We start from the raw sequence: 57,671 nt of genomic DNA on the forward strand, positions 1-57,671 counted from the left end.
CGAATGGACTGCGCCGAACTTTATATGCAGGTTATCGAACTGAAGAAAAGCAAAAAGATTATTTCGAAGGATTTTTAAAGCAGCTTGACCGATTCTCTAAAAAGAGAATCACATATTATGATTAAGGGATGATAAAGATTTCTTCTCGACTCTTTAAAACTATTCTTTTTGATGACGCTTTCAGTCAATTAGATTAATAAATATACAATTCTAAAACAGGCTTATTCTCGTTTTAGGTGAAAGATGGGAAGAGTAGGACTCAACTAATAGATGAGATATTTAAGAGTTCTTAAGTATTCTAAAACCTATTCTGAAAGAAAAAGTGAGATCATGAATATCGCAAAGAATACCATCTGTCTTTGGTACGATCATGATGCTGAAGAAGCTGTACGATTTTATGCAGAAACTTTTCCAAATTCATCTATAGGTGCCATCGTTCTTGCACCTGGAGATTATCCCTCTGGTAAAGCAGGTGATGTCATCACAGTAGACTTTACCGTACTGGGTATTCCATGTATTGGTTTAAATGGAGGGCCTGTATTTCAACATAATGAATCTTTCTCATTTCAAGTTGCCACAGAGGATCAGGAAGAAACTGACCGCTATTGGAATGCGATCGTCAATAATGGCGGTCAGGAAAGCGAATGCGGATGGTGTAAGGATAAATGGGGGTATCTTGGCAAATCATCCCTAAAGCTTTGCTTGAAGCATCATACAGTTCAGACCGTGGTGTTGCTAAAAGAGCTTTTGATGCCATGATGACCATGAAGAAAATTGATGTCGCTGCAATTGAAGCTGCCATCCGAGGCTAAGGCATGGTCTCGATATCAGTGATTAATGCCATGTATTTAGTTTAAGCGTTTGGCCTTATTACTTATATAAAGTGAGAGGTCATTGATAATAATCAGAAGTTCATCCTTTAAGGTATAGCCAGTGAGTGGCTTATGGCGGCCGCTGGCTAAAATCTATTTAAGCTTTCTCTATAAATAATTTTTATTTTTTAAAAATAAGTAGGGTGTGTTGACACTTTTAGCTTAAAAAAATAGCGAAGTAGTAAAATCAAATCACCAAACCCAATTTTACTATTCGCTATGCCTCGTACCATGCTGACAGATCAACACTGGCAAAAGTTGAAAGTTATTCTGCGTAATTTATCCATTCACCACAACTCAAATTTACGCAATTTTATTGAAGCTATTCTCTATAGAATTAGAACAGGCTGTCCGTGGCGAGATATTCCTTCTTGTTTTGGTCATTCCAATTCTATTTTCAAACGTTTTAATCGTTGGTCAAGCAGCGGTAAGTTACTTAGATTATTCAAATTACTAGCCTCATGCCCCGATATGGAGTGGATTTTTATTGATGGCTCTCATGTACGTGCTCATCAACATTCTGCCGGCATAGCGAATCAATCTATTTCTAAAAGTGTAGGAGGAAACTCCTCAAAAATACATTTGATTGTTGATGCACATGGCAATCCTATTGATTTCATGATTACCGATGGAACCACACATGATGTTAAAGTTGCGCCTGATTTAATATCAACATTAGATTTAAAAGAGACAAAAGTGGTATGTGCAGATAAAGGCTATGATTCAGAACCACTGCGTGAACAGATCAGGAAAACAGGGACTAAAGCGAATATACCAAAGAAAACGAATAGCCAATCGAACAATGACCATATGGACTGGTATTTATATAAAATCAGGCATTTAGTTGAAAATATGTTTTGTAGATTAAAGCAATTTAGAGGAATAGCTACTCGATATGACAAGCTCAAAAGAAATTATCAAAGTTCTGTTGCCTTAGTCTGTATATTTTTATGGCTACCGTTATAGGGTTAATTATGAACAGTAAGTGTCAACAGACCCTAAATAAAACTCGAAAATATCTCTGAAAGTGAACATTCATATTTGAAATATTTAGCTTAAAGTAAGATGATAAAATAATAAGTGACTAAAATTTAAAATCTTATTTCATCCGCTAGAAGAACGAGAAAAACATGCCTCATTCCCATCATCATGAAAAACACTACATACAACGTTCTGGCTGGTTACGTGCCGCCGTGCTTGGTGCCAATGATGGAATTATTTCCGTGACCAGTCTGGTTGTCGGGATGGCAGCCAGTGGTGCTTCGTCACAAACACTTTTGATTGCTTGTGTTGCTGGCCTGATTTCTGGTGCAGCTTCGATGGCAGCTGGGGAATATATCTCGGTCAAGTCGCAACAGGATATTGAAAAAAATGATCTCGCCATGGAAGAGCGGGAATTAAATCTGCATCCCGTACATGAATTAAGAGAGCTGAAAAACATTTATATCAAGCGAGGTTTAGAAGCTGATCTGGCCGAAGAAGTAGCAAAACAGCTTACTGCACATAATGCCTTGGATGCGCATGCGCGTGATGAAATTGGGATTCTGGAACAGACGGCTGCCCGGCCCTTTACGGCGGCATTTTCTTCAGCATTAGCATTTACGGTGGGTTCTTTATTTCCATTGGTATCCATTTTAGTTTTGCCTTCACACCTGCTAGATCAGGGCGTGATGCTGGTGGGAGTACTTAGTCTGGGAATGATGGGAGCATTAGCCAGTTATGCGGGTGGTGGTGGCATGTGGAAAGGCGCACTGCGTGTCATGATTTGGGGCATCGTTGCCATGCTATTCAGTTTCTGGATTGGCTCTCTATTTAATGTTGCTACCACCTAATCATTTAAAAAATATGGAATAAATTTATATTTTTCTCTATATGTCCGAAATTCAAGTGAAGTAGACAATCTGAAATTAAAATTTCCAAACTTAAGTGTATTAGACACATTTAGATACTTAATTAGCTAACTCATTTAAAAAAATTAATTTTTAACGATAAGTTTTTCTTTAATTAAAAATATCTAGTTTGATTATGTTCTTCCTTGCACTAAAGCTGTGCCAAATGGTGCAGTGAAGTGGCAATTTTAAAATTTGGATATGAATATTTTCAGGAAAATGAGAAAGAGCTTGATTTGCAGTCCCTATAATTTAGAAAAAATATAAAATTACCTCTCGATAAATAATATAAATACAAATACTTATTCATAAAGTTATTTTGTTGGCACGCTTTGTGCTTAATAGAATTTGAGTCAAAGACGACTCTAAAGAAATTTGTAAGACGGCCAATGACGTCCGTTCTGATCGCATCTGGTGTGCAGCGATTCGCATAGCAGATAAGCCTATACGTTCAGTTCTGGAAGGAGATGGTGATGTCTTCAAATTTATATGAAAAGAAAGCAACAAAAATAAGTCTTTTGAATTTCAGCAGCGCAGCAATGAGAGCCTTCCATATGAGTTGGCTCGCGTTTTTTGTCTGCTTCTTTGCCTGGTTCGCCTGTGCACCGCTAATGCCTGTGATCGCAGGTGAATTCAGCTTAACCAAAGATCAAATCGCCAATATCAATATTGCAGCAGTCGCGATCACCATTCTGGTTCGACTGATTGTCGGTCCCCTATGTGACAAATATGGTCCACGGAAAACCTATACCGCCTTACTCGTACTCGGCAGTATCCCGGTCTTTGGTGTGGCCTCTGCGAATAGCTATGAATCTTTCCTGTTTTTCCGCTTACTGATTGGTGCCATTGGTGCCAGTTTCGTTATTACCCAATATCACACCAGCATCATGTTTGCGCCGAATGTCGTGGGTACAGCCAATGCGGCATCAGCAGGCTGGGGCAATGCCGGTGGTGGTGCGACTCAAGCCTTGATGCCTTTACTTCTGGCTGCGCTGGTGATGTTCGGTGTTGAACAGGCGATGGGCTGGAGAATTGCCCTGATCGTTCCAGGCCTAATGATGCTGATCGTCGGTGCATTGTACTGGAAATTCACTCAGGACTGTCCACAAGGCAACTTTAAAGAACTGCGTGCAGCAGGAATTCAGGTAGGTAGCGAGAAAAAAGGTGGCATGGCAATTCTGATGCATGCTGCACGTAACTACCGTGTCTGGATTCTATTTGGCGCTTATGCGGCCTGCTTTGGTATTGAAATCTTCATTCATAACATCGTAGCCATGTACTACGTAGAAAACTTCAGCTTTGGTTTAAAAGAAGCAGGCATGACGGCCGGGATCTTCGGTCTGTTAGCACTGTTTGCCCGTGCACTGGGTGGCATTGTTTCAGACAAAGTTGCCATCAAAAAAGGCCTGGACGGGCGTACTAAAGTGCTGTTTGCCATGATCTTGATGGAAGGCTTATTTCTGATTTTATTCTCGCAAATGAATAGTGCCATGCTGGCCATCGTCACAATGACTGTTTTCGCATTATTTACTCACATGGCATGTGGTGCAACGTATGCGCTGGTGCCATTTATTGACCGTGATGCTTTAGGCGGTGTGGCCGGCATTATCGGTGCAGGCGGTAACGTGGGGGCGGTCGCAGCAGGATTCTTACTTAAAGGCATGCTGGATATTCAAACCTGCCTGATGGCGCTTGGCGGCCTGGTCGTGATTGCAGCAAGTTTTGTTCTGATGATTCGCTTCTCGGTTGAGCATAAGGCCAAAGAGCAAAAGCTGTACGAAGAAGCTGTCCTTGAACGAAACAACCTGGCTTAAAACACAAGATACAAGATTTAGAAAATTTAGGAGAAGGAATATGAAACTGGTAATGATTGGCCATGGCATGGTAGGACACAAATTTATTGAGTCTGTGCTTGAGCATGCGGGTGATGACGTTGAAATCACGATTCTGGCAGAAGAGCCGCGTCTGGCTTATGACCGTGTGCATTTAACTGAATATTTCACTGGAAAATCAGCCAAGGATTTAACCCTTTGCCGTAACGACTTTGCAGATGCGTATGGAATTGATCTGCGTTTGAGTACCAAAGCGACTGCAATCGATACTGTTAATAAAACAGTCACCACTAATCATGGCGATGTGATTGCTTATGACAAACTGGTTTTAGCTACCGGCTCCTATGCTTTTGTTCCACCAATTCCAGGCAACGACCGTGAAAACTGCTTTGTTTACCGTACCATTGAAGATCTGGATGCAATCCGTGCAGCGAGTCTGAATGCCAAAAACGGTGTCGTGATTGGTGGTGGTTTGTTGGGTCTGGAAGCAGCTAAAGCGCTGCGTGACCTGAATCTGGAAACACATGTGGTTGAATTCGCACCACGCCTGATGGCAGTTCAGGTTGATGATCTTGGCGGTAAAGTATTACGCACCAAAATCGAAGATCTGGGTGTTAAAGTCCATACCCAAAAAGCAACCTCGTTTATTGAAGACGGCGTAAATGCTAAACATGTGATGAAGTTTGGTGATGGTGCCGAGCTGGAAACTGACATCATCCTGTTCTCTGCCGGTATTCGTCCACGTGATGAACTGGCTCGACAAAGCGGACTGGCCATTGGTGAACGTGGCGGAATCGTGATCAATGATTACTGTCAAACTTCTCATCCAGATATTTACGCGATTGGTGAATGTGCGCTATGGAATAACAAGATTTTTGGTCTGGTGGCTCCAGGCTATGACATGGCGCGTATCGCTGCGAAACATGTACTTCAAGAAGAATGTGCCGCATTTACTGGCGCAGACATGAGCACCAAGCTGAAACTGATGGGTGTAGATGTTGCTTCGGTGGGCGATGCACATGCCATGACCCCAGGTTCACTAAGCTACTTCTATGCCGATGAAGCGGCTCAAGTCTATAAGAAAATTGTGGTCAATGCAGAAAAAACCAAACTACTGGGTGCAGTGTTGGTCGGTTGTGCCAAAGAATATAACGACCTGCTACAAATGATGCTGAATGGGCTGGAAATCCCGGAAAATCCAGAAAGCCTGATCATGCCAGGCTTTGATCAGGCAGCAGCGAAAACGGGTGGCAGTGGGGTAGATCTATTTCCAGATAGCGCAACCATCTGTTCATGTAACAACGTTTCTAAAGCGGATATCTGTTCTGCGATTGCCGATGGTTCTACTTCTCTTGGTGCCCTGAAAAAATGCACCAAAGCCGCAACTGCTTGTGGTGGCTGTGCACCGCTGGTGACACAAGTTCTGAAATCTGAGTTACAACGTCAAGGCGTTACCGTAAACAATCATCTCTGCGAACACTTTGCTTATTCACGCCAAGAGCTGTATCACCTGGTTCGTGTCAATGAAATCAAGACCTTTGATGACTTGATCCAGCAACATGGTCATGGTCTGGGCTGCGATATCTGTAAGCCAACAGTGGCAAACATCCTGGCATCTTGCTGGAACGACTTTGTCCTGAAACCAAGCCATGCCGGCCTGCAAGACAGTAACGATTACTACCTCGGTAACATTCAAAAAGATGGTACTTACTCTGTCGTTCCTCGTATGGCAGGCGGTGAAGTCACACCAGATGGTCTGATCGTCATTGGTCAAATTGCTAAAGAATATGGTCTGTATACCAAACTGACTGGGGGCCAGCGTGTCGATATGTTTGGTGCGCAACTCCATCAATTACCAGAAATCTGGGAAAAACTGATCAATGCCGGTTTTGAATCGGGGCATGCTTACGGTAAATCGCTGCGTACTGTTAAATCTTGTGTTGGTAGCACCTGGTGTCGTTATGGTGTAGATGATTCTGTGGGCTTGGCGATCTATCTGGAAAACCGCTACAAAGGCCTGCGTTCTCCACACAAACTAAAAATGGCGGTATCTGGCTGTACTCGTGAATGTGCCGAAGCACAAAGCAAAGACGTCGGTGTGATTGCCACTGAAAAAGGCTGGAACCTCTATGTCTGCGGTAACGGCGGTATGAAACCACGCCACGCGGAACTACTGGCATCAGATCTGGATACACAAACTTTAGTCCGCTATATCGACCGTTTCTTCATGTTCTATATCCAGACTGCAGACCGTCTGCAACGTACTTCAGTATGGCGCGACAACCTCGAAGGCGGCCTGGATTATCTGAAAGATGTCATCGTCAATGACTCACTGGGTCTGGCAGCAGAATTAGAGCGTCGTATGGAGCATGTGGTGGGCACTTATCAGGATGAATGGCGTACTGCAGTTGAAGATCCAGAAGTCCGTAAACGTTTCAAAACCTTTATTAATGCCAAGGCTGAACAGCAAAACGATCCGCACGTTCAATTTACTGAAGTGCGCGGTCAGATCCGTCCAAAAACTGAAGCTGAACGCAATGCCAGCCGTATTCCGGTAGTTGAAGCCTAATTCAAAGAATAAAGGAGCAAGAATATGACAATGTTTAAAGATATGAATGAACTGAATTGGGTTGAAGTGTGTGCACTGGATGACATCACGCCTAATACTGGCGTTGCAGCCTTGGTGGAAGATCAGCAAATTGCGATATTCCGTGTGGGTTCAGAAAAACGTGTTTATGCGCTGAGCAATCAGGATCCGTTTAGTAAAGCATTTGTGATGTCACGCGGTATCATTGGTGACCTGCAAGGTGAGCGCGTTGTCGCTTCACCAATTTACAAGCAGCATTTCAGTCTGGCGACTGGCCGCTGCCTTGAAGATAAAGACCAGAAACTACTGGTATTTCCAAACAAAATTGAAAATGGCAAGGTATTCATTAGCCCAGTGCCACAAAAAACCTATATCACCAACAACGGTGTTTCACCGGAAAAAATGAAACTGGTACTGGTTGGTAATGGTCTGGCAGGCATGCGTTGTCTGGAAGACCTGTTGGATATGGCACCAGACCGTTATGAAATTACCGTGATTGGTGAAGAGCCGTGGGGCAACTACAACCGCATCATGCTGTCGCCCGTGCTTTCTGGCGAAAAAACCGTTGATGATATTATGCTGCATCCACATGCTTGGTATGCCGACAGAGGTATCCGTCTGATTGCAGGTGATCCAGCGGTTCGCATCGACCGTCCGCGTAAGCAGGTTTATACCGAAAAAGGCGAAGTGATCAGTTATGACCGTCTGATTCTGGCGACGGGTTCCAAGCCATTCGTTCCGCCAATTCCAGGTAGCGACTTAAAAGGCGTACTCAGCTTCCGCGACATTTATGACGTGAACAACATGCTGGACTACTGCAAAACCAAGAAAAATGCGGTGGTGATTGGTGGCGGTCTGCTGGGTCTAGAGGCGGCTTATGGCCTGAAACAGCAAGGCATGAATGTCACAGTATTGCATCTGATGGATCGCATTATGGATCGTCAGCTGGACAGCAAAGCCAGCCAGATGCTGAAAACAGCGATTGAGCAGAAAGGTATCACTATTCTGACCGAAGCCAATACCGAATGCTTAATTGGTGAAGAAGGTCATGTGACCCAAGTGAAACTAAAAGATGGCACCGTGCTGGCTGCTGATTTGGTGGTCTTCGCAGTAGGTATTCGTCCAAATATCACATTAGCACAAAGTGCCGGTCTGCGTTGTAACCGTGGTGTGCTGGTAAATGACACCATGCAGACTTTTGACCCAAGTATTTATGCGGTGGGTGAATGTATCGAGCACCGTGGTCAAACCTTTGGTCTGGTTGAACCACTTTGGGGCCAGGCGTTCATTTGTGCATCACATCTGGCCGAGCATGGCAGCCTGACCTTTAAAGCGCCAACCGTTCCGACTCAACTGAAAGTGAGTGGTTGTGATGTATTCTCGGCAGGTGACTTCGAACCAAAAGATGATTTTGAAGATATCGTACTGAATGACGAGAAACGTCAGATCTATAAACGCATTATTATTCAAAAGGATAAAGTCATTGGTGCGGTGCTGTTTGGTGATACGGAAGACGGTACCTGGTATGCCGAACTGATTGCAGATCAAACCCCAATTGCAACGATTCGTAACAAGCTGCTTTTTGGTCGGGATTTTGCATTAAAGAAAGCAGGGTAATCCATCACATAAATCTCCCCTAACCCCTCTTTAAAAAGAGGGGAACCTCCCTCCTTTAACAAAGGAGGGTTGGGGAGGATTAAAGGTTTTGAGACCAAGAAAAAATTTAAATCAAACCTGTAAAAGCTAGACATTATAGATTTGGCGAGATAAGTGAATTTAGATAATTTAGGAGCACAGCAGCAATGAATAGTATCCCAGTGGTGGAACTGCATAGCTCCACAGAATTAAAAACGATGATGACTCAAACCACCTGTCCATATTGCGGCGTGGGTTGTGGTGTGACTGCACATGTAACGCCGACCACATCAGGTCCGAAAGTGACTGTTGAAGGAGATGCGAATCATCGTTCCAATTTCGGCAAGTTATGCATCAAAGGTAGTAATCTGTCAGATACTTTAGGACTTGAAACTCGTTTACTACATCCAATGCTGGGTCGTAAAGATCAGCGTGAAGTCACGAGTTGGGATACTGCAGTTTCGTCCATTGCCAATAAATTCCAGCAATGCATCGACCAGTATGGTCGTGACAGTATTGCCTTTTATGTTTCCGGTCAGCTGCTGACCGAAGACTATTATATAGTGAATAAATTCGTCAAAGGCTATCTCGGTACTGCAAACATCGATACCAATTCACGTTTATGCATGTCTTCAGCAGTGGCAGCATATAAGCGTGCTTTTGGCGAGGATCTGGTTCCAGCCAGCTACGAAGATTTTGAACATACCGATATGGTGGTACTGGTCGGTTCCAATACCGCTTGGTGCCATCCAGTGTTGTATCAGCGCATTATGAAAGCCAAGGAACAACGTGACCTGTTTGTGGTTGTGGTAGATCCGCGTTTTACCAGCACCTGTGAAGCAGCAGATTTGCATTTGCCAATTCTGCCCGGTCAGGATGTGGCGCTGTTTAATGGCTTATTACAGTACTTGCATCAGCATGGTTACATCGATGATGCATTTGTTGCCGCACATACCCAAGGGTTGGAACAGGCTTTAGCGAGTAGTTCTACTGAAGCTTCGATTGAGGATGTAGCTGCACGTACCGGTATTTCAGCAGTTAAACTCACTCAATTCTTTGAAAAATTTGCCCAAACCGAAAAAGTAATAACGTTGTTCTCCATGGGCGTAAACCAGTCATCACGTGGCGTCGATAAAGCCAACAGTATTATTAACTGTCATTTGCTCACGGGTAAAATCGGCAAACTCGGTGCAGCGCCATTTTCCATGACCGGTCAACCAAATGCGATGGGTGGTCGTGAAGTGGGTGGGCTGGCGAATATGCTGGCTGCACATCTGGATTTAGAAAATCCGGGACATCAGCAGCTGGTACAAAGCTTCTGGCAAAGCCCAACCATCGCGACGCAGGTTGGTCTCAAAGCAGTCGATTTATTCCAGGCCGTTGAAAGCGGCAAGATCAAGGCGATCTGGATTATGGCCACCAATCCGGTGGTCAGCTTGCCAGATGCAGATCAGGTCAAACGCGCCCTGGACAAATGTGAATTCGTGGTAGTGTCTGATATCTGTCAGGATACGGATACCACACAATATGCTGATGTCTTGTTACCTGCTTTAGGTTGGGGGGAAAAAGATGGCACCGTGACCAATTCAGAACGTCGTATTTCCAGACAGCGTGCTTTTTTAGATGCACCGATGCAAGCCAAAGCTGACTGGTGGGCGATCAGTCAAGTGGCTCAGAAGATGGGTTTCACAGGTTTTGATTTTAATAATAGCCATGACATTTTTCTGGAGCATGCCCAATTATCTGCTGAGCAAAACTCTGATTTAAGTCAGCGATCTGAAACGCCATATTTCCGTTATTTCAACTTGCAAGGCTTAAGTAATTTAACTGCACAAGAATATGACGAACTGGATCCAGTGCAGTGGCCAGTTTGGGATAAGCATCAAGATGCGAAATCTGTCACCCGGCTATTTGCTCAAGGTCAGTTCAGTCATGCGGATGGCAAAGCCAAGTTTATTGCTACCACAGCGATTGATCCGGTAAATCTGGTTTCCAGTGAATATCCTTTAATTTTAAATACCGGCCGAATCCGTGACCAGTGGCATACCATGAGCCGTACCGGTTTATCTGCAAATCTCAGCACACATCGTGCTGAACCTTATTGTGAGATTCATCCACATGATGCTTTGAAATACGGGATTAAAGATGACGAGCTGGTAGAAGTCAAATCGCAATGGGGCAATTGTGTCTTGCGTGCGACTGTCAGTGACAATATCCGCCGTGGACAGGTCTTTGCCCCGATTCACTGGAATGATCAGGTCGCATCCGATGCCCGGATCGGCAAGGTAGTAAATCCGGTAGTGGATGCCATTTCGGGTGAACCTGAGTTCAAGCATACTCCGGTCATCATCCATCCATTTTATAGTCAGTGGCAAGGCGTATTTTATGTGCGTCAAGGCTTTGAAAAAATCGTACAGCCGTCGATTGAAGCTACCGTGTGGTGGACTAAAATCACTACCAGCAAGGCAATACGTTATGAACTGGCAGACCGGAAGAAATTTAGCTATACCACTGAGCATTTAAAAGAATTATTGCCATTTCAGGATGAAAGTTTTGAATGGCTGAATCTCGAAGATCAGACCGCCCACATCAGTCATAGCGTGATACTTCAGGATGGTCATGTGATTGCCAGCCTATATATTGCACCGAAGGCTTTATTGCCGGACCGCGACTGGGTAGCAAGTCTGTTTAAACGTGAACGTTTAAGCGCTATGCACCGTAAGGCTCTACTTGCCGGACAGCCGATGTCGATGGCAAATAATGAAGGTCCACTGGTGTGTAGCTGTTTTAAAGTCGGTAAAAACCGCATCATTGAAACCATTAAAACTAAAAATATTACGGATGAAAAACAGGTGACCGCATGTTTAAAAGCCGGAGGGAATTGTGGTTCGTGTTTACCTGAAATCCGTGGCCTGATTAAAACATGTCAATTGGAGACGGTAGAATGAAAAAAGGAGCCGATAGAGAAAATAATAAAACAGCCTATCCGCGTACCGATCTGGTGATTCTGGCGGGTGGACAGGCAAGACGCATGAATGGCATCAATAAACTGTTGCAGAAATTCGATGACCAGATTCAGCTGATCAAAATTCACCAACAGCTGAAATCGAATGTTGCACAGGTCTGGATTAACAGCCATCGCGACTATTCCATTTATCAGAAACTTATTCCCAGTGTTCATTATTATCAAGATGATGAGCCGGGATTTCAGGGGCCGTTAATGGGCATGAAAAGTGCCTGGTCGCATGTGCAGTCGGATTATGTGCTGTTTGTCCCTTGTGACCTAACTTATATTCCTTCCAGAGTATTGCTCAAGTTGCATCAGGCTCTAGCCAAAAACAGTCTGGCTGAAGTGGCTTATGTGGAAATTAACGGCAAGCCACTTTATCCATTTTGTCTGGTTAAACGCAGCAGTCTGGCAACCCTGAAATTACATCTTAAACAGGAACAGCGCAGCCTTAAACACTGTTTTGCTGATTTGCACGCACAAGTGGCACGTTTTAAAAATCGTGCGCTATTTTTTCACAGTATTAACTCGCTGGATGAACTGCAACAGTATCAACAGCTCAAATTTCTGCACTAAAAACTGAATATTTTACTTTTGGCACAAAGTTGGAACACTTATTGCAAATCTAATTATTACAAGATTGGGCGATTTGAGTTTCGCGCACTGCATGTGTGCAACAACCCACCCAATGCCTGAAGATGGATGTTCAACATGAATATGATGACACAGCTTAAAAATGATGCCTTGTTTGTCGATCAGTTCGGTCGTGGCAAGCGCAAGCTAAGGATTTCAGTGACTGATCGCTGCAATTTTAAATGTGTTTATTGTATGCCTGAACATCCGGAATGGATGAAAAAACACGATCTGCTCAGTTTTGAAGAGCTGTATCAATTTTGCGATTTTATGGTGCGTCATGGCATCCAGTATATCCGCATTACCGGTGGTGAGCCTTTAATGCGTCAGGGCGTGGTGCATTTTGTTGAACAACTGCAAGCGCTGAAAAAGCTGGGACTACAACGCATTTCCATAACCACCAATGCGCATTACTTAAAACGATATGCACAAGCCTTAAAGCAGGCGGGACTAGATGACCTGAATATTAGTTTGGACAGTCTGGATGCTGATCAGTTTAAGCAGCTCACTCAAAAAGATTTAGCACCTGTGCTGGAAGGGATACAGGCAGCACAAGTTGCTGAATTACCGATTAAGATCAATACCGTATTGATGCAAGGTATAAATGACGATCAGATCCTGCCATTGGCGCGCTGGTCAGTTCAGCAAAACATTGTCCTGCGCTTTATCGAATTTATGCCACTTGATGGTGATCACAATTGGTCTACTGAGCATGTAGTCAGTGAACAATACATTTTAGAAACTTTGGCGACTGAATTTACGCTCACTCAAAAAACTAATAATTCTGCCCAATCAGCTTCGGAACCCGCACGCCAGTATCTGATTGATGGCCATCCGATTGGAATTATCTCAACTATTACCAATTCATTTTGTGGTAGCTGCGACCGCTTGCGATTGACTGCACAAGGTGAATTTTATAACTGCCTGTTTGCACCTCAAGGCTTGAATCTTAAAAAGGAAATCAAATCACTAAATTCATCTGTAGCTCTAAGTGAGTTGAATTTGTATGGTGCTTTATCCCGATATATCTGGAACAAAGAACAGGGCTTTCATGCCATAGAGCAGCGCTTGAAAAATCAAAGTATGAATCAAAGCAGCCGCAAAATTAGTATGCATATGATAGGAGGCTAAGATGTCACAGATCAGAATCAGAATTGAAGCCTTCGGTGCGGTAGAACGACAGTTACCGCAAGATCTCGAAATTATCTGCAAACCTCAAAGTACTGTATCTGAGATTTTGAATCAGGTGGGGCAAGATTATCCTGAAGCTTTTGCCATGATCGAACGCTGTGCCTGTGCCATGGGTGAAGACATCATTTCACGTCAGACATCTCTTCATGCTGACAGTACTTTGGTGCTGTTGTCACCTGTCGCAGGAGGTTGAAATGAGCGAATTCAAGCAATTTTCTAGGATTCAGAATACTGCTTTAGATCTGGAAAGTTTTGATTCGATCCAGTCTTTTCCTGAATGTGGTGGAGTCGGTGTATTTATTGGAACAGTACGCAATCACCATGAAGGTAAAGCAGTCAAGGCACTGAAATATACGGCCTATGCACCTGTTGCAGAAAAAATGATTCGCCAGATTGAACAGGAAATCCAGGCCAAATACGGCGTGTCCTATGTGCGGGTAATTCATCGAATTGGGGCACTAGATATTGGCGAAAAAGCCATTATTGCAATTGCTTATGCTGCACATCGACGTGAAGCTTTTGCTGCTTGTGAGGAAGCAGTGGAGCGGGTTAAACATGAAGTGCCAGTCTGGAAAGAAGAGTTTTATATGGATGGCAGTAGTCAATATGTTGAGGGGTGTTGTATCCGTAAAGATGTAGAAACTGCTCACATGCATCATCATCCAAAACATTCAGATGAGACGCATCAACATTGTCATCATGCCAAAGAGAATACGCCATTCATCTATCAATGGCCGATATAAGTCAGAACAGACACACGTTTTAAGAAGAAATGAACTATAGGAACATGCAATGAAAAATGTCGGGATGAAAGCAGAAAGTTATCGGACTGCAGTAGCTACAGGGATTCTACATGCACCGCCACATTGCATTGAGTTATTACGAAATGGCAACACGGAAAAGGGTGATGCACTAAAGACAGCTCGCATTGCCGGGATTTTAGGGGCCAAACGTACTGATGAACTGATTCCACTGTGTCATCCCTTACCAATTTATCGTGCTGACGTGGAATATGAGCTGTTTGATGCGCATGTCGAAATTATTGCCACAGTAGAGACTATTGGTCCAACTGGTGTGGAAATGGAAGCCTTGACTGCCGTCAGTCTGGCAGGATTGACCTTATACGACATGCTCAAACCGCATTGTGAACCGGAAGATCTATGTCTGGATCAATGTAAATTGCAAAAGAAAAAAGGTGGTAAATCGCATTTTACCCGTGTCTTAAAAGAAGCATTGCCAGCATCCATCATTGTGCTTTCAGATACAGTCGCGGCCGGTAAAAAACCGGATACAGCAGGGCAAAATGTCCTAGAAATATTACAAGAAGCCAATTTTGAAAATATTGCCTATCAGGTAATTCCAGATGAGCCTGAACAGTTATTGTCATTGGTTCATCAACAGAAAAATGATTATCCATTGATTTTAACTGTGGGTGGAACAGGCCTAGGTCCTCAAGATCTAACGGTTGAAACTTTACAGCCTTTACTGAAACGGGAAATTCCTGGACTCATGGAAGCTTCACGCAGTTTTGGACAGAAACGCACGCCGTATGCGGCTTTAAGTCGTGGCGTTGCTGGCTATATTGATAACAGTTTGGTAATGACTTTACCGGGCAGCCGACAGGGCGCCAAAGAATCTTTAATTGCTGTACTACCAGCGTTGGTACATTTATTTGATGTGCAAAAAAATATTCCACATCAAGGCGGTTATCAATAATGTCTGGATGCGGAGCAGAACATGGTCTGATTACAGTAGATCAGGCTTTGGAATTAATTTTGCAGCATACTCAAGTGTTAGCAACTGAACGACTGAAGTTAGATCAGGCCCTGAATCGTTATCTGGCAGAGGATATTTATTCTGGGATTAATCTACCGTTATTTTCGCAAAGTGCCGTAGATGGTTATGCGTTATGTACCCAATCTGCAATTCAACCAGAACGCGAATTCCAACTGATTGGTGAAATTCGGGCAGGACAACAGGGTGAACTGCAACTTCAGGATGGTCAGGCACTCAGGATTTTTACTGGCGCTAAAATTCCGCTTGGGACTACTACGGTCGCACGTCAGGAAATTGTTCAAGTGATTGATTCATCCAGAATCAAAATTACGGAACAACTTAAAGTTCATGCCGATATTCGCGATGTGGGCGAAGAAATTTCAGTCGGGCAATTATTGGCCAATAAAGGTCAGCAGCTGTCAATCGGTGCAATTGCTTCTTTAAGCATGGCGGGAATCAATACTGTTGAGGTTTTTCAATATCCTAAAGTGGCTGTAGTTATTACAGGTGATGAAGTTGCTGAAAGTATAGAAGACTTTGTAGCGGGTAAAATCTTTGATGCCAACGGTCCCTTGATTGAAGCCTGGTTTCAGCAAGTCGGGCAGCAGGTTGAAATTTTTCATGTTGCAGATACTGAGGCGGCAGTACGGAATCTTATTCAAGAATTATCTGTAAGCCATGACCTGATTTTAACCACAGGCGGTGTATCTGTCGGAGATTATGATTTCATTCGGCCTGTAGCACTAAATTTAGGTTTCGACCAGATATTCTGGAAAGTAAAACAGAAGCCGGGCAAGCCGATGCTCTTTGCCCAGTTACAGCGCAATGATAGTTCACATTGTTATCTGCTGGGTTTGCCGGGCAATCCCGCAGCAGTGTATGTCGGCATGCAGATCTACACTGCAACTTTATTAAATGCCTTACAAGGACACAAATCTCAGCCGAACTGGTTTAATGCTGTACTCACCCATGATCTGAAAATGGATGCTAGAGAACGTTTTTTAAGAATGTCCGCCAGTTTTGAGCAATCGGTTTTACAAGTTAAAAGTCTGTCCAAACAGCAATCACATATGCTGAGCAATCTCATGCAGGCCAATTGTCTGGTTCGAATTCCGGCAGGGAAAAGCCTGAAAGAAGGGGATATTGTTCAAGGCTTATTTATTCACTGATGAGGGTAGATGCACATGAAAAAATCTCTGTTTTTAACCATGTGCATTGCCACGATGTTGTCCTCAGTCCATGCAGGAACAGTCAAAGTTTACGCCGCAGCAAGTCTAAATAATGCTGTGACCGAAATTTCCAGGATTTACCAAGCTCAACATCCACAAACTAAAATTATTTCCGTATTTGGTGCATCTTCTGCTTTAGCCAAACAGATCGAAGCAGGAGCCAGCAGCGATCTATTCTTCTCGGCTGATCAGGACTGGATGAATTATCTGGTACAGAAGAAACTCATAAATTCCAGTTCAGTTCATCCCATTCTGTTAAATCAGTTAGTGGCGATCAGCCCGAAACATCTGATTATTCATTTTAAACCCCAGTCTAATTTTAATTTTGCCCAGTCCTTTAAAGGTTATGTATGTACCGGACAAATGGAATCAGTGCCTGCCGGGAAATATGCCAAGCAAAGTCTGACCAAACTGAACTGGTTAAATGGCTTGAAAGGACGAATTGTTGGAACGGATGATGTGCGCTCGGCTTTGGCTTTCGTCGAACGAGGTGAATGTGAAGTTGGGATTGTCTATAAAACTGATGCCTTGATCAGCCGAAAAGTAAAAATCATCGGTACTTTCCCAGCAAATTCACATAGTCCGATTGTCTATCCTTTAGCTTTGACACGGCAAGGCGCACAGAATAAAGAAGCAGTTCAATTTGAGCAATTTATAGGAGAAAGTGCTCAGGCCAAAGCCATCTTTCAAAAATATGGATTTAGGCTGAACCCCTAGACAATGGCTGGAGAAATAACTGCAAGATGTTAAGTCCAGAAGAACTCAGTGCGCTCTACCTGTCTGCCAAGGTGGCCAGCTTTGCGACCTTATTTTGCTTACCTTTTGCAGTAGCATTGGCTTGGGTTTTGGCCAGATATGAATTTCGGCTTAAGTTTGTGGTTGAAGCATGTTTGCAATTGCCGATGGTGCTGCCACCTGTGGTCTTGGGTTATCTGCTTCTGGTGCTGTTTGGCAATCAAGGCATGATTGGCCAATATCTCAATACACTCGGGCTGCAACTGGCATTTAACTGGAAAGGAGCAGTACTAGCCTCGATGATTGTCGCATTCCCATTGATGGTGCAACCGATCCGTTTATCATTTCAGCTCATGAATCAACAACTCGAACACATTGCAGGTTCATTGGGCGCAGCACCGTGGAAAGTGTTTTGGAGTATCAATTTACCTCTGTCAATTCCCGGTATGCTGATTGGCAGCATCTTATGTTTTAGCCGAAGTCTGGGTGAGTTTGGCGCCACCATTACTTTTGTGGGCAATATTCCGGATGAAACCCGCACTATCCCCATCGCAATTTATTCCTTACTGCAACAACCGAATGGTGAGGAAATGGCGATGCGTCTGGTGGCTTTATCTATTTTCTTGGCATTTATTGCTTTAATTGCCAATTATTTTATTTTGCAAAACTATCAACGGAAATTGGGAGGCTGAAATGTTGAAATGTAATTTTCATTATCAACAAGCCGATTTCGGGTTGAATATTAAACTGGAAATGTCGCAGCAACTGTTAGGAATCGTGGGTACATCTGGAAGTGGAAAAAGTACTTTGCTTAAAAATATTGTCGGGTTATTGAAACCTGACCAAGGATATATTCAGTTTAATCAGCAGGATTTAATCAATACAGAAAAGAAAATTAATATTCCAATGCATCAGCGCAAGATTGCATTAGTTTTCCAGAATGCTTTGCTGTTTCCACATATGAACGTGCAGCAGAATCTATGTTATGCAGAAAAACTGGTATCTAGAGCAGATCGAAAATTCCAGTTTGAAGACATCGTAGAATTATTGGAATTAAAGCCTCTAATTTATCGCAAAGCACACCAACTCTCAGGTGGGGAAGCGCAGCGTGTCTCTATTGGTCGAGCATTATTGTCTTCACCAAATCTGTTGCTACTAGATGAACCTTTAACAGGCCTGGATCAACAGTTAAAACAACAGATTTTACCCTTCCTAAAACGGATCAAAGACGAGCTAAATCTACCTATGATTTATGTGACCCATCATTTAGAAGAGTTAGCTTACTTAGAAGCTGAAACTGTACTGCTCAAACAGGGCATATTAATCAGGAACTGATCAACTCCAATTGATTGAGTCGGGCAGGTTTTGCATAGTAAAAACCTTGCAGATAATCACAATGATGTGACTTTAAGCACTCAGCCTGTTCAGGATTTTCAATTCCTTCCGCAACAACTTCCAGATCCAGCTTATGCGCCAAGGTAATCATGGCTTCAATAATGGCCTCATCTCGTGGATTGCCGGGTAAATGCTGGACAAAGCTACGATCCAGTTTGATCTCATCGATCGGAAGACTACGTAAATAACTTAAACTCGAATAACCAGTGCCAAAGTCATCCACCGACACTTTAATGCCCAAAACCCGGACATTTTTTAAGATATCAATCGACTTATCACCGCTGGCAATCAGCATGCTTTCAGTCACTTCGAGTTTTAGTAACTCATGCGGGAAGTCAATTTCCGCCAAGAGTTGCTGCAGATCACTCAGGAACCCACTTCTTTTAAACTGTAAAGGAGATAGATTGACAGCAACCGAAATTTGAGTCTCATGTTGCATATTCCAGGCTTTAACTTCCTCACAAGCCTGTCTAAGTACCCATTCGCCAATCGAGACGATTTGACCGGTCCTTTCTGCAAAAGGAATAAAATCGGCAGGAGAGATAAAGCCTTTTTCTGGATGTTGCCAGCGAATCAAAGCTTCCAGACATTTGACCTTGCCTGTTTCACTGTCCAGAATCGGCTGATAAAACAGTTTAAACTGCTGTTCATGCAGAGCGACCATCAGTTCATGACGAAGCTGTACATAATCTACCTTCGGTAAAGGCTCTTTCGTGAAATTATACCAGTGCCAGGTATTACCCCCTTCGGCATTGGCGTCACGCATTGCATCTTTAGCAGCATTGATAAACTGCTTAACACACTTAATATCCGGGTCAGCATCAGCGACACCAATACTGGCACTCAGATGAATGTCATAACCATCTACGTGAAAAGGCTGAGATAATCCAGCGATGATTTCTTCGGCACGTATAGCAACTTGCTTGAGATCAGTCATTTGAGTTAATAAAATTGCAAACTCATCCCCTGAAAATCTGGAAATCACATCTTCAGGCTGCAGATTTTGACTCAGACGATTGCCCACCAGTTTTAAAATTTTATCGCCAATATCATGACCGAGGCTTTGATTCAAAGGTTCAAAATCATCCAGATCCAGATATAAAAGCACCAGATTTGCAGAACCTGTCTGAGCTAAATGCAGTTTTTCCTGTATCACTTCTTCAAACAGCTTATTGTTAATAAAGTCGGTTAAATGGTCATGTGATTCCTGATAAGCGATTAGTTCTTGCTGGGCAACATGCTGACTCACATCCTGTTGAATGGCAATAAAATGAGTGCATTTATGATTTTCATCAAAGACCGGGCCGAGATTCAGCTTGTTCCAGAACCAGTGTCCATCCTTACGATAATTTTTCAGGACAATCTTGATTTCAGATTTATTCTGAATGGCTTCGCTGATTTGCTGGACGCTTTCCGCTGAAGTATCGGGTCCCTGCAAGATGCGGCAATTTTTCCCTTTGAGTTCTTCCAGGCTATAACCGGTAATCTGCTCAAAGGCCGGATTAACATATTCAATAGGCTGGTCATTTTCTGCCGAGGTTAAAATAATGCCATGCGGATTTGCATCGACACTACGTTTCATTAATCTCAGCATTTCATTGTTTTGATAGCGTTCAGTAATATCGCGTGCCACGCTAAAAATACCGACAATTTCACCATTCACTTTAATTGGCAAAAAAGTTAAATCGAGCCAGTATTTCTGTCCTGCCGAGTTATGTGCCTGAACTTCAAGGTGTCCAGTCAAACCATGCTTGGCCTGCTCAAAGGCTTCTAAGGCAAGAGGGCGATGCTCTGGTTCAATAAAATGGTCAATTTTAGTTCCGATATGCGATTTAACACCAACCTCATTAAAAAATTTGGTGGCCAGATTGGCATCTACAATATTGCCATCCAGATTATGCTCAAAAATTGCATCGGGATGAAAAGAGAAAAATGACTGATATTTATCTTTGAGCTGATTTCGTTTTTTGCGTTCTTCATACAGCTCAAAAGTTAAGGCGATCAGCGAAGCTGCATATTGCAGCAGGTCAATTTCATTGGGAGTAGGAGACTTGATCGAACGATAATAAGTACCAAAAGAGCCAAAAAGTTTGCCACTCCCGTTGGCAATTGGTACCGACCAGCAGGCTCTTAAACCATTTTGTTTAACCAGATCTTTATATGCGACCCAGTTCGGATCATTGAGTAAATCCTCACAGACCACTAAACGACGATGATATGCAGCTGCACCACAAGCGCCAACATTCGGGCCGATTTTTAGATCTTTTAAAGCTTCTACATATTCTCTGGAAAAATAGGCTGGTTCTTTTATTAAATTAAGCGTTTGTTCCTGTTCCGAATACAACATGACAGATACCAGTGCATCCGGGATTTTGTCCCCTAACCATGCGGTAATCGCATCTATGATATCCTCTAAGGCAGCAGCTTGACCAATCAGATTAAAAATCTCTTGGCTGGTGCCTCCATTATAAAAAGAAGTCATATTGTATCCTTAAGTATAAACCTCTATATAAACCTAGAAGTATTAGAGAAATTATACTGTTTTTTTGAATAAAAGATCTAAACCCCATAACACAATAACAAAATAATATATTTAAATTATCTACTTAATAACTGTATAAAAATATTATTACTAGGCACTTTTTTCACCTGTCACCACACGATTTCTCCCTAAATGTTTAGCTTGATATAAATTCGTATCTGCTTGTTTTAAAACTTCTTTAATATCGGAAGAAGTTAAAGGCCAGTGTGCAATACCGAGTGAGGCAGTCACTACACCAACTTCAAGTAAATAAGTCGATGCCAGTTTATGTCTTAATCTTTCAGCAACTTTAGAGGCTTGTGAAATCTCTTTGACTGGCGCAAGAATAATAAATTCTTCACCACCAACGCGACAGCAAATATCCTGTTCGCGAAAACTTTCCCGAATAAATCCGGCAACTTTGGTTAATACCACATCACCCATATCATGCCCATGACGATCATTGATTTTCTTGAAATAGTCAATATCCAAAACCACCACAGCAAAATAAGTTTTATTGCTAATTAAATCATTTAAAAATAGTTCAAAGCCACGACGATTATAAAAGCCGGTTAAAGGATCGGTTAAAGTATCCTGTTTAAGTTCTTCAATCTCCTGATTAAAAACGTTTACACTAGATAATAGGGACTTCTTGAATTTAAAAACTTCAAAATACCAAGGCTTAATATGATTAATCTTTTCAGTGATACCTGGATCATTCAAATGACTTGCCATTTTGGCAAGATCATTTAATGGAGAGGTAATAAATTTTGAAATACGCCAGATGATTAAAAAGATAATAATATAGATAACAAAAATTGTGCCAATCACTTTGTAGGCAAGAAGACGGGCTTGGGCGAATAAATCTTCTGTAGGCTGCTGAAACACCACGGTCCAGTTAGTCGTAGGAATTTTTGCAAAACTTGCTAGTTCGCTAACTCCCATATCGTTGTTTAATTTTATTTTTCCTGAGCTATGAGACTCCATATAAGCTAAACCGGTATTGTGTTGGAATATTTTTCCAATTCTCTCTCTTTCTGGATGATAAATAATTTTATGTTCTTTATCAAAAACATATAAGTAGCTATTTTTATAACCATAATTTTCGCTTAAAAGTGTCTTTAATAAGGATTCTTCATGTAAATAGATAAACCCTGCAATAAAGCCTTGGTATTTATTATTCTGATCAAAGATGGGAAAACTAACCAGGACGACCAGATTACCTTTTAATGAATAATAGGGTGAGGAAATATAAGGCTTCTTTGATTCGAGTGATTTGCTAAAGCCCAAAGACCGGATAATCGCAACTTTATCTAATTTCAAGGTTTCAGGCGCATACTCGATGACATGGCCATCTGCATCGCTGATCAAAACACTGCTAAAAGAATTAGACTGTTGCATTAATCTGCTTAATTCAGATTTTAATAATTGCTCATTATGAAAGTCATTCTTAATAATATTGGTACTGAGGCTTAGGTCATTAAATATATTTTTAAAATATAAATCAGAAATAGAAGCAACTTTAGCTGCATACTCATAATTAGTTGCAAGAGAATTATTAATCAGTTGTTGTCGGTGAATTACATTGCTCACAATCAATGTAATTGAAAAAAGAATCACCAGGCTTACAAGTAAAAGGATTAAAATCAATTTACGTAAATTAAGTTTGAGTGAAATGAGCAACTTTTGAACACTCATAACTTAATCCCCTGAATCTTTCAGAAATACAAAATGTATACAATATATTTCAATAATTATATTGTGTGATGTAGTTCTCTATTTTAGATGAATAAGATTCAGTTTGTAAGCATTTTTGAAGCTTAATCTATTGCTTATTTTGTAAGCAGAAATGGTTTGGTCCATTTATTGAATATATTTAAAAGATATGGATAAGAGACTGAGATCAAAAAAAATAATGAAATACTGATTCAGTAAAAATTATATTTTTATAGTATAAGAAATTTTTATTTAAAAGCCAAATTATCTATCTAAGCTAATATAATTAAATAGAGAGTAAATAAAGATTTATTTATTCAAGAATGATTTTTAAAATGATAAATATTTATTCTTCAAAGCTTTAATCATAGAGTGAAAGGTGGAATAAATAAGTGCTCAAAAGGATATGACTTAAATTTGAGCACTTATTTATTTTAGAAAAAGCTAATTTTCTGATTTTACAGTTGTTTTCTCAATGAGAAAAATTAATTACTCTAAAGTACTTCTTAACATCCAGGCTGTTTTTTCATGCACATCAAGACGTTGCGTGATTAAATCTGCAGTCGGCTGATCATTGACTTCATCAACAACTTCAAAAAGATTGCGCGCAGTACGCGCTACTGTTTCATGAGCATTTACTAGTAAACGCAGCATTTCTTGGGCATCTGGTACACCTTCTACTTCTTTAATAGCAGTCAGCTTAACAAATTGCTGGTAAGTGCCGGGTGCGGCAAAGCCTAAGGCCCGGATACGTTCTGCAATCAGATCAAGAGCATTCCACTGTTCGGTATATTGGGTCATAAACATGCTGTGCAGACTATTGAACTGTGGTCCGGTGACATTCCAGTGAAAGTTGTGGGTCATTAAATAGAGGGTATAGCTGTCTGCCAATAATTTAGATAGACCTTCGACGATTTTGGCACGGTCTTCGTAAGAAATACCAATATCAATTTTCATAGCTTTAGCATTTTTTTCTGAAGAGCCCATGTTTTACTCCTTAACAATTTTGTAGAGAGATATCTTTTAAAATAGAAGTTTGCCAGTCATGGCTGAAAAGATAGGAAATCTTGGCAGCATGACCTTTTATATGAAATAGATTTTTGCCACTATTTAGATGTAGAAATAATTTAAGTACTTCTGAGTTATATAGTTTATAGGACGGGCAAAGATATAAGTTTAGGCGTTCTGTATAGCCTGGTGACAGGATTGTAACTGTATAAAGAAATTAATTTTGCCTTATAAAACTCAAATGTCTGGATCAGTTTTTTAAAAACTTGTTTTCATTTTTAGATGATTAAGCCTTTATTTCATGATTTTATCTTTTAGTAAAAACTATCAGCTTTAAATTTTTCGAACTTTGTGATCGTTACTCGGTAAAAAAAACTGTGTAGTTAAGAAAAATAACAGAACTGTGCCTTTATTAAACAAGCCACTACAAAGACTCAGCAATGTATTCGTCAAATCTCGTTATGTTAGGGATACAGACGAAATCAATAAAAAGATTTTCATACTCAGCAACAGCTCACTATATACAGATAAAAGTGGAACTTTATTTTTCTGTAAAAACGGCAAGATGTTGAATAAAACTCAAGCGAATTTGAGATAGGTAAAAAAAGACTTCACTAAACTCAAGATCAGCAAGGAAAATGTCATGAAAATTAAGGCGAACAGTCCAGCCACAGGTAAAAATGGTTTAGATAAGCAGAATACCAATAAAAAAAGTGAGCAGCTTGATGTATACCGTAGCGACTCAGCCGAACAGACACTGACTACCAACCAAGGTGTCAAGATTTCGGATAACCAGAACAGTCTAAAAGCGGGCGTTCGTGGGGCAACTTTAATGGAGGATTTTATTCTTCGTGAAAAGATTACCCATTTTGACCATGAGCGTATTCCAGAGCGAATTGTGCATGCACGCGGTGTTGGAGCACATGGTTTTTTTGAAGCTTATCCAGGCAATGAAAAATGGACTAAAGCCGGGTTTCTAACCAATACCGGTGCCCAGACTCCAGTCTTTGTTCGATTCTCTACAGTACAAGGTCCTCGCGGTTCAGCAGATACGGTACGTGATATTCGTGGTTTTGCGACCAAGTTTTATACGGATGAAGGTAACTTTGACCTGGTGGCCAACGATGCGCCAGTATTCTTTATTCAGGATGGCATCAAGTTCCCTGATTTTGTCCATGCGTTAAAGCCTGAACCACAAACCGAAATTCCATCAGGCGCATCAGCACATGATACTTTCTGGGACTTTGTTTCTCTTGTGCCTGAATCTGCACATGCGGTGATGTGGGCAATGTCAGATCGTGCTATTCCACGTAATTTACGCTCGATTCAAGGTTTTGGGGTGCATACTTTCCGTTTGATTAATGCTGAAAATAAAGCTGTCTTTGTGAAGTTCCACTGGACGCCTAAACAAGGTCTGACACAACTGGTATGGGATGAAGCGCAAAAACTGGCAGGTAAGGATCCGGATTTCCATCGTCGTGACCTGTATGAAGCGATTGCTTCCGGTAATTACCCGGAATGGGAATTAGGCGTACAGATCGTTCCTGAAGAAGATGAGATGAAATTTGATTTTGACTTGCTGGATGCAACCAAAATCATTCCGGAAGAACTGGTTCCAGTGACTCCAATTGGTCGTATGGTGTTGAACCGTAATGTTGATTATTTCTTCGGTGAAACTGAGCAGGTTGCTTTTTGTCCAGGTCATGTCGTACCAGGCATTGACTTTACCAACGACCCGCTACTACAGGCACGACTGTTCTCTTATACCGATACTCAATTAAGCCGCTTGGGTGGTCCAAACTTCCATCAGATTCCAATCAATAAGCCGGTTTGCCCATTCCATAACAACCAGCGTGATGGTCTGCATCAACGTCTTATTCACACCGGACAGGCCAACTACGAACCAAACTCGATTGATGACAACTGGCCGGCTGAAGCGCCAGGTGCGACTCAGGCAGGTGGTTTCGAAAGTTATCAGGAGCGTATTGACGGTCATAAAATCCGCCAGCGTAGTGAGTCTTTTAATGATCACTTCACTCATGCCCGTTTATTCTATCAAAGCCAGGCACCGCATGAGCAGAAGCATATTATTGATGCCTATGTCTTCGAACTGAGTAAAGTACAACGCCAAAATATCCGTGAACGTGAAGTTCTCGAAGTGCTGTGCAATATTGACTTGACGCTGGCTCAACAGGTCGCGGATCAATTGGGTATTGAAATCCCAGCTGAGAAAAAAGCTGCAAAACTGCCTGATGTTCTGATTTCTAAGCGTCTGTCTTTTGAAGCGTTTAAACCTGCCGATATTAAGGCACGTAAAATTGCGATTCTGGCACATGATAAAGCCAATGAAGCCAGTATCAAAGCTGTACAGGCTTGGGCTGAATCAGAAAGCGCTGTGGCTGATGTGTTAACACCTCGTCCAGGACCAGTTCTGAGCCAGCAAGGTACAGTGATCCCATCTGATGGTATGCAGAAGGCTGAACCTTCGATTGCCTATGATGCTGTAGTCATTGTCGATGGCGATAACTATGACATGGTGCTGAAAGATGGTATTGCGACCCACTATCTGCTTGAGGCTTATAAGCATCTGAAACCGATTGTCTTACTGGGAGATAAAGGTCAGCTGATTGAAGATCTAAAACTGATCAGTGATGAAGGTACTTTAGCAAATTCTCAATTCGATACTGTGCAAGATAGCTTCAAGACCTTGATCATGAATCACCGGGTTTGGGCGCGTGAATTGATCTCAGAAACTATTCCTGCATAAATACCATGAGAATAGAAGCTTCGGCTTCTATTCTCTATTTCAAGGGATAAAAAGTTTATGGCGAGACCAGATCCTAAAAAATTACTGGCACAGATGCAAAATGCGCAATGGAGCAGGGAGCAGGATATCTATCTGATCGAACATAACCATTTATCGATGAGTCAACTCAGAGAACAATTACCTTTTAGTGAAGAAGAAATTATGGCACGCCGTAAGGTACTAGGACTAATGACCCGTTTAAAACAGATGAAAAGACTTTTTCCTTAACTGGCTTTCATCAAATGACCACAATATCGATATTTTTGAGGAAGCACTTTTATGGACCTCAGTTCAATATTAGAAAGATTTAAAAATTCATCATTAGAACCTAAAGAAAATATTCAAACGACTTTGAAGGAACTGGTGCAACTTTCGGATCAGGTTCCTTTTCCTGCATCAGGGGAAACTTTAAAACGCTGGCAAATTTTAAGCCAGATCTCGGCAACCAATTTAAGTCTGGGCAAAATATTTGAGTCGCATCTGGATGCACTCGCAATTCTGCATGAATTAAATATTCCGGCAAATCCTCATCAGCTCTGGGCAGTCTGGGCAGCAGAAGGTGGGCCTCAGCCATTGCAGCTGGATGAAGGCAAGCTGACTGGCATCAAGACCTGGTGTTCCGCTTCTAGCTGGGTAGAGTCAGGCTTACTGACGTATCGGGATGAACAAAATCGCTCTCAGTTATTGATTGTAGATATGCAGCTGACCGGTATTCAGCATGATCATACTGTCTGGCAAGCTGTAGGGATGCAGTATACGTCAACAGCACAACTGGAATTTAATCAGGTCCCTGTCAAAAAAGTCGCTGATCCACATGCTTATCTGGATCGGGTAGGATTCTGGCATGGAGCAGCAGGCGTTGCTGCTTGCTGGTATGGTGCGACAGTAGCTCTTGCTGAATATCTGCAGCAGGAACAGTTAAGAAAACCACATATGTATAAAGCCATGTATCTGGGTGAAATCAGCCGTGATCTTTTAGCTACTCAGGCTTTGTTCTATCGGGTTGCAGAATTGATTGACCAGCAACCTAAATTTCCTCATCAACTTCAGATTCAGGCTTTGCGTGCGCAGGTTGAAGCTACTGCATTAAATGTGCTCAACCAGGTTGGAAAAGCGCTTGGCGCATCGCCTTATTGTACCAATTCTTATTTTGCCCAGCTCGCAGCAGATCTGCCGGTATTTATCCGTCAAAGCCATGCTGCTTTTGATCTTGAGCGTATTGGAGAACTAAGCGCACAGGAGGAAGAACTATGGGCACTTTAAAACATGACATTGTTGAAGACCGTGTGATCCATGGGGAAGGGACACGGGTGGATGAATGGCGTAACTGTGAAATACTGCAACAGATGCCAGAATTTGATATTTCCAGTGTAATTTCTGCAGATGCCAGAGTCTGTATTGTGGCACCGCATCCGGATGATGAAATTCTGGGATGTGGCGGATTGATGCAACGCCTGGATAAACTCGGCTATAAAATTGTACTGTTTGCAGTGACTAATGGTACGGCCAGCCATCCCAGTTCGAGCCTGTATACGCCAGAAGAATTGAACCAGATTCGTCCAGCAGAAACGCGTCAGGCTCTGGAAGAATTGTCCTTAGAACAGCCAGTTCTTCGGATTGCTTTGGATATTCAGGATGGAAAAGTGGCTGAGCAGCGAGATTTGCTCAAACAGCAATTGTATTCATATTTACAGCCTAATGATGTATTGGTCACGACTTTTGTTCATGATGGGCATCCAGATCATGAAATAACCGGGCAGGTCGTCCAGCAACTCGCCACTGAGCTACAGTTACCATATATTCAAGTTTTAATCTGGGCGTGGCACTGGGCCACACCAGGAGATACCCGAATTCCGTGGACGGTTGCACACAAACTCAGGCTGACAGATGAAGAATTAAAATGTAAAGCCCGAGCTGCACGATGTTTCAAAAGTCAGATTGAGAATGATCCGACGACAGAACAGGCACCGATTGTCCCTGAGCATGCATTAGAGCGTGTTTTACAGCCATGGGAGGTTTATCTGTATGAACAGTAAATCAACCTATGATCATGCCTATTTTGATGCTCTGTATGCCCTGAACCAAGGAGATCCATGGCATTATGAACAGCGCTGGTATGAACAGCGTAAACGTCAAATTTGTAAAGCGCTCTTGCCCAAACTGCATTTTGAATCTGCCATAGAAATCGGTTGCAGTAATGGCATGCTAAGTCAGGAACTAGCTCCACATACTGGAGAACTCATCTGTCTGGATGCTAATACGACAGCGATCCGGTTGGCGCAACAACGTCTGCAAGATTATTCTCATGTAAGTTTTGTCCAGGGCGTTGTCCCGGAAGACTTGCCAGAGCGTAAATTCCAGCTAATTGTGCTGAGTGAAGTTTTATATTATCTGGATCAAGCCGCTTTAGAGAAATTGACCCACTGGCTGCAGCACGCTCTTGATACAGATGGCTGTATTCTGGCTTGTCACTGGCGGGCACCGATTTCAGGTTTTAGTTTTACTGGTGATGATATTCACGATCATCTAAATGCTCACTTGCCTTATAAAAAATGTTCACAACTCCAGGAACCTGATTTTCTGATTGATGTTTGGATGAACAGTCCACAGTCTGTGGCAGAGCAAGAGGGCCTTAAATGAATAAAATTGGCGTGGTCATTCCTGCTTGTAATGAAGAAGCTTATATAGAACGCTGCCTGCTGGCCTTAAAAAAAGCACAATTTGAATTTTATCAATACCTTGGTTCATCAGGAAATATTCCCGAGATTAAGATTTTAGTTGTCTTAGACAGTTGTACCGATCAAACTGCGATCAAAGCGATGCAACTGGGGGTAGAAGTCATCAGTTGTGACTTTCGTTCGGTAGGTAAGACCCGTCATTTAGGAATTCAAAAAGTAATTAAACAAGGATGCGACTGGATCTGTTGTACCGATGCGGATTCATGTGTTCAGGAGGACTGGTTCAAAGCCATGTGGCAGCACCAACCCACTGATGCAATTTGTGGAGTCGTTGATGTCGATGAATGGAAAAATTTAAGTCTGGAAGCCCGACTGAAATATTTAGGCCACTATCAGGATAAAATGGGTCATCGGCATATTCATGGTGCAAATTTATGTTTTAAAACAAGTATATATAATGATTTTGATGGATTTAACCAGTTAGATTGTCATGAAGATGTCGACTTTGTTCGCCGTTTACAACAGGCAGGAGTCAACATTACCTGGTCCAATCAATTAAGGGTAACAACCAGTAGCCGTCTACGGTCAAAAGTTGCTGAAGGTTTCGCCTGTTTTTTACAAAAGCTTGAGTTACAGGAAGCAATGAAAAAACCGATCAGCGTATACAAATAAAACTATAAAATTATAAATTTTATACAATCAATTACTTGTAAAAAATTTAAAAATTCATCTCTAAAAGCTATTTCATTTAGAAAAATTCTGTTTATAATTCACACAAATTAAGCCCTGCTACTTATATTTTTCAGCTATAAGTCCGCGGGGTTTTTCTATGGATGATCGGTAATGGATGCCTGAGCTCTTTCTTTTGGAATGACAATGTTAAATTCACAGCTAATTTCTCGTCTTCAGTCTCCATCACCGTATCTCTGGCAGAAAATCGCCACTGCACTGTGTTTTTTTAGTCTAGGTTTTAGTACAGCTGCCTGGGCGCCATTAATTCCTTATGCGCAGCAGCGCTTATTGCTGAACCATGCTGACTTTGGTTTGCTTTTGCTATGTGCCGGAGTTGGCTCAATGCTGGCTATGCCGTTGGCAGGTCGTATGGCAAGCAAGTTTGGCTGCCGTGCAGTACTGGCTGTTATTCTGGCTGCATTTCTGTTCATCTTGCCAGCGCTAGCGATTAGTCCTACCAGCTTGATGATGGCAATTACCCTGTTTTTCTTTGGCGCCAGTGCTGGTGCTTTGGGGGTAACCGTAAATATTCAGGCTGCCCAGATTGAAAAACTCATGGATAAAAGCTTGATGTCGGGTTTCCATGGCGTATGTAGCTTGGGTGGTCTGGTTGGTGTATTGGGCATGACCACGTTAATGGGATTTGGTCTGGCACCTTTAACTGGCGCACTGGTCGTAAGTGTGATGTTGCTTGCGATTGCGATACTGGCAATTCCATTCTGCTTAGGTGGTCAGTCATCAACTACAGAAGAAACTAATACAACTACAGCAAAACCTGCGAAAAAAGCGCTACCAACATTCGCAATTTTAGGTATTGGCCTGATCTGCTTTGTATCCTTCCTGTCTGAAGGTGCAGCGATGGACTGGAGCGGTATTTATCTGGCAACTCAGTTTAACGTACCTGCAGCGCATACCGGTTTGGCTTATAGTTTCTTTGCTGGCTTAATGGTACTTGGACGTTTTAGCGGTCATCTGATCATTCAAAGCTTGGGTGAAAAAACCACTATCTTATTAAGTGCATTACTGGCTGCAGCAGGCTTATTCATGGTGATCTTTGCACCAGTATGGCAAGTCGTTTTAACCGGTTATGCGATCTTGGGTCTAGGTAGTGCTAACATCGTTCCGTTAATGTTCTCTCGTGCAGGTCGTCAAAAATCTATGGCTTCACATGTAGCATTATCCTATGTATCGGTATTTGCTTATACCGGTTCATTGATCGGACCAGCGCTGGTAGGTTTCGGTAGTGAAATTATTGGCTTGCGTTTAGTGTTTACAGTCATTGCAGGTGCTTTAATGAGTATTGTAATCTTGAACCATCTGACTGCCGGTCATAAAGAATCAGAAAAAGCAGAAGGTCTTATTGCCGGCCTAGACCACAAAACACCAGCATAAAGCTGGTGTTTTTTTTATAGGTTTCTAGATCTTAGGCATGCATATTGAACTGGGTTGAGATGCCTTTGGCCACTGGTCGATAAATTCGCAGGCTTTGTGATTTTTTCAGGTCCGACAGGAACTGATCACGCCAGCGAATGATATCGAAATTCTTCAAGCCTTGCTGTAAATAGCGATAACGTTCCAAACGTTCCGACTTCGGCATACGCAAGGCTCTTTTCAAGGCTTTGGCCATACTGTCCTGATCATAAGGATCGACCAGCAAAGCTTCTTTCATTTGCTCGGCAGCCCCGGCATATTTAGATAGAATCAATACCCCTGGATCTAATGGATCTTGCGCAGCAATATATTCTTTGGCGACCAGATTCATCCCGTCACGGATTGAATTCACCCAGCAAATATCCGCCTTACGGTAGAGCTGCATTAGGGCTTCATGGCCCAAAGTGTCATAGCTACAGTCAAAAGGCAGCCAGTTTGCATTGCCATGCTGATGGTTTAAATTCTGCACTGCAGCCTGGAACTGTTCATAGAGTTTTTTATAGCTGTTAACATCCAGTCGGCATGGGCAGGCAATCTGCAATTGCTGGAACTGATTTTTAAATTCAGGTTGTTCATCCAGCAACTCCTGGAATGCATGAATTTTCTCCAGTAGCCCTTTACTGTAATCAATCCGGTCAACCGAAATGATGGTCTTATGAGCATGTGCTTTATCCAGATCAAAGGGCAGGTCAGTGACTTGACTCTCAGCAGCCTGCTTCTGAATCTGCGCCGGGTGTACACCGATTGGATAAGCCTTCACATAAATCCGTTTAGACTGATAACTCAGGATTTCATCATTGCGATGCTGGATATTTAATACCTGTTCCAGGAAATCAATACAATTGGCCTGATAGCGTGGAGTTTGCAGACCGATGACATCAAAATCTGCCAGATGTCGAGCCAGTTCCTGATAAGGAGGTAGCGTTTGCCAAAGTTTCAGTTCCGGGAAAGGAATATGCAAGAAGAACCCAATCCGGTTACGCATGCCTAGTTTACGGCAGTAATGCGCAACACTCAGAAAATGATAATCATGAATCCAGATGATGTCATGCGGTGAAGCCACCTGTTTCAGGTGTTTGGCAAAACGCAAATTGACATCTTTATAGGTTTTAAAATCCTGCGGCTGATATTCAACACGTTGATGCTGGTCATGCATTAATGGCCATAGAGCATTATTAGAAAAACCACAATAATAACCTTGGTACTGGGCTTCGCTTAGTGCACTGGTATGATATTCCACATTCTGATGTTTCAGAATCTGAAATTTCTGTTCCTTGTTCTGGTCAACTCTGGAGCCATTCCATCCAACCCAGATACCGCCTATATCTTGCAATGCATCCTGCAATGCAACAGCCAATCCACCAGCCTTCGTACTTTCTGGGTTAGGTAGATTCACACGGTTTGATAACACAATGAGTTTAGACATGTGATTTCTCCAATCATTTTTGTTCTTGTACTTCAATTACATTTAAAAATTCTTTCATGAAGGTCTGAACTTGAGAGACGTTTTCCAGTCTGTACCGTGCTAAGGTCTGGCCAGAACCTACTTTGATTGAGCAGCCGTGCAGGGCATTAATGACCTTGAATCCGGCTTCATCGGTGAGGTCATCGCCAATAAACATGGGATAATGATCAGTGAGATGGTATTGCTGAATAATCTGTTGAATCGCTGAACCTTTATTAGCGCCTTTGGGCACCAGCTCAAAAACATACTTGCCAGCTTTTAACTCAAAGTCGGAAAAATGGTTGAGACATTCCAGCGCAAAAGCATGCACATGATCTTCTAGTTGAGGATGTTCACGAAAATGTAGCGCAACAGAATAATCTTTGACCTCAATACGCAGATCAGGGATTTGAGCTGCCTGTTCCTGAATATACTGTTTTAGGGCTTGTAGCTGCGGCTGATTTAAAGAGATTAATGTCTTTAAATCAGCTTGATAGATTAATTCCAGACCATGTGATCCAGCGATATTCCATTGCAAAGGGTAAATAAGTTTTTGAGCTTGTAAAATAGAACGACCAGTAACTAATATCAGCTGAATATATTGTTGTAAATTTTCCAATATATTTATAATTTCAGGATGAATTATACTTTTATCTGGATCTGGGTGAAATTCAGAGATTGTTCCGTCAATATCAAGAAATAAAACAACCTGATCTGTGTCCATATTCAGGTTGCAATCATTTAAAATCATCTTTGGCGATATATAAAAAGATGAGCTAGATGAATCTTCTAAATCTTGTTCCCTATGTATGCCTGACATAAATCCACCTAAGTGCATGATATAAAATAGATTAAAATTTAGAGTTAAACTGTGTGATTTTTAATCTAATTGGTTTTATAACATATTCTATTTTTTTAAATGGCTTTAGGCGCAGAAAAGAAACACTTTTGACATGTAAAGTTACTTTGTAAAATTTGGAAATATTCAGCAGAAAAGGTTGATATTCTTTATATATTTGTAAAATAATTTTTCAGTGATTTTTAATATATTAATAATGATATTTAAGGTTGTGCATATTAAGTGATTGAGTAATTTTGAGTGCTATAAATAAGATTATTTTGATTATTTAATGTAAAAAATGGTTTTGATTTATATTTTTTAAAAATTAATTTATCAGCTTTCTATTAAATAATAGGCATTAAATTAGAAATATTAAAAAACACATTTAATATAAAATAGGAATATAGCGCAGCCTATTAATTTTTTATTAGAGCCAATTTTGAAAGGAAGGATAAATTATAAAATCTTGGTGCTACAAAGAAGAGTTAGGGTTATATCATTGAAGAGACTAGGTAGACATAACCCCATAAAGAGGAGAGCAGATCGCTTATAGCTCTCTCCAGACATCGTTCTCATCTTTCAATGGAATAGTAAAGTTAAAGTCATCATCATTACTGACCAAAAGACTAGTAGGCGTTTGCATCACAACTTTTAAAACAGTACCAGCTTCAAAAATAATCGGGTGACAGTTTTCCTTTTCCAAGGTCACTGGCTTAAGTAATTCAATCACAGAACTTTCCATATTTTTATTCCCAAATATTGATACTTCGCTGTTTTTTAATCTTAACATGATTTTTGCAAATTTAACTAATTTTTGAAAAACCGAGACATAAGTCAACAAGTCGGTCAATTTTTCTTAAAAAGCGCTTAAGTCAGTAAATTAAAGGGCTAAAGATTAAGATTTAATTTTCAAACGATTTGTGTTTCTTAAACTTGAATATTTTCAGTCTATTTACCGACGAAAAGAAGAGAAAAAGACAAACGGTACCAAATAGTCAATCTAACGCAAAATCTACTTGTCACTTTTTGACAGGCCAGTCATGATCTCCTCCATTATATTGCGTACGTTATGCGCTAGTATTAAAGCAAGAATCATATAATCTGATATTAATTCGGCTTTAGCGATTTTGTGTTTGTATGTAATTTTTTACATTGAATTGCAAATTTATGCTGCAGTTCGTTGAAAGTCTGAAAATAAGAATAAACTGTGCGTCATTTGGATGACCCGTACATCTATAAGGAGAATTAAGCCCCAATGTTTAAGTCATTTTTTCCACAACCAGTGTGGTTCTTTAGTAGTCTGGTACTGTGGTTTCTGATCAATCTTGGCCTTTGGCATAGTGGTGGATCAGGCTGGGGTGTCTATTTGGGTATGACTGAAGGTTATCATGATCTTAAAATGCCGATAGGAATCAGCCGCTTCTGGGCGCCAAAATTTCTCTGGTTCTATCTCTGGTTTTTTGTGAGTACCGCGATATTCGCGACCTTCTGGTACTTTAAAACGAAACATCCTTGGCAGCGCTGGTCTGTGTGGGGCTCGGCTTTTATCCTGTTCAATATCTGGTTTGGGGTGCAGGTTAATGTCGTATTAAATGAATGGTATAGCCCGTTCTATGATCAGATCCAGAATATGCTCACCCAAGGGGGCGGAGATGTCAGCCTATTATATCAAGGTGCATTGACCTTTATTTATATTGCCATGGTCTATGTCACGCTGGCGGTATTTAACCTGTTCTTTGTCAGTCATTATGTATTCCGCTGGCGTACGGCGATGAATAATTACTATACGGCGCATTGGGAAAAGTTACGTCATATTGAAGGGGCTTCACAGCGTATTCAGGAAGATACTATGCGCTTTGCCAAAACTACGGAACAGCTCAGTGTCTCGCTCATCGAATCTCTGATGCTATTAATGGCATTCCTGCCAATTCTGTATGAGTTATCTAGTCATGTAAAAGTACTGCCGATTGTCGGTGAAATACCGCATGCATTAATGTGGGCGTCGATCGGATGGGCAGTTCTGGGTACCGTGATTTTAATGATTGTCGGGATGAAACTCCCTGGACTGGAATTCAATAATCAGAAAGTAGAAGCGGCTTATCGTAAAGAGCTGGTTTATGGTGAAGATTATGCCGATCGTGCTCACCCGCTTACCTTGCAAGAACTGTTTAGCCGGGTACGTAAGAATTATTTCCGGCTGTATTTCCACTATGCCTATTTCAATATGGTCCGCATCTGGTATTTGCAATTGGATAATATTTACGGATTATTTATTTTGTTTCCAAGTATTGCCGCGGGTGCGATTACACTCGGTTTGATGATGCAGATCCTGAATGTTTTCGGTAAGGTTCGTGAATCTTTCCAGTATTTGATTTTATCTTGGCCTACGATTATTGAATTGCTCTCCATCTATAAACGTTTGAAAGCATTTGAATCCCATCTCGATTAATTTTTTCTTATATTCATCGACAATTTTAAAAGCCAGCCAGGGTGGTGTTTAATTTCCAATAATATGGCGTATAAAAAAAATTAGTGTACGTAAAGGAAATTATTCAAATTATAATCTCATTCAGACAGCGATAGAGAGCATAATTGCCGTTATCATACATGATAATAATATCTCTAATTTTTGTTGAATGAGTAACCGGAGAACTGATCTGTTTCTTCGGTTTTTTTATATCTTTTTTTCTACTGCTCTATCTTCTAATTGGCGAATAATCCAGCGTATTTACTGGCTTGGAGAATGTTAATTCGATCAATTTATCCGGCTATAAGCTAGATGGATTAGGCATTCTATTTCCTATTTTTAGTGATAGGTCTCGCTATATTTTTATATTTATCAATCTGTTGAGATTGTTGTTTTAGCACATTTGCTATATGTTATAGAGGCCTGGGGGAGATAAGCAGTGAAGCTAAAATTAATAATTCCAACAATATGTGTAGCAAGTCTGGCTGGCTGTAACAGTATTCAGCAAATGAAATCAGATATGCAGCATCCTTATGCAAGTCCTCAAGAACTGATCGTTAAAAGAAACCTGAATCAGGCTGACGGTTCGGCAAAAGAATATGTTTATTCATGGGAAAAATCCAAGCAGCATTTAGAGCCACAATCCCTCTATCCACGAACCACTTTAAGCCAGTACTGTCATGAACGGGGCGGCAAGTTTTCTCTACTGTATAAGAGCCAATTGGCTTCAGTAAAAGATTCTGCCCAGAAGAACCGTTTAAACAAAAACCGTTATGTCACTCAGGGTATTGGTGCCTATCAATGTACGATGCCCCAAGGGCAAAATTGGATTGTTTCTATTGAGCCGATTTCTGAACGTCAGCCAGATAAGAATAATACTACCCGTGTAGTCCGGATCTTGAGCAAACTTCAAAGCTCAGCTGAAGCGCGTCATTTCTATCAGGGCCATAAGGTTACAACTAAGTCTAATAAAATTGCTGAAAAGAATGCAGCCAAAACCTCAGTCAAAGATGAGAAAAAGGAATTAGATAAAAAAGAAGCTGATAAGAAAGAGCTAAAAATACCTGCTGTTGAACCGGCAGTGGTTGCTGTTCCTGCCGCTCGGACAACTAGTATCGAAACGCCACAACAGCAACAGATGAAATTGTATGTAGCTGCACGCCGTGATATCAATAGCGGTAAGAACCTGAACAATGCCTGTAATAATGCCCAGCGTGCCTATAACTATGGCAAATTACAGGGTACAGAAGGAACACGTGTCTATACCGAATCCGGCATGTTAGTGGCACGCTGTTTAAACAGTATTCCAGCCTATGCCAACCGTATTCCAAATTCCAAGGTTCAGGCCAAACGAGTACTGCAGAATCTGGCCACCAACTATAACCATACTGGGGCAAAGAATCAGTTGAGACAGTTAAAATAAGTCTATTATTTTCACATTCAGTTTGATCATTTATTTGGCAAAGTAGATGCACATGAAAAGTCATCTACTTTAAGTATTAGTGATATTGAAAATAGTATTTCTTAAGTATAGGAGAATTTAAAAATAATATTTTTCTTTTGAAGATCAATGATAGAAGATAAATAGTTATCCTATTGATAGGAATAAAAATTAATTATTATTAGATTGCAAATCGAACCTTATTTCAGAGTAAATCTCCCACCTCCATCTCAGATTTTCTCCTCTATCTCTCTTGTTAAATACAAGCCCATTCAACGGCATATTTTAAAAATTATTGGTACATCTTTTGCTTAAAAATTATCAGTTTTGTGCTTATGGACAGAGCAAGAAAAACTAATTGATTTTTAACATACACAATAATGAGATTTATCGCTTGAGAAAACATATTTTAAGTCATTTGATTCTTGTGGGTGCATTTCTACATTCGCCTGTGAGCCATGCAGTGAGTACAACTTCATTAAAATCGGCAATTGATCTGAATGCGATTGATCGGACGGTTGATCCAAAGCAGGATTTTTATCAATTCGTGAATGGAAACTGGCTAAAAACCGCAAAGATTCCAGAAGATCAGGCATTGTCGGGTGCATTTGCTGAAGTGAGTATGAAATCAACCCAGCAGTTATTTGACATTTTTAATGAGCTGGCCAAAAAACAGCATCCGCAAGGTAGCAATGAACAAAAGGTCGCAGATCTCTATGCCAGTTATATGGATACTAATCGGCTTGAACAGCTCGGACTTGAGGCATTGCAACAAGACCTGCAGCGGATTGAAAGAATCAAGACCAAAAAAGATCTGGCAGAATTTTTTGCCTATGCGGAAAAAATCAATCTGAATTTGCCATTCTCTACCCGTTTTTATCAGGACCGTAAAGCTTCTTCCAAGGCGATGATGTATGTAGGGCAAGGTGGCTTGGGGATGCCTGACCGTGATTTTTACCTGAGTGAGCAGCCTCGACAACAGGAAATTCGCAATACTTATCTGCTTTATATCGCCAATACCCTGAATTTTGCCGGTCAGCCTAAGCCGATTGAAGATGCTCGTACTATCCTGGCTTTGGAAAAGGCACTGGCAAAAATTAGCTGGTCCGCTGTGGAGCTGCGCAATGATGAGGTGAGAACCTATCTCGTTGAAACTAAAAATATTATTAACTATATGCCTTCTTTTGACTGGATGAATTATTTCTCAGAACTGGGCTTAAAAGGTGCAAGAAAAGAGGTTGCGATCTCGCAGATTAATTATTTGCGTCAGCTGGATCAGTTATGGAAGGTCGTTCCAATTGAAACCTGGCAAACCTATTTGAAATTCAACCTGATCAATAGTTATTCGCCATTTTTAACAGAAGTTTTTCAAAATCATCATTTTGAATTTTATGACAAAACGCTAGAGGGTGTACAAGCACGTTCTCCACGGAAAGAGTCCGCTCTGGAACTAACTAACGGTATTTTAGGTAATGTGCTTGGAAAGCTCTATGTAGAAAAGCACTTTAATGAAAGCCAGCGCCCGGCCATGCTGGAAATGGTGGAAAATGTCCGTAAAGCCTTTCATCTGAAACTGGATCAGGCAGACTGGATGGGTTCGGATACTAAAAAACAAGTGCGGCATAAACTGGATAGCATCAATATCAAAATCGGCTATCCGAAAACATGGCGGGATTATTCAGCCCTAGAGATTCGTAAGGATGATCTGATTGGGAATATCCAGCGGACCCGGCTGTTCAATTACCAGCGTGAACTGGATAAGGTGGGAGAACCGATCGATCCAGAAGCCTGGCACATGTCGCCACAAACAGCCAATGCTTACTATAATGTCAAGCTGAATGAAATCGTATTACCTGCGGCCATCTGGCAGGCACCATTTTATTATGATGATAGTCATGATCCTGCAGTGAATTATGGTGCCATCGGGGCTGTTATCGCACATGAAATTAGTCATGGTTTTGACGATAAAGGAAGCCGCTTCGATGCCAAAGGCAAGGGTGAAGAAACCTGGAACGAGCACGATCGTAAAAAGTTCAATGAACGTACCAAAGCCTTAGTCGAGCAATATAAACAATACGAAGCTCTGCCAGGGCATAAGGTGAATGCAGAATTAAATAAAAGTGAAAATATCTCTGACAACCTGGGCTTAGGGATCGCTCATATGGCTTACCGCTTATCGCTCAAGGGTCAGACAGCACCTGTTATTGATGGCTTTAGTGGAGATCAGCGTTTTTATATGGGTTGGGCACAAGTCTGGCGTAGCAAAAGTAATCCTGAATATCTGTTAAATAGTCTAAACCTTGCCAGCCATGCACCAGGTCATGTGCGTGGCAATGGTGCTGTCCGCAATCAGCAAAGTTTTTTTGAAGCTTTTGAGATTAAAGAAGGGGACAAGATGTATTTATCACCTGAAAAACGAATCTCCATCTGGTAACAGGATTTAAAAAAACTAGGTCTGTTCATCTGAAAAGAGACAGGCCTATTTTTTTATCTAAACGACTAACATGCAGAGCCAAGACCAGTTTAAAAATTGGCATATATGCTGCTTATAAAGATTTAAGTGTTTGATTATTAGGTCAACACGCATTGATAAATTCAACTGCGCAGTGAAGCGCGAGGATAGCAAGCTTTGAAAATTTTTCTAAAAACCGCATTGGTAAGTGCTTTATTAGCCATTCCCTCTGCAAATTATGCTTCAGATCAAACCGCTATTGCAGCACTTGGCTCGGGGATTCATCTTCAACATTTTGATAAAAAAATCGCACCACAACAGGACTTCTATCAGCATGTAAATGGGCACTGGTTAGAGCATGAGGAAATCCCGGCTGATATGCCAAACTGGGGTGCATTCACGATTTTGCGTGAAAACTCGACCCAGCAATTACATGACATTGTAGAAGAGCTGGCGAAAACCAAATCGGAATATGGCAGCAATGAGCAGAAAGTGGGAAGCTTATATGCCAGCTTTATGGATACGGAAACTTTAAATGCAAAAGGCATCCAGCCGCTCAAAGCAGATCTGGCCAAAATTGAGGCCATAAAAAGCAAGAAAGATTTCACTTTGTTGCTTGCAGACTATGCAAAAAACCGTGTCACTACACCTTTTGAATTTGGCGTGATTCCTGACTTGAAAAAGTCTGATCAAATGGCGGTGTTTTTGGGCCAAAGTGGTTTAGGTTTACCGGATCGTGACTACTATTTAAAAGACGATGAAAAACTGAAAAGTGCCCGTGAAACTTATGTTAAACATATTGCTAAGCTGTTGACGCTATCGGGTGAAACGGAAGCAGAAGCGGCTGCACATGCACAATCTATCCTGAACTTAGAAACTGAAATTGCCAAAATTCAGTGGGATAACGTGCAGAACCGTAATCTCGAAAAAATGTATAACGTCTATACATTAAAAGACGTCAAAAGCCTGGTGCCAGAATTTGACTGGAAAACCTATTTTAAAGCGACGGGTTTAGACAAAAAAACCAAAACCGTGATTGTGGCGCAAAAAAGTTATTTTGAAGATTTAAACAAGATTTTAAACAGCACACCACTGGAGGTATGGCAAACCTATTTCAAATTCCATCTGATTGATGGTGCTTCGCCTTACTTAAGCCAGGAATTTGCTGATGCAAACTTTGAAATGTACAGCAAAACCTTACGCGGTGTGACCGAGCAACGGGCACGCTGGAAACGTGGGGTTGATATGACCAATGCTGTACTCGGTGAAAGTCTGGCACAAGTCTATGTCGCAAAACATTTTCAGCCTGAACAGAAACAGCGTATGGAAAAACTGGTTGAAAACCTGTTGCTGGCATTTGAACAGAATCTGGAAAAATTGGACTGGATGGGCGCACAAACCAAAGCACAGGCACATCGTAAGCTGAAAAGCTTTAGAGTAAAAATCGGCTATCCGAATAAATGGCGTGACTACAGCAAGCTGGAAATTAAAGATGGCGACCTGATTGGTAATCTGCGTCGTACCAACAGTTTCAATTATGACATCGCGCTGGATAAACTGGGTAAACCGGTTGATCGTGAAGAATGGCATATGCTGCCGCAAACGGTAAATGCTTACTACAATCCGATGGGCAATGAAATTGTTTTCCCTGCTGCGATTTTACAGCCGCCGTTCTTCGATATGAATGCTGATGATGCCGTGAACTATGGGGCAATCGGGGCAGTAATTGGGCATGAAATCAGTCATGGCTTTGATGATCAGGGCAGCCGTTTTGATGCAGATGGCAACATGAAAAACTGGTGGACTGAAGAAGACGATAAAAAATTCAAGGAAAAAACCAAAGCTCTGGTTGAACAATACAATGCCTATGAAGCGATACCGGGCTATCACGTCAATGGTGAACTGACCTTAGGTGAAAATATTGCCGATAACTCAGGTCTGGCAATTGCTTATGAAGCTTATAAACTGTCACTGAATGGAAAGCCTGCTCCGGTGATTGATGGCTATACTGGAGATCAGCGTTTCTATATTGGCTGGACGCAGGCATGGCGTGCCAAAGTTCGTCCAGAACTGGCATTGCAGCTATTAAAAACAGACCCACACTCACCAGCGGCTATTCGTGGCCGTGCAACCTTACTTAACCAGAAACCTTTCTATGAAGCTTTTAGCGTCAAGCAAGAAGATCCAATGTATCTGGAAGAAGATAAACGGGTAAAAATCTGGTAAGTCTGATTTCCTCATTCGATTCCAAAAATCCTGACTGATGTCGGGATTTTTTTTTTATCTCTCAGGTTACAGAGTTCTACAGGTTTTCCAGCCTTTTACATGCTACAAAGAAACTGCATTGTTCAAGCAGTTTGAACGGATGAAAAAGGAAAGGAATATGGGGTTCAAAGCTTTATCGGGTCTTCGGGCAGTCTTCATGACCATAGCATTATCATGTGCAACTCAAGTTGCGACAGCCGGTCCAACGGTTGATCAGCTTAGTGACTGTTTGATGAAATCGACGACAGCCACCGATAAAACCATAGTCTTGCAATGGACCTTTGTGGCATTGGGTAATCATCCCGATCTAAAAGCTTTTAGCAATGTTACTGCAACTCAAAAGGAAACGCTCGACAGAAATTTGGCAACAGTTTTACAGCGGATTCTGGTTGAGCAATGCCCAACCCAGACCAAAGCGGTCATTCAGGCTGAAGGGGTACAAGCAGTGGGTGAAAGTTTCCAGGAGCTTGGGCAGGTCACAGGTGAGGAAATACTGAAAAATCCGGAAATCAAAAGTCAGCTGAATGGTGTACTCAAATATATCGATATGAGCAAACTGGTCACGACGTTTTTGACCCCTGACGTGTGGAATAAACTAGGCATCACCCGTTAATGGATTGCAGATGCAGCCAAACTTAAACCGCAAAAATGTGGTTTAAGTTTTATAGAGCTTGCCTGGAAACAGTCGGTCCCGAATTTCATCCCAGTTGGTCGACAGCCAGCAAATAAAAGAACCTAAGGTGACCATCATCGTGCCGATCCAAAAGGTGTGGGATAGACTGGTATTCAGTACCCACATCGAAATAATAGACGAAAAGATCGGGCTAAAATAAGATAACGCGACCAGCATCGCAATATTACCTTGGTTAATTCCGATATTCCACGCTGCATAACCCAAGCCAGTTACGACAGAAACCAGCAACATATACAGCATAATATTCAAGTCAATATTAAGAAGTTGTGGCAGTTGTTCGTGATCTAACAGCAGCGTCTTGCTCCAGAGAACCACACTTACCATCGCGAAAAAGAACACGATCGGGTTATGTCCTTGGCTGTATTTTTTGGTAAATACACAATACAGCGACCATAAACTCGCTCCAATAAATGCCAATATGTAACTGGTTGGATTGGCTTGCATGTTATGAATGACGGTTGCTAAATGAATATCGCCGTTGCCCGTCTGGATATAAAAAATACCTGCCAGACTAATACTGAGCCCCACCACCACTAAGTTATGAAATTTTAGTTCATGAAATAGAATGAGCATGGCGATGGTCATACTCGGCCACAAATAATTCACCAAACTAATTTCAATGGCTTGCTGTGCAGTTTGTGCGAGTGCTACGGCATAGGCAAAGCAGATTTCATATACCAGAAATAATGCAGCTGCACTGAGCAGATAAAATTTGGGTATGGTTTTGAGTTTGGGAACGCCAAAAACAGCCAGTAAGAGCAGGGTACTTAAGCTATACATCATAAGTACAGCCAGGTCAGGTCCAATACTAAAACTGATCTTTTTGAGCAATCCCACGATAGATGACCACTGTAAAATGGCACTTAAGCCAATCAGCGTAGCGAGGTTTTTCGACATGGTAAGGGCGGGATGGGAGAATGTGCAGATTGTATTCCTGTTGAGTGATTTTCAATATGGGACAGACACGATTTTATGAGAAAATTCAAAAAAATCGTTAACAACGGCTTTATGATTTGAATATCCCGATCATGAGTTTAATGATCCAGAAAATGGGCGTGAAAATTAGCTCGATACCATCGGCAAGGTTGGCAAGTTTGCTTTCTCTGGCTGTGTGCCTCCGTGGTTTGATGGGTTTGCATTGTCTTGACTGATATGCGCCAATGATGAATATAAGAATGATCAGGATAATGCTAAGTAAGATAATGTGATTTGGTATGTTTTTGTTTTTCTTAGGTTTGTTTTTGATTTTATAGCATGTTTTAAATCCTCTCCCTAGCCCTCATCCTTTCTTGCGCTTCGTTTTAAAAGCAATGCTTTAAAACTCGCTCAGGAGAGGGAACATTCATTACAAAATTTATTACGGTATTTAATTAGCAATGAAAGCTCCTTCTTCCAGTGGGAGAAGGCGGGGGATGAGGGTACTAGTCATGTATAAAGAATGATTTTGAAAGTTGAATATACTTTTTAAGGTTGGAATTGGTTTTTCTAACTCGATCTTTCAAATATAGAAATACCATTTTCTTTCTATCGCCCTTTTCAATCTTATTTTGTATTTTTAGTAAATTATAGCCTTCATCAAATTGGATAAATTTTTTCTTCATCCGACTTAATTCCACTCTAAAATCAATGATTTTAAAATTTTTAATGGGTAACAGACCTGATTGTATACCTAAATCTATTTTTTGTTCTAAATCTAAAGTATTTAAGGGATGAGACCATTCTATTTTGTACTTTTCAATTTTTAAGTAAGTAGCATGTCTTTTTATAAATATAGTATGTATTTTATCTTTTAAATCATAAAATTGAAGAATAACAGCTGTATCTATCGGTACACTCTTGTTCTCATATTCTAATCTAGCCGGTTTCAATAACCTAGTATAAGAACTATAAAATTGATTATGGGGAGTTAACGTTTTAACTCGATACATACCTTCAGATGTATGAAGAAAGATAGAGAAAGTATGTAGTATTTTACTTAGTTTTAATGAGTATGCATTAGGTCCATTTGAATAAAAATAAGCTGGGTTAAATTTTTCATAATAATATTCATATCCCTTTATAATAATGGGTTTTTCTTTGGTTGCATTTTTTAAATGAATATATGTATTTGACCCAATTTTTACATATACATCAAATATAATTACTGGCTTATCTTTTCTATTTATTAAAGTTAAATCAATAAATGATGTATCAAAATTATCTTCAAGATTACCAAAAAATTGAGTTGTAGATAGATTACCTAATATTGAAAGTCCCTCTTTTCTATAAAAGTTTTCGATGGCAAAAAGTCCACCAATAGCACCAAATATATAGGCGATATATTGATATTTTTTTTCAAAAAAGCAAATTAGGTTAAAATTGTATTTTGAGAGTTGATAAATAAAAAATAAGAAAAATAGAATACTTATAATCCAAAAAATATATCTTAAAGATCTATACATTATTCTTTTTGTCCAAAAATTAAGGGGCAATTAAAGCCCCTTAATTATAAGTGATAAATAAAAAGAAAACCCGCTCTAAAGCGGGTTTTCTTTTTCAAAACTGATCAGATTAACCAATCAATTTCTTCATCAATTCATTCACTTGAGCAGGGTTGGCTTTACCCTTAGACGCTTTCATCACTTGACCCACAAGACCGTTGAAAGCTTTCTCTTTACCAGATTTATACTCTTCAACCATCTTCTCGTTGGCAGCCAGCACTTCCTTAATAATTGCTTCAATTGCGCCTGTATCAGTTTCCTGTTTCAAGCCTTTCTCAGCAATAATTTCGTCCGCAGTTTTGCCTTCTTCCCACATAAAGCCGAACACCTGTTTCGCGATCTTACCGCTAATGGTGTTATCGACAATACGTGCGATCATGCCACCGAGTTTCTCACTCGACACAGGAGAATCAGCAAGGTCTAGACCAGCTTTGTTTAAAGCGCCTGAGAATTCACCCATTACCCAGTTCGCAGCAATCTTACCTTGTGCAGCACCACCAGCAGCCTTAACGACTTCTTCGTAAAATTCTGACATTTCACGAGTCAGGGTCAGTACGTGAGCATCATACTCAGTCACACCGAAGTCAGCCACGAAACGCGCACGACGTGCCGCAGGCAGCTCAGGCATTTGCGCTTTAATCGCTTCGATTTGCGCATCTGGAATCACCACAGGCAACAAGTCTGGATCAGGGAAGTAGCGGTAATCGTTCGCTTCTTCTTTAGAACGCATTGAACGGGTTTCCATCTTCACAGGGTCGAACAGACGGGTTTCCTGATCAATAGTGCCGTCCCATTCCAGAATTTCCATTTGACGTTCAATTTCAACATTGATCGCCTGTTCAATGAAACGGAATGAGTTCAGGTTTTTCAATTCACAACGTGTACCGAACGGTTGACCCGGACGACGTAAAGACACGTTACAGTCCGCACGGAACGAACCTTCTGCCATGTTACCGTCAGAAATGCCTAACCAGCGTACTAACGTGTGAATCGCTTTAATATAAGCAACAGCTTCTTCAACCGAACGCATATCCGGTTCAGATACGATTTCTAGAAGCGGCGTACCGGCACGGTTCAAGTCGATGCCTGACATGCCTTCGAACTGGTCATGGATCGATTTACCCGCATCTTCCTCAAGGTGGGCACGAGTCACGCCAATGCGTTTAACTGTGCCATCTTCAAGCTGAATGTCGATATGACCCAAGCCTACAATCGGGTTATCCATCTGGCTGATCTGGTAGCCTTTTGGAGAATCCGGGTAGAAGTAGTTTTTACGTGCAAATACAGAAGCCTGGTCGATATAAGCATCGATCCCCAGACCAAAGCGAATCGCAAGATCAACCACTTCTTTATTCAATACTGGCAACACGCCCGGCATTGCCAAATCAACAAGGCTTGCCTGAGTGTTTGGATCATTACCAAATTCAGTTGATGAGCCAGAGAAAATTTTTGATTTCGTCGCAAGCTGAGTGTGAATCTCGATACCAATAACGACTTCCCAACCATCAATCAGGTTAGATTTTGGTTTAGCAGCGTTTTTAGCCATTATGCATTCTCCTCAGCAATTGCAGCGCGTTTTGTATGCCAATCCATTGCTTGTTGATACTGGTGTACCACAGACAACAATTGAGATTCTGACCAGTAGTTACCAATCAACTGTAAGCCAACTGGCAAGTTGTCTTTATCAAAACCAACAGGCGCGTTAATCGCAGGAAGACCTGCAAGGTTGACCGCGATGGTGTAGATGTCACCTAAGTACATTTCAACCGGAGACAGGTTTGCACCGATACGGTATGCAGTAGTCGGTGCAGAAGGTGCAGCGATGACATCTACAGATTCAAATGCTTTTAAAAAATCTTGCTGGATTAAACGACGTACTTTTTGTGCTTTCACATAATAAGCATCGTAATAACCAGCAGACAGGGCATAAGTACCGATCAGGATACGACGCTGAACTTCAGCACCGAACCCTTCTGAACGGGAACGTTTGTAAAGGTCGAGAAGATCTTTTGGCTCTTCACAACGGTAGCCATAACGTACGCCGTCATAACGAGACAGGTTAGAAGATGCTTCCGCAGGTGCGATCAGATAGTAAGTTGGAACATAAGCTTCAGTCATGTTGAGATCAATCTCAACCAGAATTGCACCCATTTCTTCCAGTTTTTTCAGTGATTCTTCAACGCGTGCTTTCACGTCTGCATCCAGGCCTTCAACATTGAAGTACTGTTTTGGAATACCGATGCGTAAACCTTTCACAGAAGTACCGTTCAGGTTGGCAACGTAGTCATCAACGTCTTTGTCCATTGAAGTTGAATCTTTCGCGTCGTGACCTGCCATCACGTTCATCAGGTAAGCACAGTCTTCTGCAGAACGAGCCATCGGACCGCCTTGATCCAGTGATGATGCATAGGCGATCATACCAAAACGTGATACACGGCCATAAGTCGGTTTTAGACCAGTCAGACCACAAAAAGAAGCCGGCTGACGGATTGAACCACCGGTATCAGTACCGGTTGCAAATGGTGCTAAATCCGCAGCGACAACCGCAGCAGAACCACCTGAAGAACCGCCTGGAACGTGATCCAGTGCCCAAGGGTTTTTGGTCGCGCCAAAATAAGAAGACTCGGAAGTTGAACCCATGGCGAACTCGTCCATGTTCACTTTACCAAGTGTGACTAAGCCCGCAGCTTTACCTTTCGCTACAACGGTCGCGTCGTAAGGAGAGATAAAATTGTCCAGCATTTTAGAACCGGCTGTGGTTTTAATGCCTTGGGTACAGAAAATATCTTTATGCGCAATAGGCACGCCAGTCAGGGCAGTCGCATTGCCGGCTTTGATTGCAGCATCAGCAGCATCAGCTTGAGCCAATGCCTGTTCAGCAGTCACGGTCACATAAGCTTTGACCTGTGCATCAATTTTTTCGATACGTTTTAAATAGTGTTGAGTCAATTCGCGGGATGAAAATTGAGCATTTGCCAAACCTTCAGTCAGTTCACGAATGGATAAGCGGTGTAAATCTGTCATGAGAAATAATTCTTTACGTTTAATTTAATAAAAAGAATGAACTGGGTAGTAATTACTCAATCACGCGTGGGACGAGATACAAACCGTCCTGTACAGCAGGTGCAACTGCTTGGTATTCCTCACGATGATTGCTTTCCGACACGACATCTTCACGTAAAGGCTGTGGGTGGTCGAAAGGGCTTTTCAGTGGTTCAACACCGTCAGTATCGATGCCTTTCAGGGTTTCCATCATGCCTAAAATTTTATTTAAACTTTGAGCATATTCAGCAGATTGCGTATCATTAAGAGATAACCTTGCGAGGTTGGCAATAGCTGAAACTGTTTCTGCATTTAAATCTGCAGAAGACTGTGCATCCGATGTAGACATAATATTACCTAATCAGTATTAAAAAAATTCAAATTATCATGCGTTATGATAAGCGATTGACTTGTCCAAATCATCACATTTAGTTAAAGTGGCCACCTTGCGTCCATATAAAGTTTAACTGAGAACGTCCCCGTGATTCTAAAACGACTAATAGGCTTGTTTTCGCCAGATCTCGCTATTGATTTAGGTACTGCAAATACACTTATTTATGCGCCAGGACGAGGCATTATATTAAATGAACCGACGGTTGTAGCCATCCGTCACAGTGGTTCACATAAAATTGTTGCTGCCGTAGGTCTTGACGCGAAACAAATGCTTGGTCGTACCCCAGCAAATATTTCTGCAATCCGTCCGATGAAAGACGGTGTGATTGCGGATTTTGAAGTGACCGAAACCATGTTAAATCAGTTCATTGGTAAGGTACACGAAAAACGTTTATTCCCGCCAGCGCCACGCGTGGTGGTTTGCGTGCCATGTAAATCGACACTGGTTGAACGCCGTGCGATCCGTGAAGCAGTTTATAATGCGGGTGCACGTGAAGTACGTCTGATTGAAGAACCGATGGCAGCTGCAATTGGTGCAGGCATGCCGGTTGAGCAGGCGTGTGGTTCGATGGTTGTTGATGTGGGCGGCGGTACAACTGAGATTGCAGTAATTTCATTACAGGGCTGTGTATATGCAGACTCGCTGCGTATTGGCGGTGATGTATTTGATGAACAGATCATTAACTACGTGCGTAAGGCACATGGTTGCGTGATCGGTGAAACCACAGCTGAAGTGATCAAAAAAGAAGTCGGCATGGCACTTCCAGATGAAGGTGCAAAACCGCTGGAAATTGAAGTCCGTGGCCGTAACCTGGCTGAAGGTGTGCCTCGCGCGATTGTGGTGAACTCGGATGAAGTCACTCAAGCGATTTCTGATCCGCTACAAAACATCGTGTCTGCGGTGAAATCTGCACTGGAACAAACACCTCCTGAACTGTCTTCTGACATCGCTGAACGCGGGATCGTGTTGACCGGTGGTGGTGCATTGCTGCGTAACCTGGACAAGCTACTTGCAAAAGAAACAGGTCTGCCTGTGGTGGTTGCTGAAGATCCACTGTCTTGCGTGACTCGTGGTGGTGGTAAGGTACTCGAATTCTTCGACAATCCAAATCATGACATGTTATTTGTAGGCTAAGACAAGGATTCGGCGGGTGCAAGCACATCTGTTTTCTCGACAACCGCCATCTTTTCGCTCTTTTATCATTGCACTGATAACATGTCTGGTGGTGCTATTCTTTGACTGGCGCATGCCACATGTTGTTCAACCTGCAAGGGATGTCTTGTACGCGGCCTATAATCCCATTTATGCCGTGGCCAGCTATCCGGTACTGTCGCGAGAATGGCTGAATCAACAAACCAAATCTGAAGCGCAACTGCGTCGTGAGAACACCGCGATGCGGGCTGAGTTATTGCAGGCGCAAGTTCGCCTACAAAAAATTGCAGAGCTTTCTGCAGAAAATACCCGTTTGCGTGGTCTTTTAGATACCCCCCTGATTCTTGATGGACGTATGGAAATTGCTGAGGTCATTGGTACCGATGCTGATCCGCTACGCCATATCATCGTGATCAACCGTGGTTCCAATAACAAGCTGAAAGTCGGTCAGACCGTGCTGGATGATATGGGGATTATGGGACAGATTATTGATGTCTATCCGCATAGTAGCCGGGTCATGCTGCTCTCTGATAAAGAACACTCCTTGTCTGTACGTCTGGAACATACCGGCATGCGTGCCATTGTCTCGGGAACCGGGGATCTGGGACGCTTGAAAATGGAATATGTACCGACCAGCGCCAATATCAAAGTTGGTGAAAAAGTTTACAGTTCAGGTCTGGGACAGCATTTTCCGGCAGGTTATCTGGTGGGAACGGTATCCAACGTGAAACGGCATAATTCAGGGGAATTTGCCCAAATTGATGTGACACCAGCTGCGCAACTGGCGGGTGGTCATCATGTCGTCGTGCTGTTCTCTGACTCATTAGCGATGGAGCAACCGCATGTCAATCGCTAAGATGCGACCTAAAACACATCGTGATCCTTTATTTGCTATTGTCATTTCAGTGATTGTGGCTTCTGTCCTCTCAGTCTATCCACTGTCTTACGAGACCTCGGGATGGCGTCCATTATTTATGTTAATGGTCATGCTGTTCTGGGTATTGTGTCAACCGACCTGGTGCGGGATCTGGTTTGCATTTGCCACCGGGATCTTCATTGATTTACTACTTGATGCGCCCTTAGGTCTCAATGCACTCAGCTTTATCATCATTGCTTTTGTGGCACGCTTCCTGACCCGTGAGCGCCGTATTCTGACCTTTGCTAATTTATGGGTCATCACGACAATTGCGATTCTGGCACATTTGATGATTATCTTTTTTGCCCAGATTTCGACCGGCGTACAATTCTCATTTGCACGACATTGGATTCCCATGCTGACTAGTGTCATCATATGGCCAGTGCTTTATTACTTTTTGAGAAAATGGCGCATTTAATCCTCGCTTCCAGCTCACCCCGACGCCGTGAACTTTTGCAGCAACTCGGGCTGAACTTTGAGATCTGTAGCCCAGATGTAGACGAATCTGTACTGGAAAATGAGTCCATTGCAGCCTATGTCGAACGTCTGGCGCAAGTCAAAGCGGAAGCGGTGGCCAGGCTGTATCCGGATGCCATTATTATTGCTGCGGATACCAGTTTAGGGGTTAATAATGAGATTTTGGGGAAACCTGAATCCAAACAGCATGCCTTTGAAATGTGGGAAAAAATTTCAGGAAGATGGCATGATGTGTATACTGGGGTGTGCGTCCGCACAAAAGAAGAAAAATACAGTATAGTAGTCCGTACACAGGTTGAATTTCAGCCACTAAATAGCCATGATATGGAAAGTTACTGGGCAACAGGTGAGCCGCTTGGGAAAGCAGGCGCCTATGCAATACAGGGAATTGCAGCGCGTTATATTCCAAGAATAGAAGGTAGTTATTCTAATGTAGTGGGGTTGCCACTATATGAAACAGTACAGTTATTGCAGACGGTTAAGGCACTAAATTAACTGCTGAAAAAGAATTCTTATAATGTTTTGAGTGTTGTTATGTCTGACGAGTTGTTGATTAACGTCACACCGATGGAGTGTCGGGTGGCGTTGATTGAAAACGGCACGGTGAATGAACTGTTTGTCGAGCGTACGGCCAAGCGCGGATTGGTCGGGAATATCTATAAAGGTAAAGTGGTCCGGGTCTTGCCGGGCATGCAGGCCGCTTTTGTCGATATCGGCCTGTCCAGAACGGCATTTTTGCATATCAATGACATGGTCTGGCCACGTAACCAGCCAACACCGAATGTATTCGAGCTGTTGCAGCCGGGTCTGATTCTTACCGTTCAGGTGATGAAAGACATGCTCGGCACCAAGGGCGCACGTCTGTCTACTGATCTTTCTATTCCTTCACGTTATTTAGTTCTGATGCCATATGGCAATCATATTGGCGTATCGCAGCGCATAGAATCCGAAGATGAACGCAATCGTTTACGCTCGATCATTGAGCGTATTCAGGCAGAACACAAGCTGCCAGGTTCCGTCATTGTCCGTACTGCCGCTGACGGCATTGAGGAAGAAGCGATTGCACAGGATATGGCTTATCTGGCTAAACTCTGGGAATACATTCAGCGCAAACAAAAAGTCATCGCAGTGCCTTCATTGATCTTTGAAGAGCTGCCTTTGCCACAGCGTGTTATTCGTGATCTTGCCAATGAAGAAACCGAAAAGATCTATATCGATTCACGCGAAATTCACGGCAAGTTGAAAGAGTTTGTGGATGAGTTCGTGCCGAATATGAAAGATCGTTTACTGCATTATCCGGGCGAGCGACCAATTTTCGATTTGTACAATGTCGAAGAAGATCTGCAAAAAGCTTTACAAACCCGTGTAGCACTGAAGTCCGGTGGTTATCTGATGATTGATCAGACCGAAGCCATGACTACGATTGACGTCAATACCGGCTCCTATGTCGGTGGTCGCTCGCTAGAAGATACGGTTTTTAAAACCAATATGGAAGCCACACAGGTCATTGCACGTCAGCTGCGTCTGCGTAATCTGGGCGGTATTATCATCATCGACTTCATTGACATGCAGGAAGCCCAGCACCGTGAAGAAGTGATGAACCAGTTTGTGAAAATGTTGGAACGTGATCATGCCAAAACCAAGATCACCCAGGTGTCTGAACTGGGGCTGGTGGAGATGACGCGTAAGCGTACCCGTGAGTCTTTGGAACACTTGTTATGCGAGTCCTGTCCGACCTGTCAGGGACGTGGATATGTGAAAACAGCAGAATCAGTGTGTTACGAAATCTTTCGGGAAATCTTGCGCTATGCTCGCGCTTATGAATCACAAAGTGGCTTTACTGTGGTTGCCCATCCGGCAGTGATTGATCGGCTGTTGACTGCAGAAGCCCCGGCTGTGGCGGATCTGGAACACTTTATTAATCGTGTAATTAAATTCCAGGTCGAAAATTTATACACGCAAGAGCAATACGATATCATTCTCAGCTGAAATTGTAACAGAATATCGTTAAACACTTGTTACATCTGAAATTTTACAACTCTACTGATATTTACAATACTAGAAACATCAAATTAGCCAAAGCCTTTCTCCCAGTTCTAGGCTTAGCAAAAGGAGTCTATGATGAGTATGAGTAAAGTTGTAATCAATAAAAGCTTGAAACACGTATTAGAACCAAAGGCTGTGCATGCAGGGTATATTGTGGATGAACGCGGGAATGAAGTTCAGATTACAGCTTCTATGATTCGCTCTGTTTGCCATCAGTTATTAAAACAGTGTCGTACTATTAAAAGTTAATTAAACCAAAATAGATTGCAGTTGTGTAAATTTCATTCAAACTGTAAAAAGAATAAAATCAAGGGGCTTAAATTGCCCCTTTATTTTTTACTAAATGATTGGCAAAAGTGCTCACACACTTTTTAGCAGTCCATTGCCAGATTTTATTCGTCCGCGGCTAACTGACCGCTTTCAACTTTGGGACGGGTTCACCATTCACAATCCGTTCGAAGCGTTGAATTTCTTCTTCAAGATGAGTCAGCAGGTTCTGCATTTTGGGTAAAGCATTACGGCAAGCGGTAAGACCTACTTCAAGTTTGTCCATATAACTGGTCATGGTGATATTCAATGCTTGTCCATCCAGTACAATCGAAGCCGGATATAAGGCTTCCAAGCGCGCACCATTCCAGTACAGAGGTTCCTGAGGACCAGGGACATTGGAAATGATCACGTTAAATGCCTGACGTTTTGGCATTAAGCCAGATGCAATATTGAATCCTGCAAGGCCGTAGACAAAGGCACTATAGTTCAGAATTTGATTGGCATTCATGCGCTTAAAGCGTTCTTTAGCACTGAGTACACTGCGACGTACCGTTTTAAGACGCTCCAAAGGATCATCCTTATGCGTGCCCAGATTCGCCAGAATCATGGTAATACGGTTGGAAACATCGGAGTCATCGCTACGTACAGAAGCGGGCACCATTGCAATTAATGGTTTTTTCGGCAAGGCATTTTGTGTGAGTAAATATTCGCGTAAGGCACCTGAACAGATCGCTAACACGATATCATTAATCGTTACACCTAAAGCTTTAGAAATATGACGTAAACGTGAGAATTCAAAAGATTGGGCTGCGAAACGACGTGAGGCACTGACACGCTGATTTAAAATAGAACTTGGTGCTTGAAAGCTGGACACATAATCCGGATTACGCCCCATATCTTTCAGTACGGTTTGTGATAATTCATAAGCCACTCGTGGCGTACATTCCAGCTGGCCTTTAATCGCCTGTAACACATTCTTCATGCGGCTGACTTTCGGCGCTTTCAGACGTTTTGCTCGTGGACCTTCTACACACCAAGGTGGCACAATACTTTTCGCATGTGGATCATGGGAAAGTGATTTTTCTACCAGACGCATGCCTGCAATACCATCTACCATCGCATGGTGAATCTTGAAGTACATGGCAAAACGGTTGCCTTCAATGCCTTCAATAATATGACAGGTCCATAAAGGTTTAGCGCGGTCAATCAGTGCGCTGTGTTCTTGGGAAATATAAGTCAGCAGCTCGCGGATACGCCCAGGTTTCGGTAAGGCAATATGACGAAAATGATGATCTAAATCAAACTCTTCATCTTCATCCCAAAATAAACCGTTTAAATAGTTATTAAATGGAGGAATCGGTGAGGATTTGGAATTGCGAATATCAGTCACCAGATCCCGGATAAAAGAGGCTGGTGCATTGTCAGGAATTTGAAACAAAAATAACCCGCCTACATGCATAGGCTGCTGTCGTTTCTCTAAAGACAAAAAAATAAAGTCAATCGGATGTAATGGACGCATAGCGTAGATTGCCTCACTGCATTTTCTTCAGCTGCTCATGTATAAGCAACCTTGTTAGAATTATTGGTATCACATTACAAAGTATAGCGATTTTGTCGCATAAAGGTACTGATTTTTCTGTAGCCGATTGGTTCACAAAAAAACCACCCGACGAACGGATGGTTTTTTAAGATTATTTTTTCAAGTTCCCAGCATGCAAGCCACATTCTTTATGGGTGGCTTCTTCCCACCACCAGCGTCCTTCACGTTCATGCTGATTTGGTAGCACAGGACGGGTACAAGGTTCACAGCCAATGGAGATAAAACCTTTTTCATGTAGTGGGTTGTATGGAATTTCCATCATTCGGATATAATTCCACACATCTGCACTAGACCAGTTGGCAAGGGGATTATATTTAATCAGCTGTTTGCCTGGACCAGAAAAACCTTCATCAGATTGAACCACTGGAATGTCATTACGTGTTCCCGGGCTTTGGTCTTTACGCTGACCGGTAATCCAGCCATCTAAAGTTGCCAGTTTTTTGCGTAAAGGTTGCACCTTGCGGATTCCGCAACATTCCTGATGGCCGTCACGGTAGAAACTGAACAAACCTTTTTCAGTCGTCAGTTGTTGAATCGCATCTGTTTCCGGGAAACAGATTTCGATATCAATATTATAGTGCTGGCGAACTTTTTCAATAAATTGATAAGTCTCAGCATGCAGACGCCCTGTATCCAGGCTAAATACCCGGAAAGGTTTACCTAAATTAGATGCCATATCAATCAGTACAACATCTTCTGCACCAGAAAATGAAATGGCAATTTCGCCTTCCTGCTCGAGAGCAAGCGCTAAAATTTCACTTGGTGATTTATCTGCATATTCAGATGCAAGCGCATCTACCATAGCAATAGTGGGGATTTTGGTCATATGAGTCCTGGCGGCATAGGCTTGGAAATGACGTGGCCTATATGAATTTATTTCAGATTTATTCTATTTTAATAGAAATGCCCAAAGCTACTTATCACTAAAAAATAAATACTTATGAAAAAAACAGATTTAAAAAAGAACAGTGCAAAATCTTTTTCTTCAGCTATGATAGGGCAAAATTTTTTCAATACAACTGAGGGGATGCTTCATGGAAGTCGTATGTCTAGATCTAGAGGGCGTTTTGGTTCCAGAAATCTGGATCAATTTTGCTAAAAAAACAGGTATTAAAGAGCTCGAAGCAACGACACGTGATATTCCTGACTATGATGTGTTGATGACCCAGCGTTTGAATATTTTAAAACAGCATGGTTTGGGTCTAAATGATATCCAGGCTGTGATTGCGGATATGGGACCATTTGAAGGCGCCAAGGAATTTGTAGAATGGGTAAGTACTCATTTTCAGCTGATTATTCTATCTGATACTTTCTATGAATTTGCTCATCCTCTAATGAAGCAACTAGGCTGGCCAACGATTTTCTGTCATAAGCTGGAAACTGATGAAGAGGGCATGATCACTGCTTATAAACTTCGCCAGCCAGATCAGAAGCGTCAGGCAGTGAAAGCATTACACGGTCTGAATTTCCGTGTGATTGCAGCCGGTGATTCATATAACGATACCACAATGCTGGGTGAAGCAGATCATGGCTTCCTGTTCGACGCACCAGAGAATGTGATTGCAGAATTCCCGCAATTCCCGCCAATTCATGGTTATGACGCATTGAAAGAAGCAATTCGTAATGCATCAGTACGTAATATTCCAGCTTAATTTTTAAGTTTGAAATTAAAAAAAGGCACCAAAGGGTGCCTTTTTTTATTAGAGTAAAACTCTTTATTGCTTAGAAACGGTAGCCGATTTTTAAGCCATAACCCATGGCATGGTTGTCTTCAAAATCACCTACAATAGTACCACCAGTTTGTGCTTGGGCATCGCCTAACCAGAAATATTTTACGCCAGCCTGAATAAAGTAATTCTCAGCAGGGCTATATTGAGCACCTAAGCCTACATTCCAGTAACCTTCAGTTGGACCTAAAGTCGTTACAGGGTTGCCTGCACCTGAGTCATAACCTACAGAAGCTGAACCTGACCATTTATTATTGAATTTGCGACCTACACCGACTGTTGCTGACCAT

48 protein-coding genes and 2 pseudogenes (2 of these 50 only partly in view) are annotated in these 57,671 nt (G+C 41.9%); 36 read left to right on the top strand and 14 right to left on the bottom strand.

Going from position 1 to position 57,671, the window contains the following annotated elements:
- The 17 genes and pseudogenes from AC4MBN_RS03475 to AC4MBN_RS03555 form a co-directional block, all read left to right on the top strand.
- Positions 1–125, top strand: partial view of a LysR family transcriptional regulator gene (locus AC4MBN_RS03475; protein ID WP_491880666.1) — the end only. It extends 793 nt beyond the left edge of the window; 125 of the gene's 918 nt are visible here — the last part of the coding sequence; its start codon lies beyond the left edge, outside the window; the stop codon is at positions 123–125.
- A gap of 205 nt (positions 126–330) precedes the next feature.
- A pseudogene (locus AC4MBN_RS03480) lies at positions 331–812 on the top strand (VOC family protein).
- Positions 813–1,091: 279 nt separating this feature from the next.
- Positions 1,092–1,857, top strand: a pseudogene (locus tag AC4MBN_RS03485) (IS5-like element ISAba31 family transposase).
- Positions 1,858–2,002: 145 nt separating this feature from the next.
- Positions 2,003–2,704 carry a VIT1/CCC1 transporter family protein gene (locus AC4MBN_RS03490; RefSeq protein WP_491880667.1) on the top strand — a complete coding sequence of 234 codons (702 nt, stop codon included), beginning with the start codon at positions 2,003–2,005 and terminating at the stop codon, positions 2,702–2,704.
- A gap of 530 nt (positions 2,705–3,234) precedes the next feature.
- Positions 3,235–4,575, top strand: a complete 1,341-nt coding sequence (locus AC4MBN_RS03495; protein WP_419363115.1) for an MFS transporter — start codon at positions 3,235–3,237, stop codon at positions 4,573–4,575.
- A gap of 40 nt (positions 4,576–4,615) precedes the next feature.
- Entirely contained in the window at positions 4,616–7,162 is a 2,547-nt protein-coding gene (gene nirB / locus AC4MBN_RS03500) for a nitrite reductase large subunit NirB (protein WP_491880668.1), read from the top strand.
- 24 nt (positions 7,163–7,186) lie between these two features.
- Entirely contained in the window at positions 7,187–8,797 is a 1,611-nt protein-coding gene (nirD, locus tag AC4MBN_RS03505; protein ID WP_491880669.1) for a nitrite reductase small subunit NirD, read from the top strand.
- A 185-nt stretch (positions 8,798–8,982) separates the two neighbouring features.
- On the top strand, positions 8,983–11,763 hold the full coding sequence (locus AC4MBN_RS03510; RefSeq protein WP_419363121.1) for a molybdopterin-dependent oxidoreductase: 2,781 nt from the start codon (positions 8,983–8,985) through the stop codon (positions 11,761–11,763).
- Entirely contained in the window at positions 11,760–12,398 is a 639-nt protein-coding gene (gene mobA, locus AC4MBN_RS03515) for a molybdenum cofactor guanylyltransferase (protein ID WP_491880670.1), read from the top strand. The genes AC4MBN_RS03510 and mobA overlap by 4 nt, the downstream gene beginning before the upstream one ends.
- Positions 12,399–12,533: 135 nt before the next feature.
- Positions 12,534–13,586 carry a GTP 3',8-cyclase MoaA gene (gene moaA, locus AC4MBN_RS03520; protein ID WP_491880671.1) on the top strand — a complete coding sequence of 351 codons (1,053 nt, stop codon included), beginning with the start codon at positions 12,534–12,536 and terminating at the stop codon, positions 13,584–13,586.
- Between the two features lies 1 nt (position 13,587).
- Positions 13,588–13,839 carry a MoaD/ThiS family protein gene (locus tag AC4MBN_RS03525; RefSeq protein WP_491880672.1) on the top strand — a complete coding sequence of 84 codons (252 nt, stop codon included), beginning with the start codon at positions 13,588–13,590 and terminating at the stop codon, positions 13,837–13,839.
- A gap of 1 nt (position 13,840) precedes the next feature.
- The gene (locus AC4MBN_RS03530; RefSeq protein ID WP_491880673.1) at positions 13,841–14,389 is read left to right on the top strand and encodes a molybdenum cofactor biosynthesis protein MoaE; all 549 of its coding nucleotides are present in this window, start codon (positions 13,841–13,843) and stop codon (positions 14,387–14,389) included.
- A 49-nt stretch (positions 14,390–14,438) separates the two neighbouring features.
- The gene (moaCB, locus tag AC4MBN_RS03535) at positions 14,439–15,362 is read left to right on the top strand and encodes a bifunctional molybdenum cofactor biosynthesis protein MoaC/MoaB (RefSeq protein ID WP_491880674.1); all 924 of its coding nucleotides are present in this window, start codon (positions 14,439–14,441) and stop codon (positions 15,360–15,362) included.
- The gene (locus AC4MBN_RS03540; RefSeq protein WP_491880675.1) at positions 15,362–16,591 is read left to right on the top strand and encodes a molybdopterin molybdotransferase MoeA; all 1,230 of its coding nucleotides are present in this window, start codon (positions 15,362–15,364) and stop codon (positions 16,589–16,591) included. The genes moaCB and AC4MBN_RS03540 overlap by 1 nt, the downstream gene beginning before the upstream one ends.
- A 15-nt stretch (positions 16,592–16,606) precedes the next feature.
- Positions 16,607–17,368: a molybdate ABC transporter substrate-binding protein gene (gene modA, locus AC4MBN_RS03545; protein ID WP_491880676.1), complete on the top strand. Its 762-nt coding sequence runs from the start codon at positions 16,607–16,609 to the stop codon at positions 17,366–17,368.
- Positions 17,369–17,394: 26 nt separating this feature from the next.
- Positions 17,395–18,078 (top strand): molybdate ABC transporter permease subunit, encoded by a 684-nt coding sequence (modB, locus tag AC4MBN_RS03550; RefSeq protein ID WP_323713860.1) that lies wholly within the window; start codon positions 17,395–17,397, stop codon positions 18,076–18,078.
- Between the two features lies 1 nt (position 18,079).
- A complete protein-coding gene (locus tag AC4MBN_RS03555) occupies positions 18,080–18,721 on the top strand; it encodes an ATP-binding cassette domain-containing protein (protein ID WP_491880677.1) in 642 nt (213 codons plus the stop codon).
- Here the strand turns inward: AC4MBN_RS03555 and AC4MBN_RS03560 are convergent.
- From AC4MBN_RS03560 to AC4MBN_RS03570, 3 genes are all read right to left on the bottom strand, one after another.
- Positions 18,711–21,263 carry a bifunctional diguanylate cyclase/phosphodiesterase gene (locus tag AC4MBN_RS03560; protein WP_491880678.1) on the bottom strand — a complete coding sequence of 851 codons (2,553 nt, stop codon included), beginning with the start codon at positions 21,261–21,263 and terminating at the stop codon, positions 18,711–18,713. The genes AC4MBN_RS03555 and AC4MBN_RS03560 overlap by 11 nt on opposite strands.
- 150 nt (positions 21,264–21,413) lie before the next feature.
- Positions 21,414–23,000 carry a sensor domain-containing diguanylate cyclase gene (locus tag AC4MBN_RS03565; RefSeq protein WP_491880679.1) on the bottom strand — a complete coding sequence of 529 codons (1,587 nt, stop codon included), beginning with the start codon at positions 22,998–23,000 and terminating at the stop codon, positions 21,414–21,416.
- A gap of 507 nt (positions 23,001–23,507) precedes the next feature.
- Positions 23,508–24,005 carry a Dps family protein gene (locus AC4MBN_RS03570; RefSeq protein ID WP_004783133.1) on the bottom strand — a complete coding sequence of 166 codons (498 nt, stop codon included), beginning with the start codon at positions 24,003–24,005 and terminating at the stop codon, positions 23,508–23,510.
- A 664-nt stretch (positions 24,006–24,669) separates the two neighbouring features.
- Here AC4MBN_RS03570 and katE point away from each other — a divergent pair.
- The 7 genes from katE (at position 24,670) to AC4MBN_RS03605 (ending at position 31,634) form a co-directional block, all read left to right on the top strand.
- Entirely contained in the window at positions 24,670–26,793 is a 2,124-nt protein-coding gene (gene katE / locus AC4MBN_RS03575; protein WP_491880680.1) for a catalase HPII, read from the top strand.
- A gap of 57 nt (positions 26,794–26,850) precedes the next feature.
- Positions 26,851–27,060 (top strand): hypothetical protein, encoded by a 210-nt coding sequence (locus AC4MBN_RS03580; RefSeq protein WP_419363143.1) that lies wholly within the window; start codon positions 26,851–26,853, stop codon positions 27,058–27,060.
- Between the two features lie 51 nt (positions 27,061–27,111).
- The gene (locus AC4MBN_RS03585) at positions 27,112–28,095 is read left to right on the top strand and encodes an acyl-CoA dehydrogenase (RefSeq protein ID WP_419363145.1); all 984 of its coding nucleotides are present in this window, start codon (positions 27,112–27,114) and stop codon (positions 28,093–28,095) included.
- On the top strand, positions 28,083–28,868 hold the full coding sequence (locus tag AC4MBN_RS03590; RefSeq protein ID WP_491880681.1) for a PIG-L deacetylase family protein: 786 nt from the start codon (positions 28,083–28,085) through the stop codon (positions 28,866–28,868). The genes AC4MBN_RS03585 and AC4MBN_RS03590 overlap by 13 nt, the downstream gene beginning before the upstream one ends.
- Positions 28,858–29,472, top strand: a complete 615-nt coding sequence (locus tag AC4MBN_RS03595) for a class I SAM-dependent DNA methyltransferase (RefSeq protein WP_419374322.1) — start codon at positions 28,858–28,860, stop codon at positions 29,470–29,472. Before AC4MBN_RS03590 ends, AC4MBN_RS03595 begins: the two co-directional genes overlap by 11 nt.
- The gene (locus AC4MBN_RS03600) at positions 29,469–30,182 is read left to right on the top strand and encodes a glycosyltransferase family 2 protein (protein WP_491880682.1); all 714 of its coding nucleotides are present in this window, start codon (positions 29,469–29,471) and stop codon (positions 30,180–30,182) included. Before AC4MBN_RS03595 ends, AC4MBN_RS03600 begins: the two co-directional genes overlap by 4 nt.
- Before the next feature lie 204 nt (positions 30,183–30,386).
- Positions 30,387–31,634: an MFS transporter gene (locus AC4MBN_RS03605; protein WP_491880683.1), complete on the top strand. Its 1,248-nt coding sequence runs from the start codon at positions 30,387–30,389 to the stop codon at positions 31,632–31,634.
- Positions 31,635–31,665: 31 nt separating this feature from the next.
- On the opposite strand, the gene AC4MBN_RS03610 is transcribed toward AC4MBN_RS03605, so the two are convergent.
- The 3 genes from AC4MBN_RS03610 to AC4MBN_RS03620 all read right to left on the bottom strand — a co-directional run bounded on the left by AC4MBN_RS03610 (position 31,666) and on the right by AC4MBN_RS03620 (position 34,700).
- Positions 31,666–33,099 carry an alpha,alpha-trehalose-phosphate synthase (UDP-forming) gene (locus tag AC4MBN_RS03610; RefSeq protein ID WP_491880684.1) on the bottom strand — a complete coding sequence of 478 codons (1,434 nt, stop codon included), beginning with the start codon at positions 33,097–33,099 and terminating at the stop codon, positions 31,666–31,668.
- A 13-nt stretch (positions 33,100–33,112) separates the two neighbouring features.
- Positions 33,113–33,937, bottom strand: a complete 825-nt coding sequence (otsB, locus tag AC4MBN_RS03615; protein WP_491880685.1) for a trehalose-phosphatase — start codon at positions 33,935–33,937, stop codon at positions 33,113–33,115.
- 568 nt (positions 33,938–34,505) lie between these two features.
- Positions 34,506–34,700, bottom strand: a complete 195-nt coding sequence (locus tag AC4MBN_RS03620; RefSeq protein ID WP_004783113.1) for a hypothetical protein — start codon at positions 34,698–34,700, stop codon at positions 34,506–34,508.
- A 513-nt stretch (positions 34,701–35,213) separates the two neighbouring features.
- Here AC4MBN_RS03620 and sbmA point away from each other — a divergent pair.
- The 5 genes from sbmA (at position 35,214) to AC4MBN_RS03645 (ending at position 43,196) form a co-directional block, all read left to right on the top strand.
- Positions 35,214–36,407 (top strand): peptide antibiotic transporter SbmA, encoded by a 1,194-nt coding sequence (sbmA, locus tag AC4MBN_RS03625; protein ID WP_419363160.1) that lies wholly within the window; start codon positions 35,214–35,216, stop codon positions 36,405–36,407.
- A gap of 457 nt (positions 36,408–36,864) precedes the next feature.
- Positions 36,865–37,848 carry a hypothetical protein gene (locus AC4MBN_RS03630; protein ID WP_419363162.1) on the top strand — a complete coding sequence of 328 codons (984 nt, stop codon included), beginning with the start codon at positions 36,865–36,867 and terminating at the stop codon, positions 37,846–37,848.
- A 412-nt stretch (positions 37,849–38,260) separates the two neighbouring features.
- Entirely contained in the window at positions 38,261–40,300 is a 2,040-nt protein-coding gene (locus AC4MBN_RS03635) for a M13 family metallopeptidase (protein ID WP_491880686.1), read from the top strand.
- 195 nt (positions 40,301–40,495) lie between these two features.
- Entirely contained in the window at positions 40,496–42,544 is a 2,049-nt protein-coding gene (locus AC4MBN_RS03640) for a M13 family metallopeptidase (protein ID WP_491880687.1), read from the top strand.
- 157 nt (positions 42,545–42,701) lie between these two features.
- Positions 42,702–43,196, top strand: a complete 495-nt coding sequence (locus tag AC4MBN_RS03645) for a hypothetical protein (protein WP_491880688.1) — start codon at positions 42,702–42,704, stop codon at positions 43,194–43,196.
- Between the two features lie 42 nt (positions 43,197–43,238).
- Here the strand turns inward: AC4MBN_RS03645 and yddG are convergent, their stop codons facing one another.
- The 5 genes from yddG to gatC all read right to left on the bottom strand — a co-directional run bounded on the left by yddG (position 43,239) and on the right by gatC (position 49,148).
- Positions 43,239–44,174, bottom strand: a complete 936-nt coding sequence (yddG, locus tag AC4MBN_RS03650; RefSeq protein WP_104490728.1) for an aromatic amino acid DMT transporter YddG — start codon at positions 44,172–44,174, stop codon at positions 43,239–43,241.
- Between the two features lie 524 nt (positions 44,175–44,698).
- Positions 44,699–45,718 carry a hypothetical protein gene (locus AC4MBN_RS03655; protein ID WP_491880689.1) on the bottom strand — a complete coding sequence of 340 codons (1,020 nt, stop codon included), beginning with the start codon at positions 45,716–45,718 and terminating at the stop codon, positions 44,699–44,701.
- 109 nt (positions 45,719–45,827) lie between these two features.
- A complete protein-coding gene (gene gatB / locus AC4MBN_RS03660; protein ID WP_491880690.1) occupies positions 45,828–47,303 on the bottom strand; it encodes an Asp-tRNA(Asn)/Glu-tRNA(Gln) amidotransferase subunit GatB in 1,476 nt (491 codons plus the stop codon).
- Entirely contained in the window at positions 47,303–48,781 is a 1,479-nt protein-coding gene (gatA, locus tag AC4MBN_RS03665) for an Asp-tRNA(Asn)/Glu-tRNA(Gln) amidotransferase subunit GatA (RefSeq protein ID WP_491880691.1), read from the bottom strand. The genes gatB and gatA overlap by 1 nt, the downstream gene beginning before the upstream one ends.
- Before the next feature lie 52 nt (positions 48,782–48,833).
- On the bottom strand, positions 48,834–49,148 hold the full coding sequence (gatC, locus tag AC4MBN_RS03670; protein ID WP_005234479.1) for an Asp-tRNA(Asn)/Glu-tRNA(Gln) amidotransferase subunit GatC: 315 nt from the start codon (positions 49,146–49,148) through the stop codon (positions 48,834–48,836).
- Positions 49,149–49,280: 132 nt separating this feature from the next.
- Here gatC and AC4MBN_RS03675 point away from each other — a divergent pair, with 132 nt between their 5' ends.
- From AC4MBN_RS03675 to AC4MBN_RS03700, 6 genes are all read left to right on the top strand, one after another.
- Positions 49,281–50,327, top strand: a complete 1,047-nt coding sequence (locus tag AC4MBN_RS03675) for a rod shape-determining protein (RefSeq protein ID WP_005234480.1) — start codon at positions 49,281–49,283, stop codon at positions 50,325–50,327.
- Positions 50,328–50,343: 16 nt separating this feature from the next.
- Positions 50,344–51,201 carry a rod shape-determining protein MreC gene (mreC, locus tag AC4MBN_RS03680; protein ID WP_004783097.1) on the top strand — a complete coding sequence of 286 codons (858 nt, stop codon included), beginning with the start codon at positions 50,344–50,346 and terminating at the stop codon, positions 51,199–51,201.
- A complete protein-coding gene (gene mreD, locus AC4MBN_RS03685; protein ID WP_004783095.1) occupies positions 51,188–51,679 on the top strand; it encodes a rod shape-determining protein MreD in 492 nt (163 codons plus the stop codon). Before mreC ends, mreD begins: the two co-directional genes overlap by 14 nt.
- Complete coding sequence (locus AC4MBN_RS03690) at positions 51,667–52,233, top strand: Maf family nucleotide pyrophosphatase (protein WP_159122853.1); 567 nt, start codon at positions 51,667–51,669, stop codon at positions 52,231–52,233. The genes mreD and AC4MBN_RS03690 overlap by 13 nt, the downstream gene beginning before the upstream one ends.
- A gap of 39 nt (positions 52,234–52,272) precedes the next feature.
- The gene (gene rng, locus AC4MBN_RS03695) at positions 52,273–53,727 is read left to right on the top strand and encodes a ribonuclease G (RefSeq protein WP_005234484.1); all 1,455 of its coding nucleotides are present in this window, start codon (positions 52,273–52,275) and stop codon (positions 53,725–53,727) included.
- A gap of 132 nt (positions 53,728–53,859) precedes the next feature.
- Positions 53,860–54,033 (top strand): PA1571 family protein, encoded by a 174-nt coding sequence (locus AC4MBN_RS03700; protein ID WP_004783090.1) that lies wholly within the window; start codon positions 53,860–53,862, stop codon positions 54,031–54,033.
- Between the two features lie 157 nt (positions 54,034–54,190).
- On the opposite strand, the gene AC4MBN_RS03705 is transcribed toward AC4MBN_RS03700, so the two are convergent.
- Positions 54,191–55,573 carry a WS/DGAT/MGAT family O-acyltransferase gene (locus AC4MBN_RS03705; protein ID WP_491880692.1) on the bottom strand — a complete coding sequence of 461 codons (1,383 nt, stop codon included), beginning with the start codon at positions 55,571–55,573 and terminating at the stop codon, positions 54,191–54,193.
- 172 nt (positions 55,574–55,745) lie between these two features.
- Positions 55,746–56,480: a phosphoadenylyl-sulfate reductase gene (locus AC4MBN_RS03710; protein WP_034703384.1), complete on the bottom strand. Its 735-nt coding sequence runs from the start codon at positions 56,478–56,480 to the stop codon at positions 55,746–55,748.
- Positions 56,481–56,688: 208 nt separating this feature from the next.
- On the opposite strand from AC4MBN_RS03710, the gene thrH reads away from it, so the two are divergent.
- The gene (thrH, locus tag AC4MBN_RS03715; RefSeq protein ID WP_125279669.1) at positions 56,689–57,306 is read left to right on the top strand and encodes a bifunctional phosphoserine phosphatase/homoserine phosphotransferase ThrH; all 618 of its coding nucleotides are present in this window, start codon (positions 56,689–56,691) and stop codon (positions 57,304–57,306) included.
- 70 nt (positions 57,307–57,376) lie between these two features.
- On the opposite strand, the gene AC4MBN_RS03720 is transcribed toward thrH, so the two are convergent.
- Positions 57,377–57,671, bottom strand: the 3' end of a protein-coding gene (locus tag AC4MBN_RS03720; protein ID WP_491880693.1) for an OmpP1/FadL family transporter. 923 nt of this gene lie beyond the right edge of the window; only the last 295 of its 1,218 coding nucleotides appear in the window; its start codon lies off the right edge, out of view — the gene reads right to left on this strand; it ends in the stop codon at positions 57,377–57,379.

Source organism: Acinetobacter sp. CAU_H_60 (genome assembly GCF_058599385.1).

Coding starts and splice junctions, on each gene's coding strand:
- AC4MBN_RS03490 (WP_491880667.1), top strand. CDS start 2,003: ATGCCTCATTCCCATCATCATGAAAAACACTACATACAACGTTCTGGC.
- AC4MBN_RS03495 (WP_419363115.1), top strand. CDS start 3,235: ATGTCTTCAAATTTATATGAAAAGAAAGCAACAAAAATAAGTCTTTTG.
- nirB (WP_491880668.1), top strand. CDS start 4,616: ATGAAACTGGTAATGATTGGCCATGGCATGGTAGGACACAAATTTATT.
- nirD (WP_491880669.1), top strand. CDS start 7,187: ATGACAATGTTTAAAGATATGAATGAACTGAATTGGGTTGAAGTGTGT.
- AC4MBN_RS03510 (WP_419363121.1), top strand. CDS start 8,983: ATGAATAGTATCCCAGTGGTGGAACTGCATAGCTCCACAGAATTAAAA.
- mobA (WP_491880670.1), top strand. CDS start 11,760: ATGAAAAAAGGAGCCGATAGAGAAAATAATAAAACAGCCTATCCGCGT.
- moaA (WP_491880671.1), top strand. CDS start 12,534: ATGAATATGATGACACAGCTTAAAAATGATGCCTTGTTTGTCGATCAG.
- AC4MBN_RS03525 (WP_491880672.1), top strand. CDS start 13,588: ATGTCACAGATCAGAATCAGAATTGAAGCCTTCGGTGCGGTAGAACGA.
- AC4MBN_RS03530 (WP_491880673.1), top strand. CDS start 13,841: ATGAGCGAATTCAAGCAATTTTCTAGGATTCAGAATACTGCTTTAGAT.
- moaCB (WP_491880674.1), top strand. CDS start 14,439: ATGAAAAATGTCGGGATGAAAGCAGAAAGTTATCGGACTGCAGTAGCT.
- AC4MBN_RS03540 (WP_491880675.1), top strand. CDS start 15,362: ATGTCTGGATGCGGAGCAGAACATGGTCTGATTACAGTAGATCAGGCT.
- modA (WP_491880676.1), top strand. CDS start 16,607: ATGAAAAAATCTCTGTTTTTAACCATGTGCATTGCCACGATGTTGTCC.
- modB (WP_323713860.1), top strand. CDS start 17,395: ATGTTAAGTCCAGAAGAACTCAGTGCGCTCTACCTGTCTGCCAAGGTG.
- AC4MBN_RS03555 (WP_491880677.1), top strand. CDS start 18,080: ATGTTGAAATGTAATTTTCATTATCAACAAGCCGATTTCGGGTTGAAT.
- AC4MBN_RS03560 (WP_491880678.1), bottom strand. CDS start 21,263: ATGACTTCTTTTTATAATGGAGGCACCAGCCAAGAGATTTTTAATCTG.
- AC4MBN_RS03565 (WP_491880679.1), bottom strand. CDS start 23,000: ATGAGTGTTCAAAAGTTGCTCATTTCACTCAAACTTAATTTACGTAAA.
- AC4MBN_RS03570 (WP_004783133.1), bottom strand. CDS start 24,005: ATGGGCTCTTCAGAAAAAAATGCTAAAGCTATGAAAATTGATATTGGT.
- katE (WP_491880680.1), top strand. CDS start 24,670: ATGAAAATTAAGGCGAACAGTCCAGCCACAGGTAAAAATGGTTTAGAT.
- AC4MBN_RS03580 (WP_419363143.1), top strand. CDS start 26,851: ATGGCGAGACCAGATCCTAAAAAATTACTGGCACAGATGCAAAATGCG.
- AC4MBN_RS03585 (WP_419363145.1), top strand. CDS start 27,112: ATGGACCTCAGTTCAATATTAGAAAGATTTAAAAATTCATCATTAGAA.
- AC4MBN_RS03590 (WP_491880681.1), top strand. CDS start 28,083: ATGGGCACTTTAAAACATGACATTGTTGAAGACCGTGTGATCCATGGG.
- AC4MBN_RS03595 (WP_419374322.1), top strand. CDS start 28,858: ATGAACAGTAAATCAACCTATGATCATGCCTATTTTGATGCTCTGTAT.
- AC4MBN_RS03600 (WP_491880682.1), top strand. CDS start 29,469: ATGAATAAAATTGGCGTGGTCATTCCTGCTTGTAATGAAGAAGCTTAT.
- AC4MBN_RS03605 (WP_491880683.1), top strand. CDS start 30,387: ATGTTAAATTCACAGCTAATTTCTCGTCTTCAGTCTCCATCACCGTAT.
- AC4MBN_RS03610 (WP_491880684.1), bottom strand. CDS start 33,099: ATGTCTAAACTCATTGTGTTATCAAACCGTGTGAATCTACCTAACCCA.
- otsB (WP_491880685.1), bottom strand. CDS start 33,937: ATGTCAGGCATACATAGGGAACAAGATTTAGAAGATTCATCTAGCTCA.
- AC4MBN_RS03620 (WP_004783113.1), bottom strand. CDS start 34,700: ATGGAAAGTTCTGTGATTGAATTACTTAAGCCAGTGACCTTGGAAAAG.
- sbmA (WP_419363160.1), top strand. CDS start 35,214: ATGTTTAAGTCATTTTTTCCACAACCAGTGTGGTTCTTTAGTAGTCTG.
- AC4MBN_RS03645 (WP_491880688.1), top strand. CDS start 42,702: ATGGGGTTCAAAGCTTTATCGGGTCTTCGGGCAGTCTTCATGACCATA.
- yddG (WP_104490728.1), bottom strand. CDS start 44,174: ATGTCGAAAAACCTCGCTACGCTGATTGGCTTAAGTGCCATTTTACAG.
- AC4MBN_RS03655 (WP_491880689.1), bottom strand. CDS start 45,718: ATGTATAGATCTTTAAGATATATTTTTTGGATTATAAGTATTCTATTT.
- gatB (WP_491880690.1), bottom strand. CDS start 47,303: ATGGCTAAAAACGCTGCTAAACCAAAATCTAACCTGATTGATGGTTGG.
- gatA (WP_491880691.1), bottom strand. CDS start 48,781: ATGACAGATTTACACCGCTTATCCATTCGTGAACTGACTGAAGGTTTG.
- gatC (WP_005234479.1), bottom strand. CDS start 49,148: ATGTCTACATCGGATGCACAGTCTTCTGCAGATTTAAATGCAGAAACA.
- mreD (WP_004783095.1), top strand. CDS start 51,188: ATGTCAATCGCTAAGATGCGACCTAAAACACATCGTGATCCTTTATTT.
- AC4MBN_RS03690 (WP_159122853.1), top strand. CDS start 51,667: ATGGCGCATTTAATCCTCGCTTCCAGCTCACCCCGACGCCGTGAACTT.
- rng (WP_005234484.1), top strand. CDS start 52,273: ATGTCTGACGAGTTGTTGATTAACGTCACACCGATGGAGTGTCGGGTG.
- AC4MBN_RS03700 (WP_004783090.1), top strand. CDS start 53,860: ATGAGTATGAGTAAAGTTGTAATCAATAAAAGCTTGAAACACGTATTA.
- AC4MBN_RS03705 (WP_491880692.1), bottom strand. CDS start 55,573: ATGCGTCCATTACATCCGATTGACTTTATTTTTTTGTCTTTAGAGAAA.
- AC4MBN_RS03710 (WP_034703384.1), bottom strand. CDS start 56,480: ATGACCAAAATCCCCACTATTGCTATGGTAGATGCGCTTGCATCTGAA.
- thrH (WP_125279669.1), top strand. CDS start 56,689: ATGGAAGTCGTATGTCTAGATCTAGAGGGCGTTTTGGTTCCAGAAATC.